Source organism: Bradyrhizobium iriomotense (assembly GCF_030160715.1).
Lineage (GTDB): Bacteria > Pseudomonadota > Alphaproteobacteria > Rhizobiales > Xanthobacteraceae > Bradyrhizobium > Bradyrhizobium iriomotense.
In genome coordinates, this window is the sequence record NZ_BSOW01000049.1 from 1 (window position 1) to 56,700 (window position 56,700).

Genomic DNA, 56,700 nt, shown 5'->3' on the forward strand with positions numbered 1-56,700 from the left:
GCGGCGCGCGCCGCCCGGCGCGGTGCGCCCGGTTCGGCCGGCGCCGCCGCCGGAATCAGTGCCTCATGCCCAGGAACCCGTGTCGCAGGAGCAGGGCGTCTCTCAATAATTTGAGAAAAAACTCCGCCTGACGGTGTAACGTCGCGCGTTGAACCCCGTATCTCAGCGCGTGGACAGGTGAAAAGTCCCCTCGCACGGAGAAAGAGATGTTTGACCGCCGCATCCTGTTGACGTCCGTCGCCGGCCTGTTCGGCCTGATGGCGTTCCGCTGGCTGAGAGCGACCCCGGCCAACGCCGCGGAGAAATTCGAGATCGAGAAGACGGAGGCCGAGTGGCGCGCCCAGCTCACGCCTCAGCAGTACGAGATTTTGCGCAACCACGGCACCGAGCGGCCCGGCTCGAGTCCGCTTCTGAAGGAACATCGCAAGGGCATCTTCGCCTGCGCCGGCTGCGACCTGCCGCTGTTTGCTTCCGACACCAAGTTCGAGAGCGGCACCGGCTGGCCGAGCTTCTACCAGCCGATTGAGGGCAATGTCGGCAAGACCGAGGACCGGACCTACGGCATGGTCCGCACCGAGGTGCATTGCCGCCGCTGCGGCGGCCATCTCGGCCACGTCTTCGACGACGGTCCAAAGCCGACCGGATTGCGCTACTGCATCGACGGTTTTGGGCTCGTGTTCCACCCCGCGGCGGCGTCCGCGACGTAAGGGGTGTGCCCGGCAATTGTTGCCTGCCCGGCAATTGTGCCCCGGTCTCACGGCCGGGGCATGTCTATTTAAATATCTGATTTCATTGAAATACCCGCATTGGCATAGGCCTTGCGACGTCTCCGTTCGATTGCGGCCACGGGTCGGCCGGCCGCCGAGATCGATTTTGGAGACAAAGTTATGGGTATCTTCGATGCAATGAACACCTCGGTGGGTGGCCTGCAGGCGCAGTCCTACGCGCTTCAGAACATTTCGGGCAATATCGCGAACTCCTCCACCACCGGTTACAAGGGCATCGGAACCAGCTTCGAGGACCTCATTCCCGACGCCTCCGTGCCGAGCAAGCAGGTCGCCGGCGGCGTCACCGCGCATGCGCAGGCAACCATCACCACCCAGGGCACGATCTCGGCCTCCAGCGTCGCCACCAACATGGCGATCACCGGTGACGGATTCTTCTCGGTGCAGAAGGCGAGCGGCGTCGTCGACAACGTGCCGGTATTCGACGGCGTCACGTATTACACGCGTCGCGGCGACTTCCAGGTCAATGCCAACGGCAACCTCGTCAACGGCGCCGGCTACTATTTGATGGGCGTTACGGTCGACCCGAAGACCGGCAACCCGACCGGCAGCGTGCCGACGGTGCTGCAATTCCAGAACAATTTCGTCCCGGCGCAGGCGACGACCTCGATCCAGTACGCGGCGAACCTGCCGACCCAGCCGAACACGGTGGCGAGTTCGACTGCGGCCAGTGGTACGCTGCTGGCCGCAGGCGGACTGAATCCGTCGGATTACGCCGCAAATCCCCTGGCGATTGGCACACCGCCCGCGCCCTACACCAATGCAACGGTCTCCGGCGCGGCTGCCACCGGCAATCTGCGCTCGGCCTATACCTCGACGACCGGGACGGGCTCGGTCGCCTTGCAGGACAGCGCATCGGCGGCTGCGGCCACGACCACTTCGCTCGATCCTTCTGCGACACCTCATCTCGCCACGAGCATTCTCAACGCGCTCGCCAACGGTACGACCGGTACGACCCTGACCATCACCGGCTCCCTCGGAGCCCACACGATCACCTTCGACCCCACGGTCACCACCGTCACGACGGCCAGTAACAACACCACGATCGGATTGGCCTCGGGCAGCGCGGCGAAGGTGTCTGATATCCTGAATGCGATCGCGACGGCTGCCGGCGTCCCCGCTGCCAACGTGACGCTGACCGCCAGCGGCAATATCCAGATCGCGACCGGCACCTCCGCCGACGTGGCGGTCACGAGCGGCGCGGCGGCCACGGCGCTCGGTCTCAGCACTGTGACGCGCGGCGGCAACGTGCTGTCGACGCCTGCGATCACCGGCTCGACGGTTTTGAGCGGCGCCGCCACGGCGGGCGGCGCGGAAGTCATCTCAACGGGGTTCCAGGCCGGCGACGTCATTTATGTCGACGGCACGACCGCGGGCCAGACGCTGACTTTTGTCACTTCGGGCGCCAGCGGGGCAAACCAGATCAACATCACTGACAACATCACAACTCTGCTCAGCAAGATCGATGGGCTCAGCGGCGCGACCGGCTCCTCGATCAGCTCCTCCGGCGTGATCACGCTGAACACCGGCACCGCCAAAGACCTCACGCTTTCTGTGGGAGGCTCCTCCACCGCCAGCGCAGCCTTCGCTGCACTTGGTTTCACGTCATCGATCAGCAAGAACCGCGACGGCGGCGGCACCGCCGGCACGGGCACCGTGATCGGGAATGATATCGCCACCTTCACCAAGGAATCGATCAGCGGTGGCGCGGTGACTGCCTACAACGCGGCCGGCACGCCGGTGAACCTGCAATTGCGCTGGGCCAAGACCGACAGTGCGTCTCTTGGCACCGGACATACCGACAGCTGGAACCTGTTCTATCAGACCGACCCGAACGCGACCGGCACGACGGTCGGCTGGGTCAATACCGGTCAGACCTTCACCTTTGCCAGCGACGGCTCGCTCACCTCGCCGAGCGGCTCGGGCATCACCATCAGCAACGTGTCCGTCAGCGGCCAGTCGCTTGGGTCGGTCGCCTTCAACATCTCCTCGGGCGGGCTCACGCAATATGCGAGCACGAGCGGCGCGGTGACCATCAACACCATCACCCAAAACGGTTATGCCGCCGGCCAGCTTCGCTCGGTCGCCGTCAACAACAACGGTCTCGTGGTCGGCACCTTCTCCAACGGCCAGAACCTCGACCTCGCCTCGGTGACGCTGTCGCACTTCAACGGCACCAACTACCTGAAGGCGCTCGATGGCGGCGCCTATGCCGTCACCGACCAGTCGGGCCCGGCGATCGCTGGCGCCTCCGGCACCATCAGCGGCTCGTCGCTCGAGGGGTCGAACACCGACATCGCCGACGAGTTCACCAAGCTGATCGTGACCCAGCAGGCCTATTCGGCCAACACCAAGGTCATCACGACGGCGAACTCGATGGTGCAGGATCTCCTGAACGTGTTGCGCTGATCAGCGCCGACGCAGCGTAACCAGAGGCGGGCAGTAACATGGGTTTGAGTTCATCCCTCGCCAGCGCAATGAGCGGCCTGCGTGCCAACCAGGCCGCGCTTTCGATCGTCTCCTCCAACGTCGCCAATTCGCAGACGCCGGGTTACGTCGCCCAATCGCCGAACCAGATCGAGGTCACCACCGGCGCATTCGGCTCGACGGTGACGACCACCGGCGTCAGCCGCGACCTCGACACCTACGTGCAGGGCCAGCTCCGCACCGAAACCGGTGGCGGCGGTTACGCCGACCAGATGGCCAACATCCTGAAGCAGCTTCAGAATGTCTACGGCAACCCCGGCGGCAGCGGCACGCTCGAAACCGCGCTGAACGATTTCACGAGCTCGTTGCAGGCTTTGTCGACGAGCGCGGGCGCGTCGTCGGCGCAGACAGTGGCGGTCGCCGCTGCGCAGTCGCTGGCACAGCAGCTCAACCTCACGACCAAGGGCATCCAGTCGCTGCGCAGCAATGTCGAGCAGGATCTCGGCACCTCGGCGCAGCAGGCCAACGCGTCGATGCAGCAGATTGCCGACATCAATACCAAGCTGCAAGGCCTGAGCTCAAGCGATCCGTCAGCGGCGACGCTGATGGATCAGCGCGACCAGGCCATCAATACGCTGTCGAAATATGTCGACGTCCGCGTCGTCACCGACGGTTCCAACCAGGCCAACGTCTACACCAACACCGGCATCCAGCTCGTCGGCGCGGGGCTGGCCTCGAAGTTCAGCTACGCGTCCGCGGGCGCGCTGACGGCGAACTCGCTCTACGACAGCAATCCGGCCAAGTCCGGCGTCGGCGCGTTCAACATCTCGCTGCCGAACGGCTCGTCGATCGACGTCGTCGCCAACAACGTGGTGTCGTCGGGACAGATCGCGGCCGACCTCAAGCTGCGCGACCAGACGCTGGTGCAGGCGCAGACCCAGGTCGACCAGCTGGCCGCGACGATGGCAAGCGCGACGTCCGACAAGACCACGGCCGGCACGGCCGTCGCGGGCCCGCCGTCCGGCTTCACGGTCGACATTTCCAATGCCGCGCCGGGCAATTCGGTCAACCTGACTTATACCGATACCGCGACCAACACCCAGCGCCAGATCACGATCATCAACGTGACGGATCCGGCGGCGCTGCCGCTCCAGAACGCCACCAACGCCAACCCGCTGAAGGTCGGTGTCGACTTCTCCCAGCCCATGGGTTCGATCCTGTCCACGCTCAATACGGCGCTCGCCGGTACGCATCTGTCGTTCGCAGGCAGCGGGACAACGTTGCGGGTCACGGACGACGGCATCAACGCGGCCTCAGTCAACTCTGCCTCGGTGACCAAGACGATCTCCACGCTCCAGTCGGGCAATGCGCAACTGCCGTTGTTCACCGATGGCAGCAGCGCGCTCTACACCGGCGCGATCACCTCGTCGGGGTCGCAGATGACCGGACTTGCCGGGCGCATCGGGGTGAACGCGGCGGTGGTGACCGACCCGAGCAAGCTATCGATCTACAACACCTCGCCGGTGACGCCCGCGGGCGATACCACGCGCTCGGACTTCCTCTACACGCAGCTCACCAGTTCGGTGTTCTCATATTCGCCGACGACGGGGCTGGGCTCATCGAGTCAGCCGTTCAGCGGCACGGTTTCGAGCTATCTGCAGCAGTTTCTGAGCATCCAGAGCAACGCCTCGACCCAGGCGACGGCCTTGCAGCAGGGCCAGAGCGTCGTGGTCTCGACGCTCCAGGCAAAGTTCAACTCGACATCCAGCGTCAACCTCGACTCGGAGATGTCGAACCTGATCCAGCTCCAGAATGCCTATGCCGCCAACGCCCATGTGATGTCGGTCGTGCAAAGCATGATGAACACGTTGATCCAGGCTCAAACGTAACCAGTGTAGGGCTCTGAAAGATGTCGATCGCCAGCATCAACTACTCGTCGTCGGTTCTCGGCGCGCAGATCCGCAACATCAATCAGCAGCTCACCGACCTGTCGACGCAGCTCTCCACCGGCAAGCTGTCGCAGAACTATTCGGGCATGGGCACCAACGAAGGCTTTGCGATCGCCTCGCGCGCGCAGCTTTCGAACATCGCCGCCTATACCGACACGATCACCAACGTCAACGTCAGCATCAACCTCGCCAATACCGCGCTGCAGTCGCTGTCGACCATCCGCAACACGGTGCAGACGGGCGCCGCCAGCACGGCGCAGGATCTCAACGTCAACGGCCAGACGATCGCGCAGAATACCGCTGCCGCGCAGTTCGGCTCGATGGTCGGCGTTCTGAACACCCAGTCGGGCAACCGCTATCTGTTCTCCGGGACTGCCTTCAACACGCAGTCCGTTGCCAACGCCGACGACATCATCAACGGCACGACGACGCAGGCGGGCTTCAAGACCGTCATGGCCGAGCGCCAGGCGGCCGATCTCGGCGCCAACGGCATGGGCCGGCTGGTGCAGACGCAGCCGACGGCGAGCTCGGTGCAGGTGGCCGAGGACGTTGCAGGATCGCCGTTCGGGCTGAAGATCGCCGCGGTCTCCTCGACGCTGACCGGCGCCACCGTGACGGGGCCGAGCGGATCGCCGGTGTCCTTCTCGGTCGATCTCAACGGCAACAATCCGAACAATGGCGACAAGCTGAGCGTCCAGTTCACGCTGCCGGACGGCACCACCGAGCAGATCGACCTGACCGCCTCCAGCGCGACGCCGACGCCGCTGGGCAGCTTCGCGATCGACCCGACCACGCCGAACAACACCGCCGCCAACCTCAACACCGCGCTGAATACTGCGATCAAGAAGCTTGCCAACACCTCGCTGGTGGCGGCGTCCGCCATGACGGCCGGCGATAATTTCTTCAATACCGCGAGCTCGGCGATCGGGACGCCCGTCAACAACCAGCTGGCGACGCCGGCGCCGGTCACCGGTGCGACGCTGTTGTCCGGTACCGCGCCTTCGGACTCGATCGGGACCAGCTTTGCCGCCGGCGACACCATCACCGTCAACGGCACCACGCTGACCTTCGTCAGTTCCGGTGCGACCGGCAACCAGCTCAACATCACCGACAGCATCCAGACCCTGCTCGGCAAGATCGACTCCATCACCGGCACCTCGAAGCCGTCGACCGTCCATGGCGGGGTGATCACGATCAACACTGACGATGCGGCGAGCCTGAACATCACGAGCTCGAACACGGCGGCGCTGGGCGCGTTGGGGTTTGGCTCGACCCCGGTCACGGCCGCGCAGCCGCCGTTGCGCGTCGGCTCTTCGCCGGCGAGTTCGGCGACGACGCTGGTGAACGGCTCGGCCAACACGATCAAATGGTACACCGGCAATGACGGGCCCGGCTCGGCACGCTCCACCGCGGTCGCGCGCGTCGATGATGCCGTGACCGTTCAATATGGCGCGCAGGCCGATGAGGATGCGATCCGCCGGCAGATGCAGGCGACCGCGGTGTTCGGCACCTTCTCGACGTCGCCGACCGGGCAATATTCGGGGGGGCAGGTGTCCGCCCTGAGCCAGCGGGTTGCGCAGGCGCTGACCGAGCAGCCCGGGCAGCAGCGTATCGAGGATATCCAGACCGATATCGCGATGGCCCAGAACACGATGAAGGACGCCACCACGCGCCAGACCCAGGCCAAGGCGCAGCTTCAGACCATCATCGACCAGGCCGAGTCGGCTTCTCCCGACCAGGTCGCGAGCGAGATCCTGGCGCTTCAGAACGCGCTCCAGGCGTCCTACCAAACCACGGCGAACCTGGCGCAGCTCTCGCTCGTCAAGTTCCTGTAAGGGAGCGTTAAGGCTCCATTAACCATGCCTGTTTACCTCTTGGTGAGGATTTGGGGCGCGCGGGGCCATTGATGTCGGATCGGATGCAGCTTGTGGTGGCAACGCCGTGCTTCGGCGGGCAGGTGTCGAGCATCTATGCGAGCTCGATCTTCGCGCTCCAGCGCACGGTGCACGGCATGTCCAATCTCGAGCTCAAGGTGCTCCTGCGCGACGGCGATGCGCTGATTACCCGAGCGCGGGCCAATCTGGTCGCGATGTTCCTCGACGATCCCAAGGCGACGCATTTCCTGTTCGTGGACGCCGACATCGGCTTTGCGCCCGAACAGGTGTTCCGGCTGATCGAATGCGGGGCCGACGTCGTCGCCGGGTGCTATCCGATCAAGCGCGTCAACTGGGACAAGGCCAGGCGGGCGATCCAGGCCGGTCGGGTCGACGTGCCGGCGGCCTCGCTGGACTACGTGCTCGAGATCGAGGATCCCGACCGCATCGTCGTCGTCAACGGATTTACCCGCGTGCGTTACGCGGGCACCGGCTTCCTGATGATCCGCCGTCACGTGCTGGAAGCGATGTGCCGGCATCCGAATTACGCGGGCTTGCAGTTCTTCCGCGAGCATTCGCACGACACGCTGGCCGCGAGCCAGAACCGCTTCGCGCTGTTCGAATGCATGATTGACCCGACAACCGGCACCTATCTTTCCGAAGACTTCGCATTCTGCAAGCGCTGGACCGATATCGGTGGCGAGATCTGGGCCGACATTCAGAGCTCGCTCGACCACGTCGGGCCGTCGGTGTTCCACGGCGACATCGCCTCGCAATTCGCGCCGGCACCTGCCGCCGCGGCAGACGCTGCGTGAGCTTTCCGGATGAGCGTCGGCGTACCCCGCCTGCGAGCTGAGGACGGCCCGCGATACGGGCTGCGCGACCTCTTCACGCCACTGGAGACGCTGCTGGCCTCCGGTGGCGACCAGCGCCTGGCGCTCGATCCGCGCGACGGCCTCAACGCCTACGCTTGCGCGCCGCAGCCGACGCCCGAGATCTGGAATTTCGCATCCTCGACCGCGTCCTCGATCTCGCAAGCGGCCTATGAGCGCGCCGCGCTTGCGCGCGAGGAGCTCGTGCACAAATCGCTGTTCGACGAGGTGGAGGTCGCCTTCGACGCCCGCCTCGAGGACATGCGCGACGAACTGCGCACCCATCTCCAGCTCTCGCCGCGGGTGGATGTCGTGTTCTCGCCCTCCGGCACCGATGCGCAGCTTCACGCGCTGTTCCTGGCGCGTGCCGTGCTCGGCGCGCCGCCGGTCACCATCGTCGTCGGCTCCGAGCAGACGGGAAGCGGAACGGCGTTCACTGCGCGCGGGCGCCATTTCAGCTCGGTGACGGCGAGCGGTGTATCGGTCCGCAAGGACAGTCCGATCGCAGGTCTTGGCGGCGACAGTATCGCGCTGCCACTGATGGCTGAGGCGGACGCCGACTCCGCGGTGCTTCGCGCAATCGAGACGGTGGTCGCGCAAGGCGCGCCCGTGCTGCTTCAGGTCATGGACTCCTCGAAGCTCGGCTGGCGTGCGCCGAGCGAAGCCTGTCTCGACGAGATCGCGAAGCGGTGGCCGGGCAAGGTACAGGTTGCGGTCGATGCCTGCCAGATGCGCCTGGGGCGGCGGCGGCTGCGCTTCTACCTCGACCGCGGCTACATGGTGCTGGTCACCGGCTCGAAATTCTTCGGCGGGCCGGCCTTCAGCGGCGCGCTGCTGGTGCCCAAGGGTTTTGCGCGCACGCTCGATCGCTTGAACGAGATTGCGCCGGGCTTCCTCGACTACGCCAGCCGCTTCGACTGGCCGAAGGGCTGGAACGGCTTGCGATCATGTTTCGAGCGCCGGCCGAATTTCGGTCAGTGGCTGCGCTGGGAGGCGGCGCTGGCCGAGATCGCGGCCTACTACGCGCTGCCCGGTGCCTTCCGCGCCAAGGCGCTCGGCGAGCTGAGGGCCGGCATCGACGACATGATCGCCTTGACGCCGTCGCTTGGCGCGATCCCGTCGGCCTCGCAGCGGAGTAGCGTGGACGACGAGGAGTTCATCCACGATACGATTTTTCCCGTCATGCTTCTGCGCGGCGGCCGGCCGGTGTCGATCGCCGACACCAACGCGGTCTATCGTGCGCTTGCGCGCGACCTGAACGACGACGTCGTCGGCAGTGCCGCGGACCGGCAGGTGGCCGCGCAGCGTTGTCTCGTCGGCCAGCCGGTGCGGCTGGAGCGGCCGGACGGCGCGCAAACCGCGGCGCTGCGGCTCTGCATCGGCGCGCAGCTCGTGACCGGCGCCTGGTCGGCGGACGCGGTGCAAGCGCAAAAAAATCTTCAGCACGTTCTCGACCGCATCGCCCACGTGCTGGTGAAGATCGAGCTGCTGCTTGGCCGCCCGAACGGTGCGGCATCTGCATCCGGAGCATGACATGCAGTCCGAAGTTTCGCATCCGCTCGGCTTGAGCGCGCCGCAAGTCGCCGATCGCATCGGCTTTGCGCGGTTGACACACCAGGCGTTCGTCGGCGTCGATCTGCGGCCGCTCCGCGATCAGCTCGTCGGCAAGATCGCCAACGGCACGGCTCAGGCCGGCGAGGGGCTCGACCTGTCGCTGATCGCGCAGCTTCTCGGCGACAAGGAGGCGGGTCTTGCAATCCAAGCCGAGGTGCTCGCCTTCCATCAATTGTTTCGCTCGCCTTGCGCCGTTGCAAAGCCTGCGCTGCGCGTGCTCGCGCTTGCTGCCGCCATCGACATGGGTGGCAACACCCCGATCGAATTCCTGCTCGAGAGCTCGGACATCGAGCTGTTGACGCTCTACGTCGTCAAGGGCGTCGGCCTGCCGGAGCCGTTGCCGGATCACGACGTCGCCATCGTCGTCGCATCCGATTCCGAGGAATGTCGCGAGGCGCTCGCGGCGATCGACGATGTCGCATCGCGCTGGCCACGGCCGCTGCTCAACCACCCCGACCGCATCGCCAATCTCGATCGCGACAAGCTGCATCGCCTGCTCGCCGGCACGGCAGGCCTCGACATCCCCGCGACGGTCTGTGCGACGCGCGCGCAATTGTCGGATCTGTCGCAGGCGCGGATCCGGTGCGAGGACATCACGAGCGAATTGCACTTCCCGATGATCGTGCGGCCGCGCGGCACTCATGCCGGCGTGGGACTGGCAAAGGTCGACGGTGCCGCGGCGCTTGCGGATTATCTGGCCGCGCGGCAGGAGCAGGACTTCTTCGTCGCGCGCTTCGTCGACTATTCCAGCGCCGACGGACTGTTCCGCAAATATCGTCTCGCCATCGTCGACGGCAGGCCGTACGCCTGTCACATGGCGATCGCAGATCGCTGGGACATCTGGTATCTCAACGCCTACATGGCCTTCAGCGAAGAGAAGCGCGCGGAGGAAGCCGTCTTCATGCGCGACTTCGATGCTGCCTTCGCAAGCCGTCATCGCGCCGCGCTCGACGAGATGATCGCGCGCGTGGGGCTGGACTATTTCACCATCGACTGCGCCGAGAACAGATGCGGCGAGCTTCTGATCTTCGAAGCTGACAATACGGCGGTGGTGCACAACATGGATTCGCCGGACGTGTTTCCGTACAAGCAGCCGCAGATGCGCAAGATCTTTGCCGCGTTCACGACGATGCTGTCGCGACATGCGAAGGTGGACCGGAGCGTAGCATGAAGGAGATTGTCCTGGATAGCATGCAGAGCGCACTCGCGAACAGCTCGCTCGATCCGCAGGATTGGAACGCGTTTCGCGCACTCGCTCACCGCATGCTGGACGAGACGATCGACTCGATTGCCAATGTGCGCGAGCGGGCAGTGTGGCAGCCTGCGCCGGACAGCGTTCGCGCGCAATTGAAGGCGGATGTGCCGCGCGCTGAGACCGATCTCGGCGAGGTCTATCGTGAGTTCTCCGATGTGATCGCGCCTTACGCGACCGGTAACGTCCATCCCGGTTTCATGGGTTGGGTGCATGGCGGCGGTACCGCGGTCGGCATGCTCGCGGAGATGCTGGCGGCCGGGCTCAACGCCAATCTCGGCGGCCGCGACCACATGCCGATCGAGGTCGAGCGGCAGATCACCGCATGGATGCGCGAACTGTTCGGCTTCCCGCAGGGCGCCAGCGGCATCTTCGTCACGGGGACGTCGATGGCGAACCTGATGGCGGTATTGGTGGCGCGCACGAGCGCGCTGGGCATGCTGGTGCGTCAGCACGGCATCGGCAATGACGGCGCGCTGCTCACCGCCTACACGTCGAAGGCGGCGCATGGCTGCATCGCGAAGGCGATGGACATCGCGGGGCTCGGCACTGATGCGCTGCGACAGATCGATGTCGATGCCGAGCATCGCATCGACATTGCCGGGCTGCGCGCGCAGATCGCCGTCGATCGCGAGGTCGGCTTCAGGCCGTTCCTTGTCGTTGCCTCGGCCGGCACCGTCGACATCGGCGCCATCGATGATCTCGCCGATCTCGCCGCATTGTGCCGTGAAGAGGGAATCTGGTTCCACGTCGACGGCGCGTTCGGTGCGCTGGCGATCCTTTCGCCTGAACTGGCGCCGCGCCTTGCCGGCATCGAGCTTGCGGATTCCATCGCGCTCGATTTCCACAAATGGGGGCAGGTGCCCTATGACGCCGGCTTCCTGATGGTTCGCGACGGCGAGAAGCATCGGCAGGCCTTTGCGCAGCCTGCGGCCTATCTGCGGCGCGAAGCGAGGGGGCTGGCTGCGGGTTCGCACTGGCCGTGTGATTTCAGTCCCGATCTGTCGCGCGGCTTCCGTGCGCTCAAAACCTGGTTCACGCTGAAGACCTTCGGCACCGACAGGCTGGGCGCCATGATCGCGCGCACCTGCGCGCTCGCCGAATATCTTGAGGCGCGGATCGTCGCCGAGCCTCGACTCGAACTCATGGCGCCGGTCAATCTCAACATCGTCTGCTTCCGCTATCGCGCCGATGACGAGGTCAATCGCGAGATCGTTGCCGATATCCAGGAATCCGGCATCGCCGCGCCCTCGAGTACGACGCTGGACGGCAAGTTTGCGATCCGCGCGGCGATCGTCAATCACCGCACGGATGTGACCGATATCGATGCGCTGGTCGCCGCCGTGCTGGATTTCGGCGCGCGACGATCGGGCGATGGCCTGATCGAGATCGACGCACCGCCGCTCGCGGCGCAGTAGTCCCTCGAGAGCGCCTGAAAACGAAACCGCCCCGGATCAGGTCCGGGGCGGTTTCGTTTTTGGATCTGCGAGTAGTCTAGGCTGCCGTGCTGACGTCGGTCTTGGGATGCGTGGCTTCGAACTGCTCGCGCAGCTTGTCCTCATAGGCGATGAGCTTGCGGGCGTCCTTGAGCGCGCGATAGAGGTCGCCGCTCATGATGTTGTTGTTGATGCCCTCGATGATCGGCCAGGCGCTCGGCACCGCCGTGACGATGTCGCGCACCAGGTTGAAGTAGGTGCCGTGCTGGCTCTGAGGGTCCGGCGAGATGTACATCAGCTGCACCGCCAGATAGACGAGCCTGGCCGGCGTGTTGGCGGTCTCTGGCGTGAGGATGTCGCGCTCGCGCAGGATCGGCACGTTCTCGCCGTCGATCAAAAGGCGGGCGCGCTGGTCGGTGTTGGTTATCACGCAGTTACCGACAATGATGCGTTCGTGCGGCCTGAGCTCGACCTTGAGGGCCATGCCTGTTCTCCATCAACGCTTTCGTAACCGAGCGTGTGTTGCGGCGGATCAGGGCGCAATACTCCCTCAACAATAGTTAACGAGTTGTAAAGACCGGCCGGTCGCGCTGAATAATTCAATGAAATCAACATGTAAGAGGCCGCCTCGAATCGGGCTGCGATCGGACGGATAGCCCGTTTCCGTCGCCGACTCAGCGAAAGCGACGGTTTCATTTCATGCTTCGTTAGATTCTCGAACGCACGGTCCGGCGTCGCTCGATCAATCGCGATCGCAGCACGACGCCACGCTTACCAGAAAGGTAACACGCAATGTCCGGTATCGTTCTCTCCGCATCGGTTCGTCAGAACCTGCTCTCCCTCCAGTCCACCGCTGACCTTCTCGCCACCACCCAGAATCGTCTGGCCACCGGCAAGAGCGTCAACTCGGCTCTGGACAACCCCACCAACTTCTTCACGGCACAGTCGCTCGACAACCGCGCCAGCGACATCAACAACCTGCTCGACAACATCGGTAACGGTGTGCAAGTGCTGCAGGCTGCCAACACCGGCATCACCTCGCTGCAGAAGCTGGTCGACAGTGCCAAGTCGATCGCCAACCAGGCCCTCCAGACCACGGTCGGTTATTCCACCAAGTCGAACGTCTCCACCACGATCTCGGGTGCGACGGCGTCTGACCTGCGCGGCACCACCAGCTACACTAGCGCGGATGCTCTGAGCAACGTGCTCTATAGCGGTGCTGCAGGTGGCGCGACCGCTGCTGCTAGCGGCACTACGCTGGGCGGCATTTCGGGCGCCGACACGGGTTCGGTCATCAACGCGGCGACGACTGCGGCCAAGCTCCTGAACGGTGCGGCGGCAGGCGACGCGAACGCTGGCGTCGTCGCGGGTGACACGCTCACCGTCAACGGCAAGACCATCACGTTCGCTGCGGGCGACCAGCCGACCACGACCCCGGCCGGCCTGACCCAGGTTGCTACGTCTGCCGGCGTGACCACGGGTAACGTCTACACCGACACCAGCGGCAACGTGACGGTTTACCTGGGCTCTACCACGAAGGCTTCGATCGGTGACGTGCTGACCGCCGTCGATCTCGCCAGTGGCGTGCAGAGCAACGTTGCGGGCACCCTCACACTCAACGCCGGCCAGACCGCGTCTACCGTCACGGGCGGCGGCGCGCTGAAGCTGCAAAGCACGACCGGTTCCGACCTGAGCGTGACCGGCAAGGCCGACATCCTGAAGGCCCTGGGTCTCACCAGTGCGACCGGTGCCGGCAATGTGACGGTCTCCGCGACCCGCACCACGAGCTCGACGACCCTGTCGTCGTTCATCTCGTCGGGTTCGACCCTGAACGTCGACGGCCATGTCATCACCTTCAAGGATGGCCCGACGCCGGCTGCAGCTTCGCTCGCCTCCACCCAGGGTGTGTCCGGCAACGTCGTCACCGACGGTAACGGCAACTCGACGGTCTATCTGCAGAGCTCGACGATCGCCGACGTGCTGAAGGCGGTCGACTTTGCGACGGGCGTGCAGACCTTCACGCTCAACGGCAGCGGCGGCGGTACGCTCGCGACCGCATCCGGCCAGACCAACTCGTCGATCAACGCCTCCGGCCAGCTCAAGATATCGACCGGCGTCAATGCCGATCTGTCGATCACCGGCACCGGCAATGCGTTGCAGTCCCTGGGCCTTGCCGGCAACACCGGCACGTCCTCGGCCTTCACTGCGGCTCGTACTTCCGGCACCGGCGGCATCAGCGGCAAGACCTTGACCTTCACCTCCTTCAACGGTGGCACGGCGGTCAACGTCACCTTCGGCGACGGCACCAACGGTACGGTCAAGACGCTCGATCAGCTCAACACGCAGCTCCAGGCCAACAACCTGTCTGCGACGATCGACGCCAACGGCCTGCTGACGATCTCGACCACCAACGACTACGCGTCTTCGACCATCGGTTCGAACGCTGCAGGTGGTGCGATCGGCGGTACGCTGACCTCGTCGCTGACGTTCTCGACGGCATCGACCCCTGTGGCCGATACCGTCGCGCAGACGACCCGCGCGAATCTGGTCTCGCAGTACAACAACATCCTGAGCCAGATCGACTCGACCTCGCAGGACTCCTCGTTCAACGGCGTCAACCTGTTGAACGGCGACCAGCTCAAGCTGGTGTTCGACGAGACTGGCAAGTCCAGCCTGAACATCACCGGCGTGACCTACAACTCCAAGGGTCTGGGTCTCGCTTCGCTGACGAGCGGTTCGGACTTCATCGACAACGCCGCGACCAACAAGGTGCTGACCAGCCTCAACTCGGCTTCCAGCACGCTACGTTCGGAAGCGTCGACCCTCGGTTCGAACCTCTCGGTCGTGCAGGTTCGTCAGGATTTCAACAAGAACCTGATCAACGTGCTGCAGACCGGCTCGTCCAACCTGACCTTGGCCGACACCAACGTCGAAGCGGCGAACAGCCAGGCGCTGTCGACCCGCCAGTCGATCGCGGTCTCCGCGCTGTCGCTGGCCAACCAGTCGCAGCAGAGCGTGCTCCAGCTGCTCCGCTAAATCGCGGAAGACATCGCTACACAAGATTGAGCGGCGGGGCCTCGGCCCCGCCGCTTTCCTTTTGTGTCAACGTTTTGATTGCGACAGTGTCTTGCAGCGAGGCGAAGACGATGTATCCGGCAGCGATTTGCACACTCTGAGTTATGGTTGACAAGTAGCAAACGCTCCGTCGCTGCACGAAAAAAGCATCATCCGATCATGGCGATACGCGTGGAGCCGATCTGGCTTCGATCGCTCGTATGGTGAATCCGCACGAGGACTGGAGCGACGCGCTTCATGCTTTGTTAGCCGTCTGCGTTCACCGTCCCGGCCATCGATTAATCTTGATCGAAGTTTGTTGCGTTGCGTACCAGAAAGGTAACACCCAATGTCCGGTATCGTTCTTTCGGCATCGGTTCGTCAGAACCTGCTCTCCCTCCAGTCCACCGCTGACCTTCTCGCCACTACCCAGAGCCGCCTGTCGACCGGCAAGAGCGTCAACTCGGCTCTGGACAACCCCACCAACTTCTTCACGGCGCAGTCGCTCGACAACCGCGCCAGCGACATCAACAACCTGCTCGATGGCATCGCCAACGGCGTTCAGGTGCTGCAAGCCGCCAATACCGGCATCACCTCGCTGCAGAAGCTGATCGACAGTGCCAAGTCGATCGCCAACCAGGCGCTCCAGACGACCGTCGGGTACTCCTCGAAGTCCAACGTCTCCACCACGATCTCGGGTGCGACGGCGTCTGACCTGCGCGGCACCACCAGCTACACCAGCGCGGATGCTCTGAGTAACGTGCTCTATAGCGGTGCTACGGGCGGTGTGACCGCCGCTGCTAGCGGCACAACGCTGGGCGGCATTTCGGGATCGGACACGGGTTCGGTCATCAACGCTGCGACGACTGCGGCCAAGCTCCTGAACGGTGCGGCTGCAGGCGACGCGAACGCCGGCGTCGTTGCGGGTGACACGCTCACCGTCAACGGCAAGACCATCACGTTCGCTGCGGGCGACCAGCCGACCACAACCCCAACCGGCCTGACCCAGGTTGCTACGTCTGCCGGCGTGACCACGGGTAACGTCTACACCGACACCAGCGGCAACGTGACGGTTTACCTGGGCTCTACCACGAAGGCTTCGATCGGTGACGTGCTGACCGCCGTCGATCTCGCCAGTGGCGTGCAGAGCAACGTTGCGGGCACCCTCACACTCAACGCCGGCCAGACCGCGTCTACCGTCACGGGCGGCGGCGCGCTGAAGCTGCAAAGCACGACCGGTTCCGACCTGAGCGTGACCGGCAAGGCCGACATTCTGAAGGCCCTCGGCCTGACGGCTGCGACCGGTGCAGGCAACGTGACGGTCTCGGCGACCCGCACCACGAGCTCGACGACCCTGTCGTCGTTCATCTCGTCGGGTTCGACCCTGAACGTCGACGGCCATGTCATCACCTTCAAGGATGGCCCGACGCCGGCTGCAGCTTCGCTCGCCTCAACCCAGGGTGTGTCCGGTAACGTCGTCACCGACGGCAACGGCAACTCGACGGTCTATCTGCAGAGCTCGACGATCGCCGACGTGCTGAAGGCGGTCGACTTTGCGACGGGCGTGCAGACCTTCACGCTCAACGGCAGCGGCGGCGGTACGCTCGCGACCGCATCCGGCCAGACCAACTCGTCGATCAACGCCTCCGGCCAGCTCAAGATCTCGACCGGCGTCAATGCCGATCTGTCGATCACCGGCACCGGCAACGCGCTGTCCGCGCTCGGCCTCGCCGGCAACACCGGCACGGCGACCGCCTTCACCGCGGCTCGTACCTCCGGCACCGGCGGTATCAACGGCAAGACCTTGACCTTCACCTCCTTCAATAGCGGCACGGCGGTCAACGTCACGTTCGGCGACGGCACCAACGGCACGGTCAAGACGCTCGATCAGCTCAACACGCAGCTCCAGGCCAACAACCTGTCTGCGACGATCGACGCCAACGGCCTGCTGACGATCACTGCGACCAACGACTACGCGTCCTCGACGCTTGGCTCCACGGCCGCAGGTGGTGCGATCGGCGGCACGCTGACGACCGCTCTGACCTTCTCGACGGCGTCGACTCCAGTGGCCGACAACGTCGCACAGACGGCTCGTGCGAACCTGGTCAACCAGTACAACAACATCCTGCAGCAGATCGACTCGACCTCGCAGGACTCCTCGTTCAACGGTGTCAACCTGTTGAACGGCGACCAGCTCAAGCTGGTGTTCGACGAGACCGGCAAGTCGAGCCTGAACATCACCGGCGTGACCTACAACTCCAAGGGTCTGGGCCTCGCCGCGCTGACGGGTGGTGTCGACTTCATCGACAACGCCGCGACCAACAAGGTGTTGACGAACCTGAACACCGCGTCGAGCACGCTGCGTTCGGAAGCCTCGGCCCTCGGTTCGAACCTGACGATCGTGCAGGTTCGTCAGGACTTCAACAAGAACCTGATCAACGTGCTGCAGACCGGCTCGTCCAACCTGACGCTGGCCGACACCAACGTCGAGGCGGCGAACAGCCAGGCGCTGTCGACCCGCCAGTCGATCGCCGTCTCCGCGCTCTCGCTGGCCAACCAGTCGCAGCAGAGCGTGCTCCAGCTGCTCCGCTAATAAGCGGAAGACATCACAAGCAGAATAGGGCGGCGGGGCCTCGGCCCCGCTGCTTTTTTGTTGGCACGCGAGTTCGAAGCGCCCTCGATGAGGCTCCGAAAAGTAACCGTCGGTTATGGTTAATGGAGCGTAAGCGCGCAGAATTGCCAACGATTTCAGTCTGATTGCTGGGCGTGCCAACGCCCGCCGCCGGTTTATGGTGAACTGGCGCTTATGCAAGTGAGCCTCGTTTCACCCTTTGTTAGCCATGTCCGCGCAGGCTGTGCGCGTCACTCGATCCGAAGCGATCGAACGAAGACGCGTAAACCAGAAGGGTAAGAGTTATGTCCGGTATTGTTCTCTCTGCGTCGGTTCGTCAGAACCTGCTCTCTCTCCAGTCCACCGCTGACCTCCTCGCCACCACCCAGAATCGTCTGTCGACCGGCAAGAGCGTCAACTCGGCCCTTGACAATCCCACCAACTATTTCACGGCGCAGTCGCTCGACAATCGCGCCAGCGACATCAATAACCTGCTCGATGGCATCGCCAACGGCGTGCAGGTGCTGCAGGCCGCCAATACCGGCTTGACCTCGCTGCAGAAGCTGATCGATAGCGCCAAGTCGATCGCCAACCAGGCGCTGCAGACCACCGTCGGTTACTCCTCGAAGTCCAGCGTTTCGACCACGATCGCCGGCGCGACGGCGGCCGACCTGCGCGGCACCACGAGCTTCGCCAGCGCAGTCGCCAACAGCAACGTGCTGTACAGCGGTGCTGCGGGTGGTGTGACTGCCGCTACGTCTGGCGCCACACTGGGCGGCATTTCGGGATCAGACACGGGAACCGTGATTAACGCGGCGACGACTGCGGCCAAGCTCCTGAACGGCGCGGCTGCAGGCGACGCGAACGCCGGCGTCGTTGCGGGTGACACGCTCACCGTCAACGGCAAGACCATCACATTCGCTGCGGGCGACCAGCCGACCACGACCCCAACGGGCCTGACCCAGGTTGCTACGTCTGCCGGCGTGACCACGGGTAACGTCTACACCGACACCAGCGGCAACGTGACGGTTTACCTGGGCTCCACCACGAAGGCTTCGATCGGTGACGTGCTGACTGCCGTCGATCTCGCCAGTGGCGTGCAGAGCAACGTTGCGGGCACCCTGACGCTCAACGCCGGCCAGACCGCGTCTACCGTCACCGGCGGCGGCGCGCTGAAGCTGCAAAGCACGACCGGTTCCGACCTGAGCGTGACCGGCAAGGCCGACATTCTGAAGGCCCTCGGTCTCACCAGTGCGACCGGCGCCGGCAATGTCACAGCTACTGCTGCGCGTACCACGAGCTCGACAACGGTGTCGTCGCTTGTCTCGTCGGGTTCGACGCTGAACGTTGACGGCCATGTCATCACCTTCAAGGACGCGCCGACGCCGGCTGCGGCTTCGCTCGCCTCCACCCAGGGTGTGTCCGGTAACGTCGTCACCGACGGCAATGGCAACTCGACGGTCTATCTGCAAAGCGGCACGATCTCCGATGTGCTGAAAGCAATCGACTTCGCCACGGGCGTGCAGACCTTCACGCTCAACGGCAGCGGCGGCGGTACGCTCGCGACCGCATCCGGCCAGACACCTTCGTCGATCAACACCTCCGGCCAGCTCAAGCTCTCGACCGGCGTCAACGCCGATCTGTCGATCACCGGTACCGGCAATGCCCTGTCGGTGTTCGGTCTCGCCGGCAACACCGGGACGGCATCGGCATTCACGGCTGCCCGTACTTCCGGCGTCGGCGGCATCGCCGGCAAGACCTTGACCTTCACCTCCTTCAACGGCGGCACGGCGGTCAATGTCACCTTCGGCGACGGCACCAACGGCACGGTCAAAACGCTCGACCAGCTCAACTCGCAGCTCCAGGCGAACAATCTGGCCGCGACGATCGACGCCAACGGTCAGCTCACCATCACCGCCTCCAACGACTACGCGTCCTCGACGATCGGTTCGACGGTCGCTGGCGGTGCGATCGGCGGCACGCTGACATCTGCGCTGACGTTCACGACCGCCTCCACGCCGACTCAAGACGTTGTTGCCCAGTCGGCTCGCGCGAATCTGGTCTCGCAGTACAACAACATCCTGAACCAGATCGACACGACCTCGGTCGACTCCTCGTTCAACGGCGTGAACCTGTTGAACGGCGATCAGCTCAAGCTGGTGTTCGACGAGACCGGCAAGTCGAGCCTCAACATCACCGGCGTGACCTACAACTCCAAGGGTCTGGGCCTCGCCTCGTTGACCGTCGGTGTCGACTTCATCGACAACGCCGCGACCAACAGGGTGCTGACCAACCTGAACTCGGCCTCGAGCACGTTACGTTCGGAAGCTTCGGCTCTCGGTTCGAACCTCTCGGTCGTGCAGATCCGTCAGGACTTCAACAAGAACCTGATCAACGTGCTGCAGACCGGCTCGTCCAACCTGACCCTGGCCGACACCAACGTCGAGGCGGCGAACAGCCAGGCGCTGTCGACCCGTCAGTCGATCGCGGTCTCCGCGCTCTCGCTGGCCAACACGTCACAGCAGAGCGTGCTCCAGCTGCTCCGCTAATAAGCGGCTGAAATCGCTGTATAAAATCGAGCGGCGGGGCCAAGTGCCCCGCCGCTCTTTTTTGCGTCCGGAAGCCGGCAGGGGCGTTCACCGGCCATTAACCGTATCGCTTAAGTCGGCGTTAACCATACTTTAAAGGACACCCCCTACAACTGGACCAAAGCCCGCTTTCCAGATCGGCGAGCCCCGATTCGTACCCGGTATCGCGCTTCAAGAGGAAGACCCGCCAATGTCCAACATCGTTCTCTCGGCGTCAGTTCGCCAGAACCTGTTGTCGCTGCAGTCAACGGCCGACTTGCTCGCCACGACGCAGGAGCGGCTGTCGACCGGCAAGAAGGTCAACACGGCGCTCGACAATCCGACCAACTTCTTCACTGCGCAGGGGCTGGACAACCGGGCGAGCGACATCAGCAACCTGCTCGACGGCATCAACAACGGTGTGCAGGTGCTGCAGGCGGCGAATACCGGTATCACCTCGCTGCAAAAACTGATCGATAGCGCGAAGTCGATCGCCAACCAGGCGCTTCAGACCACCGTGGGCTATTCCACCAAGTCGAACGTCTCGACCACGATACCGGGCGCAACGCCGGCCGACCTGCGCGGCACCACCTCTTATGCCAGCGCCACCGCCAACAGCAACGTGCTCTACACCGGTGCCCCCGGCGGTGTCACACCGGTGACATCGGGTGCGTCGCTTGGCGCGTCGCTGGGCTCGACCGCCGGCACCTTGACCGGCACGGCTGTCAACGCGGCCGACAACTCGACCGCGCTCACTGGCACCGACACGCTGATCGGCTCCACGACGTCGAGCACCTTCGCCGCCTCTCCGGCGGATGGCGACTCGATCACCGTCAACGGCAAGACCGTCACCTTCCGCACCGGCGCGGCGCCGGCGACCCTGCCGACCGGCTGGGGTCTCAACGCCAGCGGCCATATCGCGACCGACGGTAACGGCAACTCGATCGTCTACATGGGTACAACCGGCGCTCCGACGGGCACCGTCAATGACCTGCTGACCGCAGTCGATCTGGCAAGCGGCGTGAAGAGCGCTGCGATCAGCGCCGGCGCGGCGACGATCACCACCAGCGGTGCCACCGTCGGTACCGTTCAGACGCCGTCGTCGATCGCCGCCGGCGTGGTCACACTGAAGAGCTCGACGGGCGCCGATCTGAGCGTGACCGGCAAGGCCGATTTCCTCAAGGCCCTTGGCCTGACCTCGGCAACCGGCGCGGGCAACGCGACGGTGACGGCCGCGCGGTCGACCACCGCTGGCTCGCTCGGCTCCCTGGTCCAGGACGGCTCGACGCTCAACGTCGATGGTCACGTCATCACTTTCAAGAACGCGCAGACGCCGCAGTCGGCGGCGAGCGTCACCTCCGGCGGCGTTAGCGGCAACATCGTCACTGACGGCAACGGCAACTCGACCGTTTACCTGCAAAGCGCCACACTGACCGATTTGCTGAATTCAATCGACCTCGCCACCGGTGTGAAGACCGCCAGCATCTTCAATGGTGCGGCCACGCTTTCGACCGTCTCGGGGCAGATCCCATCGTCGGTCAATACCAGCGGTCAGCTTTCGCTCTCAACCGGTATCAATGCCGACCTCGCGATCACCGGCACGGGCAATGCGCTCAGCGCCTTTGGCCTCAGCGGCAACACGGGAACGGCGACGGCGTTCACCGCGGCGCGCACGTCCGGCATCGGCGGCATCAGCGGCAAGACGTTGACCTTCACCGCTTTCAACGGCGGCACGCCGGTCAACGTCACCTTCGGCGACGGCACCAATGGCACGGTCAAGACGCTGGACCAACTCAACGCACAGCTTCAGGCCAATCACCTGACGGCGACGATCGACGCCAACGGTGTGCTCACGGTCACCACCGTCAACGAATACGCCTCCTCGACGCTTGGTTCGACGACCGCCGGCGGCGCGATCGGCGGCACCATCACCAGCGTTCTTTCCTTCACCACCGCACAGCCGCCGGTTCAGGATCCCGTCGCGCAGACCGCACGCTCGAACCTGGTCAACCAGTTCAACAACATCCTGGCGCAGATCGACACCACCTCGCAGGACTCCTCGTTCAACGGCGTCAACCTGCTCAACGGCGATACGCTGAAGCTCGTGTTCAACGAGACCGGCAGCTCGACGCTCAGCATCAACGGCGTGGTGTTCAACGCGGCCGGCCTGGGCTTAAGTAACCTCGTCAACGGCGTCGACTTCATCGACAACGGTGCGACCAACAAGGTGCTCACGAGCCTCAACGCGGCCTCGAGCACGCTGCGGTCGGAGGGCTCCGCGCTCGGTTCGAACCTGTCGATCGTGCAGGTGCGTCAGGACTTCTCGAAGAACCTGATCAACGTGCTGCAGACCGGCTCGTCGAACCTCACGCTCGCCGACACCAACGAGGAAGCGGCCAACAGCCAGGCGCTGTCGACCCGCCAGTCGATCGCGGTCTCCGCGCTGTCGCTCGCCAACCAGTCGCAGCAGAGCGTGCTCCAGCTCCTCCGCTAAGCGCGACGCCGACGATCGAAGCGAATGAAATTGCGGCGAGGCCAATGCCTCGCCGTTCTTTTGAACGAGATCGCTAACGCTCGATTAGCTGAAATCGGCACATAATGGACGCAGTCGTTTACAGTGCACGCACCCGGATCTAGCCTTGAGGCGAGCGAAGAATCTTCGGCCCGTAATTGTCCGGAGTCCTTCCGCGCTCTCACGTAAGCAAATCTTAAGCGGTGCTGCCTAGGGTTGGGAAAGAAATCCTTAAGCTCGTTCAATGGGCTAGGTAAATCTCCAAGGTGTGATTGATGTCGAATTCCGCTGCCTCGGCCTACGCGCGTGTTGCAACGACCACAGCATCCCCTCGCGACATTGAGGCGCAGACGCTGCTGAAGGCCGCCAACAAGCTGCAGGATGCGATCAACAACGCCGATCCGCTCAGCGAGCAGACCATGCAGGCGCTGATGTTCAACCGCAAGCTCTGGACCATCTTCCTGAGCGAAGCGATGCGCGACAACAATCCGCAGCCGCTCGACGTCCGGCAGAAGATTGCCAATATCAGCGTGTTCGTGCTGAGCCAGACCGCGGCTCTCCAGATGAGTCCGCAGTTCGATCACTTCCGTCCGCTGATCGAGATCAACCGCAACATCGCTGCCGGGCTGTCGGGACGTCCGTAACGGAGCTGCGCCATGGCCGACATCATGAGCATCTTGTCGACCGCGTATAAGTCCAACGTTCTTTCGAATACGACGGGCTCGTCCAAATACGTCGCGGTCGATCCGACGTTGTATCAGGGCTCGTGGACCGGCACCTATTCCGACGGCAAGAAATTCTCGCTCAGCATCTCGCAAGTCAACGGATTTCGCGCGCAGATCCACTACCAGAGCGGCGGCACGTCGCAATATCAGCAGGTGCTGATCAAGGACTCCTCGTTCCGCTTCGGCAATACGAAGTTCACGCTGACCAATACGGGCACTGCGCAGATCAAGAACGTGGTGACCGATCCCGCGACCGGCTCGACCTATCTCGACACGGCGCAGGCCACGCTGGACACGTGATCAGGCGCTGCGATCGGTCGAGAGCGGGCGCGAGAGCTCGGACTTGCTCAGATCGAGGGCGTGGAAATAGGCGCGACGGCGCAGCATCGCTTCGTCCGGAAATTGCGTCACTACCGCGTCGGTCTTTTCATTGACGACCTGGAAGACGAACGAGGCCGCCGCCTGGTTGAACACGACCTGGCGCGAGACGTTCTCGTTGCCCTGCAAATCATTGCGCGCGGCCGCGCCCGCATCGCTTGCGGCGACCGTCTGGCTTGCCGGCAAATCAGTCTGCACGGCATCGTTCGCCGCCGTGCTCGACGTCGCTACTGGCAACATAGGGGCCGGTATCCCCACCGGCCTGATGCTGAAATCTGTACTCACGGCAGCCTCCTGGCCTTGCCCCCGAGTCAAATCCCAACCCGTCCAATCGCGCAACTATGGGCGCCAGGTTTGAAGTTCCAGTTAGGAAACGTGCCTAGCTACGCGCCAACATCGGCGCGCTGTTTTGATGAAAATTGTCGGTATTTCCTGCGCCGCGATCAGAGCGAGCGGCTGACCGAGAGCGGCGTGATGTGGCGCGGACCTGGTGCCGCGCGCCGGCCGGCGGCGGTGTAGGTGTTCGGCACGTTGCGCTTCTGGATCTCGGCGTTGACGCCGCGGATCACGCTCTCGGACACCGCGTGTGCGGTTGCGAGCACGGTGAGATTGACCTGCAGCATGGCGCGGAACGCATCGTGATGGCGGTGCAGCGTCGAGAGCAGCTCGGGCGCGGATTTCGCAAGCTGGGTCTGGTTCGCCTTGAGCTGGCTCACGGCACTGACGTAGCGGCGGGACAATTCCTGCTTCTTCGATTCAAATGCCAGCGCTTCGCGCAAGCGGCCGGCGCGCACCAGCTCGGTCTCCCGCTCGATCAGCCCGAGCAGCGCGCTCATCGCGTCCATCAGGTCCTCGGCGAGCTTGCGGGCCTCGGCGCTGCCCGGCGCGCTTGCGCTGCCGGGTGCAGCGGCAGCGCGAGGGGCGGGCACCGGCTGACGTGACGCATTGAAGTGGTTCATGTCGTTTGGACCTTATGCCGTGCGAACGGTTTTCGCCTGCTGCAGGATGAGGGTGCGGTAGACTTCGCTGGCCACGCCGACACCGCCGGCATTGGCGAAATTCTTCGAGTACTGCTCGGTCAGCATCGAGCGCCACACGCCGGTGCCGACCGTGTCGCCGAACGGGCCTTCGCCCTTCAGGCCCGACGTCATCTGCGAGAACATCGCGTTGAGGAACATGCCCTCGAAGTCGGTCGCGGTCTTCTGGGCCTTGGCCTGCTGCTGCGGCGAGACCTTTTGCAGGGCGGCGGCGAGCTCGAAGTCGGGCCGGCCGTTGCGGCTCTGCACCGAGAAGGCGGAGGAGGCGATTGGGGTCGAGTTGATCGAGCCGGTCTGCATCACATCACCTCGATATCGGCTTCGATCGCGCCGGCGGCCTTGATCGCCTGGAGGATGCTGATGAGGTCGCGCGGGCCGATGCCGAGGCCGTTGAGGCCGTCGACGAGCTGCTGGAGCGAGACGCCGTCCTTGACGACGGCGAACTTCTTGCCGTCCTCGGTGACGCTGACGCCGGTGCGCGGGGTAACCACGGTGCGGCCGCGCGACAGTGGATTGGGCTGGCTCACTTGCGGGCTCTCAGAGATCGTGACGGTGAGATTGCCCTGCGCGACTGCGACGGTGGCGACGCGGACGTCGCGGCCCATCACGATGATGCCGCTTCGTTCGTCGATGATGATCTTGGCGGCGAGATCCGGATCGACCTGGAGCTGCTCGATCTCAGTGAGGAAGGCGACGACGTTGCCCTTGAACTCCGGCGGGATCGAGAGCTGCACGGTGGAGGGATCGAGCGGCTCGGCGCTCTTGACGCCGAGATAGTCGTTGATGGCGGCCGCGATGCGCTTTGCCGTGGTGAAGTCGGCGTTGCGCAGCGCCAGCCGCACGTTCGGCAGGCGGTTCAGCGCGAACTCGATCTCGCGCTCGATGATGGCGCCGTTGGCGATGCGCCCGACCGTCGGCACGCCGCGGACGATTTTGGCTGCTTCGCCCTCGGCCTGGAAGCCGGAGATCGCGAGCGAGCCCTGGGCGACCGCGTAGACGTTGCCGTCGGCACCTAACAGGGGGGTGACGAGCAGGGTGCCGCCCTGCAAATTCTTGGCGTCGCCGAGCGCGGACACCGTGACGTCCATGCGCGTGCCCTGCGTCGCGAAGGCCGGCAAATTGCCGGTCACCATGACGGCGGCGACGTTGCCGGTGCGGATGGTGGCGCCGCGGATATTGACGCCCATGCGTTCCAGCATCGCTTGCAGCGACTGCTTGGTGAAGGGGATGTTGTTGAGCGTGTCGCCGGTGCCGTTGAGGCCCACCACGAGGCCATAGCCGATGAGCTGGTTCTGCCGGACGCCTTCGATATTGGCGAGGTCCTTGATGCGCGAGGTCGCGCTTGCAGGCGCGGCCGTGAGCGCCAACGCTGACAGCGCGGCACATGCCACCCTCAATAACCTTGCCCAACGCACGCTTGGCATCCTCTGCTCCCCGAGGCTTCCTCAGATCCCGGACCTGTTCGACACTCCCATGACGAGCTGGTCCGAACCTCTCTATGCGAGCGCTGTGCCAGCGTGGCGCGGTGAATCTAGATGGTTGAATAGGTTGATTAAATTGCGCTTCATCGACGCCAGCCGATGTTCGCCTTAGGAAACGAAACTGCCGCCTGTCGGCAGATTTTGCCGGGCTGTTTACGCCTCATTAACCATAATGCGGCGAAGCTGCTGTCAGCGATCACGCGGATTCCTTCGATGCGCATCTACGGACCGAACGGCACCACGCTTGGAGCGCCCGCCAGCCAGACGAGGCGGACGAGCTCCGGCACCTTCGTGCTGCCCGACACCTCCTCGACGCAGGAGACCAAGTCCGCATCCGCGCCGAAGGCCGCCGCCAACATTGATGCGCTGCTCGCGCTGCAGGGCATCGAGGAGGACCCGGTCGAGCGCCGCAAGCGCTCGGTCGCCCGCGGCAAGACCGCGCTCGACGTGCTCGATGATCTCAAGATGGGATTGTTGTCGGGCAACCTCGACGCCTCGACGGTGATGCGCCTGCGTGATGCGGCAGCGAACCTTAAATCGTCCTCCGGCGATCCGGGTCTTGATGCCGTGCTCTCCGAGATCGAGCTGCGCGTCGAGGTCGAGCTGGCGAAGGCCGGGCAGGCCTAAGATGCGGGCTCGTTGCCTGCGTTCACGTATCTCTCAGCGGGTCGTCGCCCGGCTTGACCGGGCGACCCAGTACGCTGCGGCCCTTGTTGTGAATCTCGCTGTCTCTGGAATACTGGATGCCCCGGTCAAAGCCGGGGCATGACAGCGGAGTTTGATGCGCGCAGACCGACTGCGCTCTCACGCCGCTTCCTGCTTCTGCTGCGCGTCGTAACGGCGCTGTGCGGCGAGGACGTCCTTCAGATTCTGCTCGGCCCAGTCGCGCAACGGATCGACCGCGGCAGCGAGCGTCAGCCCGAGCTGCGTGATCGAATACTCGACCGTCACCGGAACGGTTGCGATGGCGCGGCGCTTGATCAATCCGTCGCGTTCGAGTGATTTGAGAACCTGGCTCAACATCTTCTGCGAAATGCCTTCAATCGTTCGGCGCAACTGATTGAAACGCATCGCTTCCCCGCGCAGCAGCAACAGGATCAGCACCGCCCATTTGTCGCCGACGCGATCGAGGATCTGGCGTGTCGGGCAATTGGCTGCGTAGACGTTGGGCTTCATGTCTTCGTTCCTCGCGACCTGTTCCGGTTACTCCTGCGTAAGCAGGTAAGCCAAAAGTGCTCTCTTAACACCAGCATCCTTTGCGATATCTAGTCACTGCTAGTTACCACATAAGCAAAGGAGCCTTCCATGAAAATCGCAGTCGCCGGCGCCTCGGGCCGGGCCGGTTCGGAGATCACCAGGGAACTGTCCCGCCGCGGCCATGCCGTCACCGCCATCGCCCGGAACCCGGAGAAGATCGCCAGCCTGCCGAATGTCACCCCGACCAGGGGCGAAGTGCTCGACCAGGCCGGGCTCGCCAAGCTGTGGAGCGGGCATGATGTCGCCGTCAGTTCCGTCCATTTCCTGGCCAGTGATCCGCACAAGCTGATCGGCGCCGCCAAGGACTCGAAGGTTGGCCGCTACCTCGTGGTCGGCGGTGCCGGCAGCCTTGAGGTGGCTCCCGGCGTGAAACTGGTCACAACCCCCGGTTTTCCCGCCCAATACAAGGCCGAGGCGGAGGCGGGGTCGGCCTTCCTCGACCTGCTCCGGCGGGAAAACGAGCTGAACTGGACCTTCATCTCACCGTCGGCCCTGTTCGTGGAGGGTGAGCGGACCGGCAAGTTCCGGCTGGGGACCGATCAGCTTCTCGCAGATGCGAGCGGGAAGAGCTGGATCACCTTCGCCGATTACGCCATTGCGCTCGCCGACGAAATCGAGCGTCCTTCGCATCTGCGGAAGCGTTTCACGGTCGGCTATTGAGTGGATAACCGCCCCCAGGTGCTTGCCGATAAGGCTGCCGGCGCAAGGACTTGGGGGCGGTAACGCCAAGATCAGGGAAATATTGTCTGTCACAGGAGGCCGCTATATAAGCCCGGCTCAACGGACCCTGTCCGTCGCGAGTCGTTGCTAAAAAAGAATAGGCCGCCCTTGGAAAAGTTGAAAAATTACCGACCGACCGAAAAAGAGCCTTTCATGAACGACCGGCAGAAGGAGTACTTCCGTTTGAAGCTCCTCGCCTGGAAGGATGAGATCCTCAAAGAGTCCAAGCTCACCCTGCAAGCCCTGCAGGAGGAGAACGTGAACCACCCCGATCTTGCCGATCGGGCTTCGTCCGAAACCGACCGCGCCATCGAACTGCGCGCCCGTGACCGCCAGCGCAAGTTGATCGCCAAGATCGACGCCGCGCTCCAGCGCATCGAGGACAACACCTACGGCTATTGCGAAGAGACCGGCGAGCCGATCTCGTTGAAGCGGCTCGAAGCCCGCCCGATCGCAACACTGTCGGTGGAAGCGCAGGAGCGCCACGAGAAGCGCGAGAAGGTCTATCGCGACGAATAGGCCTCGAGCCGCTCGCTGCGGCTCCTCAAGTGAGACACATTTGGCGTGTAGTGTCGCGCCAGAGTGGATGTTTTCGCGCCGATCATGCGCGTGCCCAGAGCCCGGGGGGCCGAACGCGAAAACTGAATCGCGATCAAGGGGCTAGACTCAACTCCTTCATGCTCACGTGAGCTCGCATGAGAACGAGCCGTCACTTCAGGTGGGGACGTTTTTGCGAGTCGGAGCAACGGGATCGACTCGACTTCTAAGGACGTGACCGGCGTCACGAAGCATAACTCGCGTCACGCATCTTGCGACCACGCGAGCGCGGGGCGCGCTCCACCATAAAGTCTACCGGTCTCGAAATTCATTGTACTTGTGCCTTCGGCAGATAGCGACTGGATACGGCTGGCAGCAGTGTCTGGTGGGACAATCTTGCCGGCTTGCGCGAGCTGGGTTTGCGACATGAGCACGGTTCTGGTCACGGGCGGATCGGGTTTCGTCGGCATTCATGCCGTCCTCCAATTGCTGGCTGCCGGTCACGACGTGCGGACCACGCTCCGCCGGCCGGACCGGCAGGCGGGCGTGCTGGCAATGCTGCGCGAGGGCGGGATCGATCCGGCGGGACGGCTCGTGTTCTTCACCGCCGACCTGACCGGCGATGAGGGCTGGCGCGAGGCGGTAACCGGCTGCGACTACGTCCTGCATGTCGCCTCGCCGCTCTCGACCACCGTCCCGAAGGACGAGGACGAGATGATCATTCCGGCCCGCGACGGCACGCTACGTGTGCTGCGCGCCGCGCGCGAGGCCGGGGTGAAACGGGTGGTCATCACCTCGTCGCTTGGGGCGATCGGTTACGGCCATCCGCCGCGCGCAACGCCGTTCGATGAAACCGACTGGACCAATCTCGACGGCGACGATGTGCAGCCCTACGTCAAATCAAAGACTCTGGCCGAGCGGGCGGCCTGGGATTTCGTCGCCTGTGAGGGAGGCGGGCTTGAGCTTTCCGTCGTCAATCCCACCGGCATTTTCGGTCCAGTGCTGGGGCCGGATTTCTCCGGCTCGATCGAGATCGTCAAATTGCTGCTGAGCGGCGCGATGCCGGCGGTGCCGCGGATCTATTTCGGCCTGGTCGACGTGCGTGACGTCGTCGACCTGCATCTGCGGGCGATGACCGCGCCCGAGGCCAAGGGCGAGCGGTTCATTGCGGTGTCCGGTGAGACGCTGTCGCTCCTCGACATCGCAGGCGTGCTGAGGCGGGAGCTCGGGCCGGCGGCGCGCCGGGTTCCACGGTTTCAGGCGCCGGACTGGCTGGTGCGCCTCGCCGCAACCGGAGTTCCCATGCTGCGCTACACCTTGCCGATGCTCGGCAAGGTGCGAAAATCGACCAGTGCCAAGGCGAGGCGGCTGCTTGGTTGGCAGGCGCGGTCCAATGAAGAGGCAATCCTGAGCTCCGCCGAGAGCCTGATCCGGCTCGGCCTGGTCAAGGCATGACGCGCGCGCACGCTGCGGCGCTTGTCAGCCGGAGGCGGGGATGCTGAAGTGCGCGGCAGAGTTGCGTAGTTGGAGGCGGCGCCGATGGTGGACAGAATTCTCGCAGGCGCAAAGGCAATCGCGTTGGCGCGCCGCAACCATGCCCCGCTCGCGCCGCTCGAAGTTCCCCCGCGCGACGAGGCGGAGGGTTACAAGATCCAGCGCGCACTGCACGATCTGCTGCTACCGCATGCAGGTCCGCTCGTCGGCTACAAGATCGCCTGCACAAGCCAGGTCATGCAGGACTACATGCAGATGGACCATCCCTGCGTCGGCGGCGTGTTCGAGAAAGTCGTGCATGACAGCGGCGCAAAACTCGCTGCCTCCGACTATGTCCGCGTCGGCGTCGAATGCGAGATCGCCGTGCGGCTGAAGCGCGACCTTGCCCCGGGCGAGGCGCCGTTCACCGCCGAATGGGTGGGAGAGGCGGTCGATGCCTACGCTCCCGCGATCGAGATCGTCGATGACCGCTATGTGAAGTGGGAGACGATGGGTGCGCCGACGCTGATCGCGGATGATTTCTTCGCCGCCGGCTGCGTGCTTGGCGAGGCTGTCCCGCGTTCGTCGGTGCCCGACCTCAAGGCGGTCGCCGGCCGCGCTCTCATCAACGGCGAGGAGGCGGGCAAGGGCACCGGCGCCGACGTGCTCGGCCATCCCCACAACGCACTTGCCTGGCTCGCCAATCATCTTGCCGCCGAAGGCAAGGGCCTGCATGCGGGACAGCTCGTGCTCACCGGCAGCCTCGTGAAAACGCTGTGGTTGAAGGCCGGAGACAAGGTGCGGATGGAGCTGGACGGGCTGGGTGTGGTGGAGGCGAAGTTTACGTGAACTCTCTCCGTCGTCATTGCGAGCGAAGCAAAGCAATCCAGAATCTTTTCCGCGGTGGCAGTCTGGATTGCTTCGCTTCGCTCGCAATGACGGGGTGTAAGGCCGCGGCGTTGCTATAATGTCGCGGTCCTCTCTAGCTGTATGTAGTTTCTGAATCCATCAGACAGGGACATCTTGCGCCCCCGGGTGATCGGGTATATGAGACCGGCCCCATTCAACCCGCGCGTTCAACCGATAAGGAGACCAGCCGTGAACAGTCTGTGGCGATCGACACGCTCCGTGCCGACGCTCTCAGTGCGTCCGGCTGACAGTCATCCAATCCTGTTGAACGACAATGGCACATTCATTGATTCAGCGCCGGCGGGAGGCCGAGCGCGCGCGGGTTGAAGCCTATGAGCTGTCGCTGCGGCATGTGTCGCAGCGGACGCGCCCTCCACCGGATTTCCAGAACGCGATCAACGAGGCCAGGCATGGCTTCGAGGCCGCAATCGTGCGCGACGCCTCGGCCTGGAAGCCGCGGATGAAGACTCGCGATGCCGCGCGTCTTCGCCTTGCTGCAGCTCGTTATCTCTTCGCGCGCTATCCCGTCGCAGAACATCTGGAGCAAGTCTGGATCGACGGCGCAGGACTGGGTGCGGACGAGATCGTGTTGCGTAAGCGCTGGTACGTCGTGGCGGCCGGCGGTGGTTCGCTCTACGGTGCCGGTGCGGCCGCGTGGCTGTCTCGCAAGGAGGTCCATGCGTTCCTCAATCCCTTGGGGAACGTCGGCTTCGAAGCTGCGATCTGGCAGGCGATCGCGCGATCCTATGCGAACGATCCCAGCGTTGCGCTGCGGATCGCGCGCACCAGGATCGCGCAGACGCCCCGTGCCGAGCATGGCTTCTGGCGTGAGGTGGTGCGCTTCTTCTGTGCGCATCCCACCACGGTTGAGGAGATGGACGATCTCCACGACTACCTCGCCGCTTGCTACCGGCGTGATCCGGAGTTTAGCCTCAAGGGGCGCTCGCTGGTCTCGCTTGGTCGGCAGATGCGCGAATGGCATCGCGACCTCGAAGCGATCGCTCGCATCGAGGCTGCGCGTCGTCGCGCCGAGGCTGTGCGGAACCGTGCGCGTGGGCTGGCAGTAGACCCAGTCGACGAGGCTTGGCGAGGTACGACGATCGCGGACTGGTCATGGAGTACGTCGTCCAAGGACCGGGCCAAGCGTGAGGAGTACGTCGTGGTTCAGCTGCGGACCGCAGCCGACCTCGTGGCTGAGACGCGGGGCATGCGCCACTGCGTCGCTAGCTACGCGACAAAGTGCATTGCCGGGCAGGCGTCGATCTGGTCGCTACGCCGCCGTGCCTCGGGTGATGTCCATCGGCTGCTGACCATCGAGCTTGATCGTCGTTCCCGGGCGGTCCAGGTTCGCGGGTTTGCAAACCGCCCGCCGCTCGCTGAGGAGCGCAAGATCCTGGAGCGCTGGGCGCAAGCACGCGGGATCGTCCTCCTGTGACAGTCGCCTGCGCCGCTCACGCGGCGCAGGCAAAATACATGCGGCCCTCGCCAGGGGAGCTAGCGAGGGCCGCGTAGTACATCGTCGTTCGCGCCTAGGTTCGCGAACACGATGTGGGAGCTCGGGAGAAACTTTTAGAAGGGCAGCAGAACGTCCATCACCTGCTGGCCGTAGCGCGGCTGTTGCACGTCGGTGATCTGGCCGCGGCCGCCATAGGCGATGCGGGCCTGGGCGATCTTGCTGGAGTCGATGGTGTTGTCGCTCTGGATGTCCTCGGGCCGGACGATGCCGGCGACGACCAGCTCGCGGATCTCGAAATTGACGCGGATCTCCTGCTTGCCTTCAACGACCAAGTTGCCGTTGGGCAGCACCTGCGTGACCACGGCGGCGACGTTGGTCTGCAAGGCTTCCTGGCGCTGGACCGAGCCCTTGCCGTCGGCGGAGGACGACGAGTCGGTGGTTAGGATACGGCCGGGCAGGACCTTGAGCGGCTGCGTCACCGTCTGGCTGCCTATGAAATCGGTGATCCCCGAATCTTCCTTGCTGGTGCGGCTGCGCTGGGTTTCGTTGGCGATGTTGGCCTTGTCCGTGAAGTTGACCGTCACCGTCAGGAGGTCGCCGACCTGATGGGCGCGCTGGTCCTTGAAGAAGGCGCGGCTGCCGTTGCGCCACAGCGAGTTCGGATTGTAGGAGGCGACTTCCGGCTTCGGCATCGGCATCTGCACCGGCTTGTAGCCGGGCTGTGTGGTCGGATTGTCGATCGCCGACAGTTTCGGCTGTTCGCCGATCTGCGACAGGCGGTCGATCGAGGAGCACCCGCTCGCAAAGGCGAAGGTTGCGAGCAGCGTGCCGGAGAGCGCGATACGACGAAGACGGGCCGCGGAACTGAACTTGGACATGACTTACTCTGACTTGGCTTGTGCTTGCGCGATCTGGGTTGGCGAAACCGGGGCCTGGATCAGGCTTTGGGCAAGGGCGGCCGCTGCGGGCGTCTCCTCGCGCCTGGATGAGGTCTGTTCGACCGCGGGCGCGGCCGGGGCGGATTGGCTGGCGCCCTGGATCGTGACCTGGCCGCGGCCGGTGACGACACCCTGGAGCGTGCGCTTGGATTGCATGTTGAGGACGGAGACGGTGTCGCCCTCGGAGCCGCTGTCGACCGCCTTGCCGCGGGTGGTGAGGTAGAGGCCCGGCACCTGGTAGATGATGGTGACGTTCTGGTCGCGCTGCACGAGGTCGGGCTTTGCGATGTCGGCGACCCGGATCGGGGTGCCCGCCCGCATCGGATGACGGAGCTGCATGCCGACCGCACGCTCGCGCGAGGCGGCTTCGCCCTGAATGTCGGCCTTCGGGCGGCGCTCCAGCGCGACATCGGACGACTTCAGCATCTCGGTGCGGTCGATGTCGCGGGTCAGCACGGCGACCTCCACGGTCTCGATCGCGGTGCCGGTGAGGCGCAACTTGGTCGGCGCGAGGCTGTTCTCGTTGTTGATCTCGAAGCTCAGGTCGAAGCGGCCGCTGCGAGCGTCGTAGCGCGTGGCGGTCGCCTGGAGCGCGCCGGTGTTGGAGGCATCCAGCCGCACGTTGGAGATGCCGCGGTCGAAAGTGACGGTGATGTTGGCTGCGTCGCCAAGGCCGAAGCGGCGCTCGAGCGCGGAGGCGACCGCGAGCTCGAGATCCTTGTTGGCAAGCGTGCGCGCGAGCCGTGTGACCGTGACCTCCTTGAGGTCGCCGGTCATCACGCCGATCACTTGCTTGGCGCGCAGCACGCTCAGGACCTGCGCGACCGGCAGCGCGCCGGTGGTGCCGAGATCGGGCGAGCGATAGACCGGGATCTGCGCGGCGGAGCCCGCATTGTCGATGAGGTCGCCGACCCTCACCACGTCGGAGGTCACGGTGATGCTGGCGCGCAGCGTCGGCGGCGCGATGCCGTCGTCGGCGGCGCATGCCGGCGCCGACAGCGCGAGCAGGGCGGCGAGGGCGGCAACATTGAACATGGAGAGGAGCACGCTGCCTCCGTTCCCTCCCCCATTGCGGGGGAGGGTTGGGGAGGGGGGTAGCCCCAGGTGAGAGCGGAGCTTGTGGCCACCCCCTTCCCCAACCCTTCCCCGCAAGGGGGAAGGGAGCAGAGCGGAGATCTTGGCTGCTGTTACCAACATCATAATCAGCCCCTTACCGGAACAGCGCGGTGGTGGATTGCATCATCTGGTCGGCGGCGCTGATCACCTTGGCGTTCATCTCGTAGGCTCGCTGCGCGGCGATCAGGTCGCTCATCTCGGAGACGACGTCGACATTGGCCTGCTCCAGGCTGCCCTGGGTGATCTTGCCGTAGCCTTCGGAGTTCGCGGTGCCATCCTGCGGCGCGCCGGAGGAGGGCGTCTCGGTGAACTGGTTGTTGCCGACCGGCTGGAGACCCGCCTTGTTGATGAAGCGCGTCACGGTGAACTGGCCGATGATGGTCGAGCTCGACGAGCCGGGCAGCGTCACCGAGACCTGGCCCTGCTCGCTCACGGTGAGGCCCGAGGCGTTGTTCGGGATCGTGATGGTCGGCTGCACCGGGTTGCCCTGGGCGGTCACGATGCGGCCCTGGTTGTCCATCTGGAAGGTGCCGTCGCGGGTGTACTGGTAGGTCCCGTCAGGCATCAGGATCTTGAAGAAGCCTTCGCCCGAGACCGCCAGATCGAGATCGTTGCCGGTCTGCGACAGCGTGCCTTGCGTCATGCTGCGCGGCGTGCCGACCGTCTTGACGCCGCCGCCGATGTCGACGCCGACCGGCAGGATGGTGCCCTGGTCGGAAGACTGCGCGCCGACGCGGCGGATGTGCTCGTAGATCAAATCCTGGAACGCCGCGGTCTGCTTCTTGAAGCCGGTGGTGCGCAGGTTCGCGATGTTGTTGGAAATGACCTGCACGTTGAGTTCCTGTGCCGCCATTCCGGTCGCAGCGGTGTGAAGCGCTTGCATGTCAATCGTCTCCTGATGGCGTTACGCTGGAACGTCGGCGAGCTTCTCGATCGCCGATTTGTGCATGTCGCTCTGCTGCTGGAGCAGGTTGGCGACCTGGGTGTACATCCGCATCACCTCGACCATTCGGCTCATCTCGCCGACCGCGTTCACGTTCGACTTCTCGATGTAGCCCTGGCGCACGGTGGACTTGGCGTCGACCTGCTGGTTCGCCGAACCCTGGGCGTAGAGATTGGCGCCCTGCTTGGCGAGCTTCTGCGGATTGTCGAAGGCGACCATGCGGATCTTGCCGCGGATCGAGTCGACACGGGCCGTGCCCTCGAGCACCGTCACGGTGCCGTCGGGCGCGACGTTGATGTCGTGGTCGGTCGGCTGGAAGGTGATCGGGCCGGCATTGCCGAGCACGAGGTTGCCGTCCGACGTGACGAGCTGGCCCTGGTTGTTGAGCGAGAACTTGCCGTCGCGGGTGTAGCGCTCGCCGCCGGCGGTCTGCACCGCGAAATAGGAATTGCCGTCGACAGCGAGGTCGAGCGGGTTCTTGGTCTCCTCCATCGGGCCCTGGCCGACGTCGCGGAACGTGCCGCGGTCCTGCACATAGGAGACCCTGCGGTCGGAGCCGACGAAATTGTCCTCATGCGCGCGGGAATTGAGGAATTCCTCAAACAGCGTGCGATCGGCCTTGAAGCCGTTGGTGTTGGCATTGGCGACGTTGTTGGCGATGACATCCATCTGCCGCTCCAACGTCATCTGCCGCGATAGACCGACCAGAAGCGCGTTCTGCATCGGATGGTTCTCCCCTGTGGAGGTCCTGCTTCGCCGCTCTCCCAAGCGTCTTGGCCGACCCGTCGATGAGACCTTCGGGCTCTCCCAAACCGTCCGGTCTCGGCCTCTTCTGAGCGAAAGCCGTGCCAACGCAGAAAATGACGTATTTACAGCCGCTTAGGTATTCTGGAGGGGTGGGCGAGGGGCGGCAGAAAGGTTCTGTTGACCATGTTTGCCCGGCAGATTTTTCCTAGCGCAGGGGCAATCGAAAGGTTCTGTTAACCATCATTACCGTAGCGTTCACGTATGAGGAGCGCGTTGCGCGCTGGGGCATTTGTATCGCGTCACTGGCCGACCAGGAGGCTTCGCTCTCTCAGACCCTTTATAGTGAGCGAGCCCGGCGATCATGGCAGAGAATGAAGCGGAAGGCGGCGCAGCCGCGGAAGGCGCCGAAGCGGCCCCGCCGAAGAACAAGCTCAAGCTCATCATCATCGCGGTCGCCGTGCTCGCCATTCTCGGCGGCGGTGCAGCGACCTGGTTCTTCTTCTTCCGTCACGGCGATGACGAGCATCACGCCGAGGCCGCGCCGCCGCCGAAGCCGCCGGCCTTCGTCGACGTGCCCGACATGATGGTCAACCTCGCCGGCGCACCCGGCGAGCGCGTGCAATATCTGCGGCTCAAGATCGTGCTCGAACTGAAGGAAGAGAAGCAGATCGAGGCGATCAAGCCGACGATGCCGCGCGTCACCGACATCTTCCAGACCTATGTGCGGGAACTGCGCCCCTCCGACCTCAACGGCTCCGCTGGCATCTTCCGCCTCAAGGAGGAGCTGACCAAGCGCGTCAACGCGGCGGTCGCGCCGATCCAGGTCAGCGCGGTGCTGTTCAAGGAAGTCGTGGTGCAGTGAGGGTGCAGGGAAGGTAATGGGCTAGCGCCATGGCCGGCAACGAGCAAATGGACCAAGATGCGATAGCCGCCCAATGGGAGGCCTCGCTCGATTCCGAGGATCCCGCGGAGGCCGCGAAGGCTGCTGCCGAGAATGAACTATCCGAGACCATGGCCCTGCAATGGGCGGCCATGGTCGAGGACGGCAGTCGCGATCTCGGCAACGGCAAGAACTCGGGCGAGCGGGTGCTGTCGCAGGAGGAGATCGACAATCTCCTCGGCTTCACAGTCGGCGACGTCACGCTCGACGACCACTCCGGCATTCGCGCGATCATCGATTCGGCGATGGTCTCCTACGAGCGTCTGCCGATGCTCGAAATCGTCTTCGACCGCCTGGTGCGGTTGCTGACGACCTCCTTGCGCAATTTCACCTCCGACAACGTCGAAGTCTCGCTCGACCGCATCACCTCGGTGCGTTTCGGCGACTACATGAACTCGATCCCGCTGCCGGCCGTGCTCTCGGTGTTCAAGGCCGAGGAGTGGGAAAACTTCGGCATGGCCACGGTCGATTCCAACCTGATCTACTCGATGATCGACGTGCTGCTCGGCGGCCGCCGCGGTACGAGCCAGCTCCGCATCGAGGGTCGGCCCTACACCACGATCGAGACCGAGCTGGTCAAGCGGCTGGTCGAGGTGGTGCTGGCCGACGCCGAGCAGGCGTTCCGGCCGTTGTCGCCGGTGACCTTCACGATCGACCGGCTCGAGACCAATCCGCGCTTCGCCGCGATCAGCCGTCCTGCCAACGCCGCGATCCTGGTGCGTCTGCGCATCGACATGGAAGATCGTGGCGGCAACATCGAATTGCTGCTGCCTTACGCGACCATCGAACCGATCCGCGGCGTGCTGCTGCAGATGTTCATGGGCGAAAAGTTCGGCCGCGACCCGATCTGGGAAGGCCATTTCGCCACCGAGATCGTGCAGGCCGAGATCGCGGTCGACGCGGTGCTTTACGAGGCCGACATCCCGCTCAAGCAATTGATGCGGCTCAAGGTCGGCGACACGCTGCCGCTGGACATGCGCGCGGACGCCAATGTGACCGTGCGCTGCGGCAGCGTCACGCTCACCGAAGGGCGGATGGGACGCGTCGGCGACCGCGTCGCGATCCGGGTGACGAAACCCCTGCGCAAGCCAGGTACGACACTTGCGATGTTCGAGAAGGTCGACGAGCAGAACAAGATGATGGAGGCACCATGAACCACTCCTTAGGCATGGCGATCGAGATGCTGGTCGCAATCCTCCTGATGCTGACGATCGGCTACTGCATCCTGCTCAACAAGCGGCTGACCCGCTTGAAGGCGGACGAGCATTCGCTGAAAGCCGTCATCGCCGAGCTGATCACGGCGACCGAGATCGCCGAGCGCGCGATCGGCGGGCTGAAGCTAGCTGTCCGCGACGTCAACGAGAATCTCGGCAGCCAGCTCGCCGCCGCAACGCAGATGTCCGACCAGCTCTACCGCCAGCTCGGGGAGGCCGACAACGTGGTGCGGCGTCTCTCCAAGATCGCCATTGCCGCGCGCCCCGCGACGAATCCGGAAGCGGCCCCGGCCGCCAAGCCCTCGGCTGCGAAGGCGGTGGCGGCGGCGGCCGAAGCGTTCTCCGAGCGCAGAAGGTCCAACGGGCTTGCCGCATAAAGTGGTTGCATGAAATCCTTTCGTAACATCCGCGTCATTCCCGTCGTCCTGATCGCAGTCGCCGCCCTCGCCACGCTGAAGGTCGCGGGCCTCGTGATCAACGGCGGCTATGTGTTCGACTACCAGCCGAACACGACCAGGAAATCCTGGGCGCAGGAGAACCTCAACTTCCCGACCGGCCGCGAAGACCCCGACATCACCGGCTCGACGCATGGCGCGCCGAAGGGGGCTTCCAAGGAGGACGCGCCGAAACCGGCCGCGCCCGAGACCAAGCCCGAGGGCCAGGTGATCAAGCCGGAGGAGAACCAGCAGCAGGTCTCACCATCGGAGCGCGCGATCCTGGAGCGGTTGCAGAACCGCCGCCAGGAGCTCGAAGCGCGCCAGCGCGAGATTGACATTCGCGAGAGCCTGTTGAAGGCTGCCGAGAAGCGCATCGAGTCCAAGGTCGAGGAGATGAAGGCGGTGGAATCCCGCATCTCCACCACCGCGGCCGAGCAGAAGGCGGCGGAAGCTCAGCGCCTCAAGGGGCTCGTGACCATGTATGAAGGCATGAAGCCGAAGGACGCGGCGCGGGTGTTCGATCGCCTGGAGATGGGCGTGCTGATCGAGATCGCGACGCAGATCGCGCCGCGCAAGATGTCCGACATCATGGGCTTGATGCAGTCCGAGGCTGCCGAGCGGCTGACGGTCGAGATGGCCCGCCGCGCTGGTGGCGGAGGAGACCGTTCCGCCGATGCCGACCTGCCCAAGATCGAGGGCCGTCCGACGCAAAAGCCGAATTGAAATCTGGATAACCGCATCAAGCTTCGCAGCACCGCGCGGTATCTCGTTATTCCAGCGTGGCAATTTTGCAGCGCAGCGTGCGCCAGTACGACAAGAAATTAAGCCGCCGATAACATCTGCGGATCATGCTTCCCGGCATGAGAGTTGCGATGGCTACATTTGTTGCTCTCCTCGCCCTTCATTTCGTGGATGAGCAGCTTTTCGGCGCCCGGTTCACCCGAGGCGCAACGGCGATGTTGTCTCAGATCGTGAGATCGTTCGGTTAGGTCGCGCAGGCGGCCTGCGCCGCCTCTAATTCGCGAGCCGACGGTACCCTCTGCGATCGGCGACTTTGCCGGCGGTCGAGTTGTGCCATTCTCCGAAGGGGACTGGCATTCCACATTTTTGCTTGATCAGCGCTGCCTTGGTGACCCGCGTCACAAGATGCAGAGTGCTGTGGCAACAGGAGCACTCATAAACCTTCAGGGCATATCCCCTGGCGATTGGAACAAGAGCAACGAGTGCTCGTGCCCTGCTACACAGAATGCAATTGGCTTCCCCGTGCATCGATCGAGCCCCCGCTGACCAATCGAATTCGGATCATTATGGCAGCTAGTCTTTCTGAGTCGCGTATTACGAGCAACAGCGGTTGAGCGGAAACAGTCGGCAATCGAACCTTCATTCCCGATGAAGTACTCGCTTCAGCTGTAGCCGAATCGAGCTTCAGCTTCTGAACGTGCGATGAGTTGACGCGTGCAAATGTGAGGTGCCCGACAGTCGCGCCGGACGGTTCGTTCTATTTTTAGCCATTCGCAATCAGCCGCGCGGGAGGAAGCTATGAACTACTCGTCCGTGGCGGAACGCGCAATTGAAGCCGTGAATCGCCTGCTCATCTTCGCGATGACATCCGCCTGGACTACCACGTTGGACCATCAGCACGCGTTGCCGACTTCCGAGGAGGATTGGGACGCTGACGAATGCTCGGATCAGGAGAGTTCCCTTGAGGCAGATTTGACCAAGAGGCAACACTGAGAGCCGCCGCACGCGTGCGGATGTTTCTGCTCAACACGCGATGTCGTGGAGCACGGAAGTTCGGCGCGGTGCCGTCCACGTTTCAGCCGTCAGCGGTCTCCGATCCGAGCGCGCCAACGGGCGTCGAACGTATCGATCTCCTTCGCGGTCGACGCTTGCGAGTTCAATAAACTGGTCGACCTTGATGCCACCGCGCTTGTAATGTCCGCGGCGGCATTTGCTTGCTTGGACTCGCTCTTCGGCCACTCCAGCAACGATTTCGCGAGCATAGGCTTGCCCTCGTACCAGCATTTCCGCCCGTCAATAATGCGATAGGACCACCAGCGCCCCTGTGTGGCCGATGGGGCGGCGCTGCTGCATTGTTGCTTCGCCACGGCTTGAGGTATCTCGATCGGCAGGAGCGCACTGGCGCACGCGGCGAGCGCGATCGATCGAAGCCGGGCCTTCATGGCTCTGCACGAGGATTACTTCGCTGCAATCGATTTACAGCGACGACCAGGTCTGGACGTTCGAGAATTTCGATCAGCCTATCGAGCGTGCGTTCGATACTCTGAGGTCGCGGTTGAAAGTAGTCCTCAAGAATTGATTGAGCTTCGCTGATCGCATTGAGTGCCAATTGTTGATCGGTCATATCTTCTTACCCATCCACAAATTACGCCCGTGAGATCGCAGAAAGAAATCAAGACCATTTTGGGGAATATTCACGCTATTCTCGGACCTTCGATCAATTTTTGTTTCGACATGGAACCGCGAAGAGGAGATTTGCCATGTGAAATCGCGCAGGAATGTCCGGAGTTCTTTCTTCACCCCATCAAATCGTGATGGGTGGCGCGAGCGATTACGTCTCGAATGAAAGCCGCAGCTGAAGTGTCGGCTGTCTCCTGGCCCGTCGCTGGTTCAACCATTTGCGCGCCGTGAGGACCGTGGTCTGCTGTAGCGCTTACAGCATGATCGATCGATGACGGGATACGGAGCAACTCCGCGGTGTCGTTGGCGTCCGAGCCACTGGAATTGAGGATCTCGACCTTGAAGTGGAAGGCGTCTTCAGGGCCCAGCACTGCGGGCGGAGCCGTGGTGAGGAGCAAGTGTGCGGGACCGGGCAATTCGGGATGGTCCGCGCCGGCAGTTTGAAGAGAGGCGACGGCTTGCTCGGTTGCTGCGCCGGAGAGCGAGGCAGCCGCGGACGAAAAAACAAAACGGTCGCCGCCGTTGTTCGTCCAGTATCCACCGCTGCCCGCATCGCCTGCATTGAGCCCATTGATCGTTGCGGGTGCCGACGCTTCCTGGACGATGTGATCCCCACTCTTATCGGCCATCGTCACGCTGCCGGTACTCGCGCCGGTCACGTCGTCACTCGGTGGGACAGAACTGACTGCCGCCTGAGGTGCCTGGCTGCCGTCGCTTCCACCCGCTGCGGCGGCCTGCTGCGACGTTCCATCGATTGGCGGCGAATCCGCTTGCGTCGCGACGGCTGGACTGTCGAAGCCCCGGAAGCCTGCGCCGTGGATGGTAATGGTCACAACCTGCGTGGTGCCGTCGATGGTGGTCACCTTGAAGGTGTCGGTCAGCGTGTCGCAGGCCCTGAGCGCCTGTACCGCGCAGTTGTCCTCGTCGAGCGTGTAGGACCACACGCCCGCCGCCGTCATCGTGAAGGTGCCGTAGCCGTGCGTGCTCCACTTTGGCGCACAAACCGCCGTGAATGTGTTGGCTGGATTGTCGACGTCAGTGTCGGTGAGCGTGCCGGTCGCAACCGGCGCTCCCTGTGTCTTGCAGTCGGGCTCGGTGACTGAGCCGGTCGTGGTGCCGGAGATGACTGCGGGGTCGTTGGCGCCGTGGATTGTGATCGTCACGACCTGAGGGGTGCCGTCAATGGTGGTCACCGTGAAGGTATCGGTGAGCTTGTCGCAGACATTGAGCGCCTGCACCGTGCTGTTGGTGTTGTCGAGCGTGTAGGTCCAGACACCCGCAGCCGTCATGGTGAAGGTGCCGTAGCCGCCCTTGCTGGCCTCGGGCGAGCATACTGCCGTAAAGGTGTTGGACGGATTGTCGACGTCGGTGTCGGTGAGCGTGCCGGTCGCAGTCGGCGTTCCCGGCTTGCAGCCGGCCGCCTCGGTGACCGAGCCGGTCGTCTTGCCGGAGATGATGGCGGCGTCGTTAGCGCCATGGATGGTGATCGTCACCACCTGCGGTGTGCCGTCGATGGTGGTCACGGTGAACGTATCGGTCAGTGTGTCGCCTACATTGAGCGCCTTCACCGCGCAGTTGTTGTTATCGAGCGTATACGTCCAGACGCCCGCCGCCGTCATCGTGAAGGCGCCGTAGCCGCCGTTGCTGGCCTCGGGGTAGCATACAGCCGTGAACGTGTTGGACGGATTGTCGACGTCGGTGTCAGTCAGCGTGCCGGTCGCAATCGGCGCTTCCGGCTTGCAGCCGACCGCCTCGGTCACCGAGCCGGTCGTGTCGCCCGAGACGACGGCGGCATCGTTGGTGCCATGGATAGTGATCGTCACCACCTGCGGCGTACCGTCGATGGTGGTTACGGTGAAGCTATCGGTCAGGGTATCCCCGACGTTGAGCGCCTGCACCTTGCTGTTGGCGTTGTCGAGTGTATAGGTCCAGACGCCGGCCGCCGTCATGGTGAAAGTGCCATAGCCGCCCGTGCTGGCCTTTGGCGTGCTCACCGTCGTGAACGTGTTGGGGGTATTGTCGACGTCGGCATCGGCAAGCGTGCCGCTCGCACTCGGTGTGCCGGGTGTCGCGTTGGCAACGCCGCTGGCCTCGACCGACGAGCCGGTTGCGGTGCCGGAAATGACGGCGGCGTCGTTGACGCCATCGATGTTGATCGCGAAAGTCTGACTAACAGTGAAGTTGCCGTCCGACACCGTGATATCGAAGGCATCGGTCGTAGGCGCTGTCAGCGCGTTGATCGCGTCACTATTCGGCACGAAAGTGTAGGCGCCGCTCGCACTGTTGACATAGAGCGTTCCATAAGGACTGTCCTTGGACACATCGTATGTCACTCCAGCCACGACCGTGCTGCCGACGGTCCCGCCACTGATGCCGAAGGTCAGCGGCGCGCCATCGGGGCTGCTGGCACTGAACGTTCCGCTCGTCGCGGTGAAGGTGTCAAACACCGACGTGTCGAGCTCGGTCGGCCCCGCCTGCAAATTCAGCGTCGGCGGTGGACGAATGATCGGAATATCGGGAACCACGATGGTGCTCGGCAGCACGATTGGAAGCGAATGTTGCTGCGCAGGACCTTCAGGCTCCGTGAAATTGATCGGTTCAGGCGATAACGACTCGACGGACGGAGGCGTGCTGGAGCCCTTTGGGCCCACCTCTTTCGAAAGGTTAGCCCATACCTCATGTTCGGCCGCCTGCAACTCCTCCATGCGAGCCGCCGTATTGACGACCTGGCTTGCGCTGATCGAGGACCCCACCTTGTTGAGCACAACCGTCTCGCCGGGATCCTCGACGAGGATGTGTCTGGGGATAGCCTCCTTGGTCACGAGTTCGAACGCGCCGTGCTCGAGGTCCTTGTATGTGATCCTGTCGTTATCCAGGAACGTGATATTCGGGTCTGCGGCCTCGGCATCCCTAAACATCGAGAAGGTCAATGCAGCGAGCGTGAGCATTCCGAAGCCGCCCGTATGAATCGGGCCGCGAATGTCACCCAAGGGCGTGTCGATCCGCAGGGCGCCACTTTTTGCCCACCGGCCGGCCGCAAACGCAAATATCCCCCTTGATACGTTGAGCAGGGCCGAACTGGGCGTGCCGTCGAAATTACAGACGAATTCGCTCAGCTCAATGCGAGCGTCGCCAGAGAGATTGAAGATAGTATCGTCGATGAAGCGAAGACCAATCCGGCCGTCGGCGTCAGTCTCGATCACGTCGCCCTGGCAGACAGGATCGCCGACCATGATTGGAGTAGCGACACCGCTTCCGCGTCTGATCGTCGCACAACCGATCGCGCTATGAACGGTGCCGACAATTCGGAGAGGCGGGACCACGCAGGCCTCATCTCCGGCCTCGCTGCCGAACGCAACTAACATACGCTTTGACCTCGCCTGCTACGGAAACTCAGGCCGGCGTGGTGCCGCAGTGATTTGCTCTGGTCTGCCCTCGCTACGAGATCAAAATGCTCTCGCGCCGGCAGCCCTAGGGTTTGCCCGCCGCAATCTGCTGATCGAAATTACCAGTCACTTCAAGAAAGAAGGAGATGTAGATCGCGAACGCTGACGTGAACACTCGCGCTCGCGAGGCAGCTCCGTCCAGTGCTTCAAATTCCTAATCAGACGAATTTGATTTATGGCATTCACTCGATATCGGCGATAACCTAGAGCTATAAGCTAAATTGAACAACACATTTGTATGTATTGCTGCCGTGCTTCGTCGTCCAAAAAAGGACAGCGATAGCGACCGATCTTCTCAGAGGGGGGATCATGTGCACACATACGATAACTGGATTGGTGACGGTCCTCGTTTTGGCGCTCGCCAGTCTTTTGCCTGAGGCGGCGCACGCGCAAGCCGATTCCGCCAAGCCCGCCATTGCGGACTCGTCAACCAAACCCATTGGTAAGGTTGTGGCGGTCGCCGGTTCGGTCACAATCGAACATGCGGGCGCCGTGGTCGTTCAGGCCAGTACCTCAGATGAGCGCGGCCGAACCAAGATCGGTGATCTCGTATATCAGGGGGACGTGGTGCGGACCGGGTCGGATGGTCGGGTCGGCATCAACTTCACCGATGGCGCCTCGTTCAATCTATCGAGCAATGCGCGCATGGCTCTGGACGAGTATGTGTACGACCCAAATGGGAAGTCCAACTCGACGTTTTTCAGCCTCGCCAAGGGAACGTTCACCTTCGTTGCCGGGAACGTTGCGAAAACTGGCGACATGAAGATCGACACACCCGTCGCAACAATGGGAATCCGAGGCACCACGCCCCACGTGGAGATCTCCGATAATGGGGCAGTAAAGTTCTCGACGCTCATTGAAGAAGGCAAGAGCAAGACTAACAAGACTGACAAGAAGTCCAGAGCCTCCACGGCAGTTCCACCCGAACAGAAAGCCGAGCGCAAGCTCAACTTGAACATTTGCCGACGGTGCTAGGAAGGTTCATCAGCAGCAAAGTCCCCAAGTTTCGCGATCGGGACCCTGATATGAAGAGTGCGAGAGGAAGCATCACCGGCGGCGTGGCGTCGTGTGTCATCCTGCTGTTGCTCGGGTTGCCGGCGAGGGCGCAGACGCCGAAGCAGGATGATAGCTATCTCAAGACGGTCGAGCTCTGTAACAGCGTGGAGCACGCCTCGCTCGAGGCGCGAATAGACGGGTGCACAGCGTTCATCAACGCACATCATGGCGCGACGAAGGCGTTGGCCATAGCGTATAACAATCGTGGTAATGCTTATGCTGAAACAGGAGACTATGACCGCGCCATCCACGATTTCGATCAATCGATCGGGCTCAATCCAGCCTATACCAAGCCCTTCAATAATCGCGGCGTGGCCTATTTGAGGAAAGGCGAATACGACCTTGCGATCAAGGCGTTCGATGAGGCCATCAAGCTCGACCCCAACTACGTCGACGCTTATTTCAATCGCGCCGCGGCCCATCTGAGGAAGAGCGAGTACGATCACGCCACGCGAGACTATGATGAGGTCCTTCGGCGCCAACCCAATTTGGAGGCCGTGTGGAACGCCCGCTGTTGGGCCCGTGCCATGACCGGTGCGCTGCAGGCGGCGCTGGAGGATTGCGACAAGGCCATTCAGCTGGCGGCGAACAGCGCCGCGGCTTATGACTCGCGCGGGCTGATTCATCTGAAGATGGGCCAATGGGGTGCGGCTGTCGATGACTATGGTTCTGCGCTGCGCCTTGCCCCGAATATGGCAAGTGCGTTCTACGGACGCGGACTTGCCCGGCTCAAGCAGGGCGACAAGGCGGGAGGCGATACGGATCTCTCGGCGGCCGAAGCGATTCAGGCAAGGATCGGCGAGGACTTCGCGCGTTACGGCCTGCGGTAGATGTACGAGCGCGGACTCTCCATTGTTTGCTTGCCGCGGCAAGCGGACAGCGTGAGAGGCCTGCGGCGGCCCGATATGCTTTGATGTGTGGGCCGAGACCGAGACGCATGGGTGGCCTGATGTACATGTTCATTCGAAAGTACACCGAGGTTCGTTCGGTTGCGGATTCTGCTCGCCGCGCCAAGAGCGGCATCGGCCAGATCCTGAGGCAATCGCGCGGATTCAGATCATATTATGTACTGGATGGGGGCGAAGGCGTCGGTGTCGCGGTGATGATCTTCGAGGACCGCGAAAGTGCCAATGCGGCGAACAGCAGAGTGCTGGACTTCGTTCAAGCAAGCCTGCACGACCTTCATCTTGGGAGCCCTGAGATCATCGCAGGGGAGGTATTGGTGAACATAGAAGCGGATGCGTAATTGTCCCTAAGGTCACTCATCCGCTACGAGACGTGCTTTGCGCGCGCGATTGCGCAAACAATTCAACCGGGGATCGCCGACGACTGCACGCGCTACCGCGTGCGGTCGACGCTGGGGCCTGCGACCACGAGCACTGCGACTTTTCGCCGTATCAAAATCCGGTATTCAGGCGGGTTCGATGGTGCTTAGATTTCACCTACGTCATGACGTGGCGGGCGCTGGCTTACGGACTCCGCCCGCCGTTTTGGAATAGGCATGCCCTTGAGGCCCGCCTCCAACTCTTGAGCTTTCCGTTCTTCCCCAAACTCGGGGGCGGGCCTTTGTTTTTCAGAAGACCGCGGGTCGCGAACGGGTGACCCGAACATACGGAAGTCATCGTCCGGTTCGGTTCAAGAGATGTTGCCGTGGGCTGCACCGCCGGCCAGGAAGTCCGTTGCCATACTACGCTGCACAGTCCAACAGGATGGCACCGTAGTGGTACTCTCCTCATTGTGATGTTCTGTCTCGCACACGCCGTGCTGGGTGCGCGTGAAGCAGGCGCCCAGTGTTCAGCGCGCGACGTCCTGCAAAATCAACTTCGGCTCAAGAACGTTCCCTCACCAGGCGCGCCGGGCATTCCAATCCGCTCCGCCGTGGACGCTCCGGTGTGGAAGACGATTGCGATAGGTACATTTGTAGATCGATTCACCCTCATGGGCGCCCTGGATGCGGTCGGGTGCAGCGTTGGAAATCTGGCAGGAGAAGTTCTCGACAATCCGGCCTTCTCCCTCAGTGCAGTGAAAACGAATGTGGATCTCTTCGCGGTCTTCGGAGCCGAGCTCGGCTTTCTGACCGACACGGCGCCGCTGGGAGATATCTATGCCCGAGCTCAGCAGCTGGGTTTTGCGCTTGCAGCGGCAGAGGTCGCTCCACAACTAAGGCTTCAATATTTCGACCAGCCGGTTGGCGAATTTCTCATCATTGGAATGGAGCCGATCAACACGAGGAATGGTGAGCCAGTCATTCTCACAGTGGCCAATGGCGGCGCAGGACTGATTCTCATCGGCCAGGATGGAGCGGCCGACGCACAGATATCCGTACGATCCCGTTTTCTGTTTGCGCGGCCGACCGGAGTCGAGACCACGGCATTCCTCCCGCCCTAAGCATATCGGCTGCGGAGAGTCGGCTTCCCTCGTGGCGGCCGAGGCGAATGGCGGACTTCACCGGGCCAGGCTCCTTACGGACTGCCCGATTGCCGGCGGATGTCTTCGAGCAGGCTGCGCATCGCCTCGATCTCCTTGCCGAAGCCTGCCCAATCACCGGACTTCAACCGCTCCATGGCCTGACTGTAGTGAGCGAGCGCCTCTTGTGCGCGTGCTGCTGCGGCCCCATCGCCAGGCGATTCCGCGGTCCCACCCCGCGCTGCCGTTGTGGGCCCACTGTTCGCGAAGAGCGCCGACAAAGCTTCCTCGAGCGTTTCCTTCATGACGACGTGCTCGCCATAGGCGGCAATCACTCGTTTCAGCTCCGGCAAATGCCCTTGCTCGGCCCGCAGATAGAGTGGCGACACGTAGAGGATGGAGTTCTCGATTGGGATCACGAGCAGGTTTCCCCTGATCACCCGCGATCCCATCTGGTTCCACAGCGAGATCTGCTGGGATATCTCCGTGTTCTGATGGATGCGCGCCTCGATCTGAAACGGCCCATAGACCAGCTTCTCCTTGGGAAATTCGTACACGATCAGCTTGCCATAGCCCGGCTCGTCGCAGCGCGCGGCGAGCCATGCGATCATGTTGTCGCGGCGGCTCGGTACCATCGGGATCATCAGAAAGAACTCGGCTTGCGCTTCGCCGGGCAGTCGCATGATGATGTAATAGGGCGCCATCGCGGTCGTGCCGTCCAGTGAGGAGACGCCGTCGCCGGCCGGCTGGCGCGGGAATTGCCAGAGGTCCTCGCGGTTGTAGAAAACATCGGCAGATTCCATGTGGTAGGTTTGGAAAAGCCGGGCCTGGATGAGGAAGAGGTCTTCGGGATAGCGAATGTGCCTTTGGAGATCGGGGGGCATTGCCGTGAACGGCTTGAAGAGAGCCGGGAAAATTCGATGATAGGTCGCGGCGATCGCGTCTGCCTGGTCCATCAGATAGAAGTCGACAGTGCCGTTGTAGGCATCGATGACCACCTTCACCGAATTTCTGATGTAGTTGAGATTGAGGCCTGACGCGCGCTGCGCATAGGGAAAATATTCGCTGGTCGTGTAGGCGTCCTGAATCCAGAACATCCGGCCATCGCTGACGACGAGGTAGGGATCGCGATCCAGAACCAGGAACGGCGCAATCGTGCCGACACGCTCCTGGATGTTGCGCCGAATCATGATCCGGCTGCCGTCGCCGATGTAGTCCGAAAGAAGAAGGTTCACGTCGTTGAAATGGTGGGCGAAGATCAGTCGCCGCACCATGCTCGACAGCGGGACGCCGCCGGCGCCGTCATAGGCCGCGTAGACGTTGTCCTTTCCCTTGGGGTAATCGAATTCCGGCACTGTTGCCTTGACGATGACGTAGTCTTCAGTCAGCTGCCCGAAATAGATGCGCGGCTCGCGAATGTCGGGACCTCCCTGTGCAACCGGAGGAACATCGTGCAGGTAGAGGAGCGGAAGCCCTTCGCTGCTCTTCTGGGTGACCGGACTCAGCACCGCACCATTGCCATGGGTGAACAGGATGTGACGGTTGACCCAGGTCTGCGCGTTGGGCGGCAGAAGCTCGGAATTCAACTCGCGCGCAGAGAGGATCACGCTCTGGTAGGTGCCGCCGAGCCAGTAGCGATCGACATCGAGGTTGCGCAGCTTGTAATAGGTGCGGATCTCCTGCAACTGCGCGTAGGTGTCGGCCAATGGTTGCCAATCCCACAGCCTTATATTCTCGATCGTGGCCTTGTTGGCCTCGAGTGTGCTGAAGGTCAGGGTCTGTTCGGCAGGGAACGGCTTCGGTGAGATCCGATTGAGATTGTAGGCTTCCCGGGTCAGCGCGATGTTGCGTTCGATGTAGGGACGCTCCCAGTCCAACTCGTTCGGCCTGACGTAGAAGCGCTGAAAAACCGCGGGGATGATGCCCGACAGCAGGAAAGCGGCACCGAACAGCAGCGCGATCGCGGCGGTGGGGAGGCTGTAGGTGCGGACCCACAGGTTCGCCCATGCGGCCAAGGCGGCGACGATCGACAGCGCGATCAGGATCCACAGGACCGGCAATTCGACGTTGACGTCGGTATAACCTGCGCCGACCACCACGCCATTGTCGCCGAACAGCAGGTGGTAGCGGTCGAGGCTGTAGGACCACGCCTTCACGCCGAAGAAAAGGCCCAGCAGCGCCGAACCGTGGGCGATCGCCGCCGGCGACATTCGCTGGGCCCGGTCCTCGATGTCGCCATGCACCCAATAGACAAATCCAGCGAGCATTGCGCTCATCACGAGCGTCAGCATTGCCCAATTCTTGACGGCGACAAACGCGGGCAGGGAGAAGAGGTAGAAACCGATATCCTTGCCGTACAGGGGATCGTTGCTGCCGTAGGGCACCTGGTAGATGAACCGGAGCAGCGTGCTCCAGTTGCCGACCTCGCCCCAAGCGACAAGCAAGGCGAAGAAGCTGCTGCTGGCAGCGATCACGCCACGCCACGGTAGTCGCTCGCGCAGGAATTCAAGCGGATCAGCCTGAGCCGCAGCGGCCGCAAGAGTTGGAACAAAGGCCGCAGGCAACCGGGTTCGCCGCCCGGCAAGACCAAGTGCAATCCGCGCGTTCACCCACAAGACGGCGGCAGTCGCTGCGAAAACGACGAGGAAGCCAGCGATCTTGGCGCCGATCGTGATCCAGAAGACCTGGCTGTAGCCGATCGAGGCGAACCACATCCAGTCGACCAGGATGTCGCTCACGAGAGCGAGCAGGATCAGGCCAATGACGACGGCGATGGCCGCGATAATGAACCCTGCCGCAGCACTGCGCCGCGGCGCCTTCTGGCCGGGTCCGGCGATCCCGATCGTCATGTCCGCACTATAGCAGAACGGCAGCCGGGGCGGCGCTCCGTGGACGTGCGACCGATGGCGCGAACTGCCGACAGACCGGAGGCCCGGACTGGCCGTTTCGGGAACGGTGGTGCGGCGCAGCGAGCGCAGGTCAAATCAATCCGACAGCATTAACAAGTCCTTAATTGGCGAAACCTTAGAGTCGAGGGCACGGCCGGCCCCCATTGCCGGCACGAATCGTCGGACCGGATGAAATGCCGCCAATGGCGCGACAGGCTGCCGCTGGATTTTGGTCGCGAGCCCGCGCCTTGGTGTTGACCTCGGCGCCGGGCTCGCGCCGTCATGTCCGCGCGCTGTCCGCACTGGCCGCCTGCCTGTTGGTGGGCCTGGCTTCGCCCGCGCGCGCCGAGCCGGTGCGGGGTGAGGCGACCTTTTCGGCCGGCGGCGGCTTTGCGCGCCTCGTCATCAAGCTCGGCGAGGACGTTCCCTCCGAGGTGACGACCGCGGGTTCGATCCTGATCATCCGCTTCGAGCGACCGGTCGATGTACCGGTCGATCGCATCCCGGAAGGTGCGCCCGACTACGTCAACTCCGCGCGGCGCGATCCCGACGGCGGGGCGATCCGCCTGTCGTTGGCGCGCCGCGTCACCGTCAACACCATGAATGCCGGCGAGCGGACCTTCGTCGACCTTCTGCCCGAGGGCTGGAAGGGTGCGCCGCCGAGCCTGCCGATGGACGTGGTGAAGGAACTCTCCGATCGTGCGCGCGCCGCCGAGCGCGCGTTGCGCGCCCAGCGCGTGGCCGCCGAGACCAAGAAGCGCCCGCCGATCCGCGTCCGCGCCTCGGTGCAGCCGACCTTTGTGCGCTTCGTCTTCGAGATGCCCGAAGGCGTCGGCGTCTCCTCGGTGCTCAACGAGCAGAAGCTGACGCTCGCCTTCAACGCCAATCTCAACTTCGATCTCGCCGACGCGGTCGTCGCCGCGCCGCCGAACGTCGCCTCGATCAAGCAGAAGGCCGACATCGACCAGACCAATGTCGAGATCGCGCTGATCGGTGAGGCCGACGTGCACTCCTTCCGCGACGACAAGAACTATGTCGTCGACGTCGCCTTCCAGCCGGACAAGAACAAGGCCGCGACGGCGGCCGAGCAGGTCCTGGCGCCGGCAAAACCGGCCGCGGCGCATGGACCGCACGCGGCGGCCGAGAAGAAGGAGATGCCGCGCGAGATCACGCCGCCGACCTCCGAGACCATCGCGCACGAGGCCAGGATCGAGGTGAAGCCTGAGGCCGCGGGCGCGCCGCCGGCTGCCGAGGCGCCGAAGCCCGCGCCGGTGCAGGCTGCGCCCGAGCCTGTCGCGGTTGAAGCTCCGCATCCGGCCGAGGCGCCGAAACCTGCGCCAGCGGCCGCAGAGGCCGCAGCGCCGGCTGCCGCGCCAAAACTGGTGGCACCGGTGGCTGCCGAAGCGCCGAAGGAGCCGGTGAAGGAGGCCGCGAAAGAGCCCGTCAAGGATGCGCCGAAGGACATGGCGAAAGCCGCACCGGTCGAGACGCCGGCTCCGGCCGCCTCGAAGGACACCGCCCCGAGCGTCGATGCCCGCCGCGACAGCGACGGCTTGCGCGTGACGTTCCCGCTCCCGGTCGCAGCACCCGCCGCCGCGTTCCGCCGCGGCGACACCGTCTGGCTGGTATTCGATACGCAGAAAGCCATCGACGTCGAGCCGATCCGCGCCAAGGGCGGCGCGATGATCGGCGAGGTCAGCCGCACGCCGCTCGACAAGGGCCAGGCCATCCGCATCCGCCTCAACCGGCCGCTGGTCTATTCGCTGTCGAGCGAGGAGAACGGCAAGGAGACCAAATGGCTCCTGACGCTCGCCGACAAGATCCAGGCAACGCCGCTGCCGTTGATGATCATGCGCAACATCACCGATCCGGCGCTCGCCAATATCGCGATCCCCTTCGCCAATCCGGGCATGCTGCACAAGCTGACGGATCCCGACGCCGGCGACACGCTCTACGTCGTCACCGCGCCGCGGCCGGTTCGCGGCTTCATCAAGCGGCAGGATCTGGTCGATCTCTCGCTGCTCGAATCCGCGCACGGCATCGCCATTCGTCCGAACTCCGACGAGGTCGGCGTCGAAGTGGGCCAGGACAAGGTCATTCTCGGCAAGAAGGGCGGGCTGACGCTTTCGCCGGTGGACGTCTCCGCCGAGCGCGCGCCGACCGCCGTGCGGCCGGTCTTCAACATCGAGGAATGGCGCAAGGGCCAGTCCGAGCTGTTCATGAACCGGCAGAGTGCGCTGGTCGCCGCGATCGCGGCGGTCGAGCCGGCGCAGCGTTCGATCCCTCGGCTCGGGCTGGCGCATTTCTACATGTCGCGCGCCATGTATCACGAGGCCAAGGCGATCACCGACGTGATGCTGAACGATCCCCTCAACAAGGAGGAGTCTTCGGCGCTGATCATGCACGCGATCTCGAGCATCCTGATCGGCCGGCCGGGGCAGGGGCTGAAGGATCTTGCCAATCCCGTGATCGGCAACAGCCACGACTCGCAGCTCTGGAAGGCGCTCGCCTATGCCCGTCAGGGCAAATGGGCGGATGCGCGCGAAAAATTCAAGAACGTCGAGTTCGCCATCGCCTCGCTGCCGCTCGACGTCCAACGCATCGTGACGATGGATGCGATGCGAGCCTCGCTCGAGGTGAAGGACTATGCCGGTGCGTCCAAGCGGCGCAGCGAGCTCGAGGTCGTTGGCGTGCCGCCGGACGCGGCGCCGTCCTTCGCGGTGCTGCGCGGCCGGCTCGCCGAAGCACTCGGCCACGACAAGGACGCGCTCGACGACTACAAGTTCGCGGTCGGCTCGGACGACCGGCCGGCTGCTGCCGAGGCCAAGCAGCTCGAGGTCGCGCTCCGCCAGAAGCGCGACGAGATCACCAAGGACGACGCGCTGCGCGAGCTCGAGACGCTGTCGATGACCTGGCGCGGCGATGCCGTCGAGGTGAAGACGCTCCAGATGCTGGCGCGGATGTATGCGGACATGGGACGCTACCGGGATGCGCTCGCCGCGGCGCGTACCGCGACCAAACTCCAGCCGAATGCGGACGCCTCGCGCCAGGCGCAGGACCTCGCGCAGGAGCTGTTCGCGCAGATTTTCTTGAGCTCCAAGGGCGACGATCTGCCGCCGATCGAGGCGCTCGGGATGTTCTACGAGTTCCGCGAGCTGACGCCGATCGGCCGGCGCGGCGACGAACTGATCCGCAAGCTTGCCGATCGCCTGGCGTCCATCGACCTGCTCGACCAGGCCGCCGAGCTCCTGCAATACCAGGTCGACCACCGCCTCGAAGGCGCTGCGCGCGCGCAGGTCGCGGCCCGCCTTGCGATGGTCTATCTCGCCAACCGCAAGCCCGACATGGCGATCTCGGCGCTGCGCGCGAGCCGCATCAGCGATCTCTCCGGTGAATTGCGCCAGCAGCGCCTGCTGCTCGAGGCGCGCGCGCAGAGCGACGTCGGTCGCCACGACCTCGCGCTCGACATCGTCTCCAACGTTGCGGGCCGCGAGGCCATCCGCCTGCGCTCCGACATCTTCTGGGCTGCGCGGCGCTGGCGCGAATCCGCCGAGCAGATCGAGCTCTACTACGGCGAGCGTTTTCGCGATTTCAAGCCGCTCAACGCGGTCGAGAAGAGCGACGTGATCCGCGCCGCCGTCGGCTACGCGCTCGCCGACGATGCGATCGGGCTGTCGCGCTTCCGCGAGAAATACGCGCCCTTGATGAGCGAGAGCTCCGACCGCCTCGCCTTCGACATCGCGAGCAAGCCGGCGGCTGCCTCCAGCGCCGAATTCGCCGAGATCGCGAAGTTGGCGGCCAGCGTCGATACGCTCGACGGCTTCCTGCGCGAGATGAAGCAGCGCTTCCCCGACGCCACCGCCCGCGCGCCCATGCCGCCGCAGGCCAAGGACGAGACCGAGCAAACCGGCTCGCTGCCCGCGATCCCGCCCGTGAGGCAGATCAAGATGACCCGCTAGGCCCTCTGCTACCTTTGGCCTCTCGACAGTTGCCCATTGAGGCGGCAACCTGCCCATCAAGGCGCGGCGTATCCTGATCGCGCGCCGGTGCCGGGAGAGCGATGAGATGAGCAAGCCTGTCAAGACCGAAGCCGAGCTGATCGCGATGGCGAAAGCCGAATTGAAGGTTCACGCCGATTGTTCGGACGGCATGAAGATCATCATTCTCCGGGACGGCGATAGCTGGGAGTTCCGCGACGAATCCGACCAGGCCACCATCGACAAGCCCGGCTACCCCGAATGCGTCGCCATGCTCGTGCAGATCGGCGATCACCTCAGCAAGCAGTACGATGTGAAAGGGTAGGGAGCCGCGCTACCCCCCGTAACTCTGCACCAAACTCCCCGCCACCAGCGACCAGCCGTCCACCAGCACGAAGAAGATCAGCTTGAACGGCAGCGACACCACGGCCGGCGGCAGCATCATCATGCCCATCGACATCAGCACGGAGGCGACGACGAGGTCGATGATCAGGAAGGGGAGGAACAGAAGAAAGCCGATCTCGAAGGCGCGCTTCAGCTCGGAGATCATGAACGAGGGGATGAGGATGCGGAGCGCGAGCTCGTCGGGGGTTGCCGGCGGCGGCTCGCCGGAGAGGTCCATGAAGAGTTTCAGATCCTTCTCGCGGACGTTCTTCTGCATGAAGCCGCGCAGGGGGACTGAGGCGCGCTGGAGCGCGTCCTCGACGCCGATCTGGTTCGCAATCAGCGGCTTGATGCCGTCGTCGTAGGATTTTTGCAGGACCGGTCCCATCACGAAGAAGGTGAGGAACATCGCGAGCGCGATGATCACCGAGTTCGGGGGCGCGGTCGCGGTGCCCATGGCAGTGCGCAGCAGCGACAGCACGACCACGATGCGCGTGAACGACGTCATCATGATCAGGATCGACGGCGCGATCGACAGCACCGTGAGCAGCGCGATGAGCTGGATCGCACGCTCGGTGACGCCGCCGCCACCCTGGCCGCCGAGGTTGATGCTGATGTCCTGCGCATGCGCAGGCGCCGCCAGGAGAGCGGCGCCGATCAGGACAGGAAGGAAAAAAACTCTACGCGGAAAAGCCGGGCGTCTCACGAAGGCGGCTTCGGACGGCCGAGCAGGGAGGCCATCTCGTCTTCGAGATTTTCAAAGCTCGTCTTTGCGGGCGCAGCCGGGGCAGGCTCGCCGTTGCGCGAGGGGCGCTGCGCGGGTGCCGGCGGCTCGGGCGCAACGGGAGGCGCGACCGTCTC

46 protein-coding genes and 1 pseudogene are annotated in these 56,700 nt (G+C 63.7%); 31 read left to right on the plus strand and 16 right to left on the minus strand.

Annotation, left to right across the window (positions count from 1 at the left end; translation table 11 throughout):
- Positions 1 to 206: 206 nt before the first annotated feature.
- From msrB to QQL28_RS41185, 8 genes are all read left to right on the plus strand, one after another.
- On the plus strand, positions 207 to 707 hold the full coding sequence (msrB, locus tag QQL28_RS41150; RefSeq protein ID WP_284274899.1) for a peptide-methionine (R)-S-oxide reductase MsrB: 501 nt from the start codon (positions 207 to 209) through the stop codon (positions 705 to 707).
- Between the two features lie 180 nt (positions 708 to 887).
- A complete protein-coding gene (locus QQL28_RS41155) occupies positions 888 to 3,194 on the plus strand; it encodes a flagellar hook-basal body complex protein (RefSeq protein ID WP_284274904.1) in 2,307 nt (768 codons plus the stop codon).
- Between the two features lie 38 nt (positions 3,195 to 3,232).
- Positions 3,233 to 5,101 (plus strand): flagellar hook-associated protein FlgK, encoded by a 1,869-nt coding sequence (flgK, locus tag QQL28_RS41160; protein ID WP_284274906.1) that lies wholly within the window; start codon positions 3,233 to 3,235, stop codon positions 5,099 to 5,101.
- Between the two features lie 20 nt (positions 5,102 to 5,121).
- Complete coding sequence (locus tag QQL28_RS41165) at positions 5,122 to 6,996, plus strand: flagellar protein (protein WP_284274907.1); 1,875 nt, start codon at positions 5,122 to 5,124, stop codon at positions 6,994 to 6,996.
- Between the two features lie 71 nt (positions 6,997 to 7,067).
- Positions 7,068 to 7,850 carry a methylenetetrahydrofolate reductase gene (locus tag QQL28_RS41170; RefSeq protein ID WP_284274908.1) on the plus strand — a complete coding sequence of 261 codons (783 nt, stop codon included), beginning with the start codon at positions 7,068 to 7,070 and terminating at the stop codon, positions 7,848 to 7,850.
- A 9-nt stretch (positions 7,851 to 7,859) separates the two neighbouring features.
- Positions 7,860 to 9,440 carry a hypothetical protein gene (locus tag QQL28_RS41175; RefSeq protein WP_284274909.1) on the plus strand — a complete coding sequence of 527 codons (1,581 nt, stop codon included), beginning with the start codon at positions 7,860 to 7,862 and terminating at the stop codon, positions 9,438 to 9,440.
- A gap of 1 nt (position 9,441) precedes the next feature.
- Positions 9,442 to 10,692 (plus strand): ATP-grasp domain-containing protein, encoded by a 1,251-nt coding sequence (locus tag QQL28_RS41180; protein ID WP_284274911.1) that lies wholly within the window; start codon positions 9,442 to 9,444, stop codon positions 10,690 to 10,692.
- Complete coding sequence (locus QQL28_RS41185; RefSeq protein ID WP_284274913.1) at positions 10,689 to 12,191, plus strand: pyridoxal phosphate-dependent decarboxylase family protein; 1,503 nt, start codon at positions 10,689 to 10,691, stop codon at positions 12,189 to 12,191. The genes QQL28_RS41180 and QQL28_RS41185 overlap by 4 nt, the downstream gene beginning before the upstream one ends.
- A gap of 76 nt (positions 12,192 to 12,267) precedes the next feature.
- Here QQL28_RS41185 and flbT read toward each other — a convergent pair whose 3' ends face one another.
- The gene (gene flbT, locus QQL28_RS41190; RefSeq protein WP_284274915.1) at positions 12,268 to 12,693 is read right to left on the minus strand and encodes a flagellar biosynthesis repressor FlbT; all 426 of its coding nucleotides are present in this window, start codon (positions 12,691 to 12,693) and stop codon (positions 12,268 to 12,270) included.
- A gap of 308 nt (positions 12,694 to 13,001) precedes the next feature.
- Here flbT and QQL28_RS41195 point away from each other — a divergent pair, with 308 nt between their 5' ends.
- The 6 genes from QQL28_RS41195 (at position 13,002) to QQL28_RS41220 (ending at position 23,978) form a co-directional block, all read left to right on the plus strand.
- Entirely contained in the window at positions 13,002 to 15,245 is a 2,244-nt protein-coding gene (locus tag QQL28_RS41195) for a DUF1522 domain-containing protein (protein ID WP_284274917.1), read from the plus strand.
- A gap of 367 nt (positions 15,246 to 15,612) precedes the next feature.
- Positions 15,613 to 17,856, plus strand: a complete 2,244-nt coding sequence (locus tag QQL28_RS41200; RefSeq protein ID WP_284274919.1) for a DUF1522 domain-containing protein — start codon at positions 15,613 to 15,615, stop codon at positions 17,854 to 17,856.
- Positions 17,857 to 18,179: 323 nt separating this feature from the next.
- Positions 18,180 to 20,423: a DUF1522 domain-containing protein gene (locus tag QQL28_RS41205; RefSeq protein WP_284274921.1), complete on the plus strand. Its 2,244-nt coding sequence runs from the start codon at positions 18,180 to 18,182 to the stop codon at positions 20,421 to 20,423.
- 229 nt (positions 20,424 to 20,652) lie between these two features.
- Positions 20,653 to 22,935, plus strand: a complete 2,283-nt coding sequence (locus QQL28_RS41210) for a DUF1522 domain-containing protein (RefSeq protein WP_284274928.1) — start codon at positions 20,653 to 20,655, stop codon at positions 22,933 to 22,935.
- A 293-nt stretch (positions 22,936 to 23,228) separates the two neighbouring features.
- Positions 23,229 to 23,597 carry a flagellar biosynthesis regulator FlaF gene (flaF, locus tag QQL28_RS41215; RefSeq protein WP_284274931.1) on the plus strand — a complete coding sequence of 123 codons (369 nt, stop codon included), beginning with the start codon at positions 23,229 to 23,231 and terminating at the stop codon, positions 23,595 to 23,597.
- 12 nt (positions 23,598 to 23,609) lie between these two features.
- The gene (locus tag QQL28_RS41220) at positions 23,610 to 23,978 is read left to right on the plus strand and encodes a hypothetical protein (RefSeq protein ID WP_284274934.1); all 369 of its coding nucleotides are present in this window, start codon (positions 23,610 to 23,612) and stop codon (positions 23,976 to 23,978) included.
- Here the strand turns inward: QQL28_RS41220 and QQL28_RS41225 are convergent, their stop codons facing one another.
- The 4 genes from QQL28_RS41225 to QQL28_RS41240 all read right to left on the minus strand — a co-directional run bounded on the left by QQL28_RS41225 (position 23,979) and on the right by QQL28_RS41240 (position 26,517).
- Positions 23,979 to 24,341 carry a hypothetical protein gene (locus tag QQL28_RS41225; protein ID WP_284274938.1) on the minus strand — a complete coding sequence of 121 codons (363 nt, stop codon included), beginning with the start codon at positions 24,339 to 24,341 and terminating at the stop codon, positions 23,979 to 23,981.
- A 158-nt stretch (positions 24,342 to 24,499) separates the two neighbouring features.
- The gene (locus QQL28_RS41230; protein ID WP_284274944.1) at positions 24,500 to 25,015 is read right to left on the minus strand and encodes a hypothetical protein; all 516 of its coding nucleotides are present in this window, start codon (positions 25,013 to 25,015) and stop codon (positions 24,500 to 24,502) included.
- 12 nt (positions 25,016 to 25,027) lie between these two features.
- Positions 25,028 to 25,393: a flagellar assembly peptidoglycan hydrolase FlgJ gene (gene flgJ / locus QQL28_RS41235; protein ID WP_284274949.1), complete on the minus strand. Its 366-nt coding sequence runs from the start codon at positions 25,391 to 25,393 to the stop codon at positions 25,028 to 25,030.
- Positions 25,393 to 26,517: a flagellar basal body P-ring protein FlgI gene (locus QQL28_RS41240; RefSeq protein WP_284274954.1), complete on the minus strand. Its 1,125-nt coding sequence runs from the start codon at positions 26,515 to 26,517 to the stop codon at positions 25,393 to 25,395. The genes flgJ and QQL28_RS41240 overlap by 1 nt, the downstream gene beginning before the upstream one ends.
- Positions 26,518 to 26,787: 270 nt before the next feature.
- On the opposite strand from QQL28_RS41240, the gene QQL28_RS41245 reads away from it, so the two are divergent.
- Positions 26,788 to 27,201 carry a flagellar assembly protein FliX gene (locus tag QQL28_RS41245; RefSeq protein ID WP_254104983.1) on the plus strand — a complete coding sequence of 138 codons (414 nt, stop codon included), beginning with the start codon at positions 26,788 to 26,790 and terminating at the stop codon, positions 27,199 to 27,201.
- A gap of 177 nt (positions 27,202 to 27,378) precedes the next feature.
- Here QQL28_RS41245 and QQL28_RS41250 read toward each other — a convergent pair whose 3' ends face one another.
- Positions 27,379 to 27,750 carry a winged helix-turn-helix transcriptional regulator gene (locus QQL28_RS41250; RefSeq protein ID WP_284274962.1) on the minus strand — a complete coding sequence of 124 codons (372 nt, stop codon included), beginning with the start codon at positions 27,748 to 27,750 and terminating at the stop codon, positions 27,379 to 27,381.
- Between the two features lie 129 nt (positions 27,751 to 27,879).
- Here QQL28_RS41250 and QQL28_RS41255 point away from each other — a divergent pair, with 129 nt between their 5' ends.
- The 5 genes from QQL28_RS41255 (at position 27,880) to QQL28_RS41275 (ending at position 32,905) form a co-directional block, all read left to right on the plus strand.
- The gene (locus tag QQL28_RS41255; protein WP_284274966.1) at positions 27,880 to 28,491 is read left to right on the plus strand and encodes an NAD(P)-dependent oxidoreductase; all 612 of its coding nucleotides are present in this window, start codon (positions 27,880 to 27,882) and stop codon (positions 28,489 to 28,491) included.
- Between the two features lie 213 nt (positions 28,492 to 28,704).
- Positions 28,705 to 29,070, plus strand: a complete 366-nt coding sequence (gene dksA / locus QQL28_RS41260; protein ID WP_085966600.1) for an RNA polymerase-binding protein DksA — start codon at positions 28,705 to 28,707, stop codon at positions 29,068 to 29,070.
- A 444-nt stretch (positions 29,071 to 29,514) separates the two neighbouring features.
- Positions 29,515 to 30,543 (plus strand): SDR family oxidoreductase, encoded by a 1,029-nt coding sequence (locus QQL28_RS41265; RefSeq protein ID WP_284274983.1) that lies wholly within the window; start codon positions 29,515 to 29,517, stop codon positions 30,541 to 30,543.
- A gap of 87 nt (positions 30,544 to 30,630) precedes the next feature.
- Complete coding sequence (locus QQL28_RS41270) at positions 30,631 to 31,410, plus strand: 2-keto-4-pentenoate hydratase (protein ID WP_284275014.1); 780 nt, start codon at positions 30,631 to 30,633, stop codon at positions 31,408 to 31,410.
- Positions 31,411 to 31,744: 334 nt separating this feature from the next.
- Positions 31,745 to 32,905, plus strand: a complete 1,161-nt coding sequence (locus tag QQL28_RS41275) for a PcfJ domain-containing protein (RefSeq protein WP_284274985.1) — start codon at positions 31,745 to 31,747, stop codon at positions 32,903 to 32,905.
- Positions 32,906 to 33,039: 134 nt separating this feature from the next.
- Here QQL28_RS41275 and flgH read toward each other — a convergent pair whose 3' ends face one another.
- From flgH to flgF, 4 genes are all read right to left on the minus strand, one after another.
- Positions 33,040 to 33,804: a flagellar basal body L-ring protein FlgH gene (flgH, locus tag QQL28_RS41280; RefSeq protein WP_284274986.1), complete on the minus strand. Its 765-nt coding sequence runs from the start codon at positions 33,802 to 33,804 to the stop codon at positions 33,040 to 33,042.
- A gap of 3 nt (positions 33,805 to 33,807) precedes the next feature.
- Entirely contained in the window at positions 33,808 to 34,899 is a 1,092-nt protein-coding gene (flgA, locus tag QQL28_RS41285) for a flagellar basal body P-ring formation chaperone FlgA (RefSeq protein ID WP_284275017.1), read from the minus strand.
- Between the two features lie 175 nt (positions 34,900 to 35,074).
- A complete protein-coding gene (gene flgG / locus QQL28_RS41290; RefSeq protein ID WP_284274988.1) occupies positions 35,075 to 35,863 on the minus strand; it encodes a flagellar basal-body rod protein FlgG in 789 nt (262 codons plus the stop codon).
- A 21-nt stretch (positions 35,864 to 35,884) separates the two neighbouring features.
- Positions 35,885 to 36,646, minus strand: a complete 762-nt coding sequence (flgF, locus tag QQL28_RS41295) for a flagellar basal-body rod protein FlgF (RefSeq protein ID WP_284274990.1) — start codon at positions 36,644 to 36,646, stop codon at positions 35,885 to 35,887.
- A 385-nt stretch (positions 36,647 to 37,031) separates the two neighbouring features.
- Here flgF and fliL point away from each other — a divergent pair, with 385 nt between their 5' ends.
- From fliL to QQL28_RS41320, 5 genes are all read left to right on the plus strand, one after another.
- The gene (fliL, locus tag QQL28_RS41300; protein WP_284274991.1) at positions 37,032 to 37,532 is read left to right on the plus strand and encodes a flagellar basal body-associated protein FliL; all 501 of its coding nucleotides are present in this window, start codon (positions 37,032 to 37,034) and stop codon (positions 37,530 to 37,532) included.
- A gap of 29 nt (positions 37,533 to 37,561) precedes the next feature.
- Positions 37,562 to 38,764: a flagellar motor switch protein FliM gene (gene fliM, locus QQL28_RS41305; protein ID WP_284274992.1), complete on the plus strand. Its 1,203-nt coding sequence runs from the start codon at positions 37,562 to 37,564 to the stop codon at positions 38,762 to 38,764.
- The gene (locus QQL28_RS41310; protein ID WP_284274993.1) at positions 38,761 to 39,201 is read left to right on the plus strand and encodes a DUF6468 domain-containing protein; all 441 of its coding nucleotides are present in this window, start codon (positions 38,761 to 38,763) and stop codon (positions 39,199 to 39,201) included. Before fliM ends, QQL28_RS41310 begins: the two co-directional genes overlap by 4 nt.
- A 9-nt stretch (positions 39,202 to 39,210) precedes the next feature.
- On the plus strand, positions 39,211 to 39,984 hold the full coding sequence (locus QQL28_RS41315) for a MotE family protein (protein ID WP_284274996.1): 774 nt from the start codon (positions 39,211 to 39,213) through the stop codon (positions 39,982 to 39,984).
- 816 nt (positions 39,985 to 40,800) lie between these two features.
- On the plus strand, positions 40,801 to 40,995 hold the full coding sequence (locus QQL28_RS41320) for a hypothetical protein (protein ID WP_284274997.1): 195 nt from the start codon (positions 40,801 to 40,803) through the stop codon (positions 40,993 to 40,995).
- Between the two features lie 89 nt (positions 40,996 to 41,084).
- Here the strand turns inward: QQL28_RS41320 and QQL28_RS41325 are convergent, their stop codons facing one another.
- The 3 genes from QQL28_RS41325 to QQL28_RS41335 all read right to left on the minus strand — a co-directional run bounded on the left by QQL28_RS41325 (position 41,085) and on the right by QQL28_RS41335 (position 44,915).
- On the minus strand, positions 41,085 to 41,444 hold the full coding sequence (locus QQL28_RS41325) for a hypothetical protein (protein WP_284274998.1): 360 nt from the start codon (positions 41,442 to 41,444) through the stop codon (positions 41,085 to 41,087).
- Positions 41,441 to 41,626 carry a hypothetical protein gene (locus QQL28_RS41330; RefSeq protein WP_284275000.1) on the minus strand — a complete coding sequence of 62 codons (186 nt, stop codon included), beginning with the start codon at positions 41,624 to 41,626 and terminating at the stop codon, positions 41,441 to 41,443. Before QQL28_RS41330 ends, QQL28_RS41325 begins: the two co-directional genes overlap by 4 nt.
- Before the next feature lie 172 nt (positions 41,627 to 41,798).
- Positions 41,799 to 44,915: a VCBS domain-containing protein gene (locus QQL28_RS41335; RefSeq protein WP_284275002.1), complete on the minus strand. Its 3,117-nt coding sequence runs from the start codon at positions 44,913 to 44,915 to the stop codon at positions 41,799 to 41,801.
- Between the two features lie 549 nt (positions 44,916 to 45,464).
- Here QQL28_RS41335 and QQL28_RS41340 point away from each other — a divergent pair.
- From QQL28_RS41340 to QQL28_RS41355, 4 genes are all read left to right on the plus strand, one after another.
- A complete protein-coding gene (locus QQL28_RS41340; RefSeq protein ID WP_348522559.1) occupies positions 45,465 to 46,103 on the plus strand; it encodes a FecR family protein in 639 nt (212 codons plus the stop codon).
- 50 nt (positions 46,104 to 46,153) lie between these two features.
- On the plus strand, positions 46,154 to 47,014 hold the full coding sequence (locus tag QQL28_RS41345) for a tetratricopeptide repeat protein (RefSeq protein ID WP_284275006.1): 861 nt from the start codon (positions 46,154 to 46,156) through the stop codon (positions 47,012 to 47,014).
- A gap of 119 nt (positions 47,015 to 47,133) precedes the next feature.
- Positions 47,134 to 47,430, plus strand: coding sequence for a hypothetical protein (locus tag QQL28_RS41350; protein WP_284275018.1), 297 nt, complete (start codon positions 47,134 to 47,136; stop codon positions 47,428 to 47,430).
- Positions 47,431 to 47,834: 404 nt separating this feature from the next.
- Positions 47,835 to 48,572 carry a hypothetical protein gene (locus tag QQL28_RS41355; protein ID WP_284275007.1) on the plus strand — a complete coding sequence of 246 codons (738 nt, stop codon included), beginning with the start codon at positions 47,835 to 47,837 and terminating at the stop codon, positions 48,570 to 48,572.
- Between the two features lie 74 nt (positions 48,573 to 48,646).
- Here QQL28_RS41355 and QQL28_RS41360 read toward each other — a convergent pair whose 3' ends face one another.
- Positions 48,647 to 51,439, minus strand: coding sequence for a UPF0182 family membrane protein (locus QQL28_RS41360; protein ID WP_284275008.1), 2,793 nt, complete (start codon positions 51,437 to 51,439; stop codon positions 48,647 to 48,649).
- A gap of 242 nt (positions 51,440 to 51,681) precedes the next feature.
- Here QQL28_RS41360 and QQL28_RS41365 point away from each other — a divergent pair, with 242 nt between their 5' ends.
- Both QQL28_RS41365 and QQL28_RS41370 read left to right on the plus strand, forming a co-directional pair.
- Complete coding sequence (locus QQL28_RS41365; RefSeq protein WP_284275009.1) at positions 51,682 to 55,437, plus strand: tetratricopeptide repeat protein; 3,756 nt, start codon at positions 51,682 to 51,684, stop codon at positions 55,435 to 55,437.
- 106 nt (positions 55,438 to 55,543) lie between these two features.
- Positions 55,544 to 55,780: a hypothetical protein gene (locus QQL28_RS41370; protein ID WP_284275010.1), complete on the plus strand. Its 237-nt coding sequence runs from the start codon at positions 55,544 to 55,546 to the stop codon at positions 55,778 to 55,780.
- 9 nt (positions 55,781 to 55,789) lie between these two features.
- Here QQL28_RS41370 and fliP read toward each other — a convergent pair whose 3' ends face one another.
- On the minus strand, positions 55,790 to 56,545 hold the full coding sequence (gene fliP / locus QQL28_RS41375) for a flagellar type III secretion system pore protein FliP (protein WP_284275012.1): 756 nt from the start codon (positions 56,543 to 56,545) through the stop codon (positions 55,790 to 55,792).
- Positions 56,542 to 56,700, minus strand: a pseudogene (locus QQL28_RS46015) (flagellar biosynthetic protein FliO); the annotation flags it as partial. The gene fliP and the pseudogene QQL28_RS46015, both read right to left, overlap by 4 nt.

Bases quoted from the DNA above. Each gene is read 5' to 3' on its own strand.
- msrB (WP_284274899.1), top strand. From the start codon at position 207: ATGTTTGACCGCCGCATCCTGTTGACGTCCGTCGCCGGCCTGTTCGGC.
- QQL28_RS41155 (WP_284274904.1), top strand. From the start codon at position 888: ATGGGTATCTTCGATGCAATGAACACCTCGGTGGGTGGCCTGCAGGCG.
- flgK (WP_284274906.1), top strand. From the start codon at position 3,233: ATGGGTTTGAGTTCATCCCTCGCCAGCGCAATGAGCGGCCTGCGTGCC.
- QQL28_RS41165 (WP_284274907.1), top strand. From the start codon at position 5,122: ATGTCGATCGCCAGCATCAACTACTCGTCGTCGGTTCTCGGCGCGCAG.
- QQL28_RS41170 (WP_284274908.1), top strand. From the start codon at position 7,068: ATGTCGGATCGGATGCAGCTTGTGGTGGCAACGCCGTGCTTCGGCGGG.
- QQL28_RS41175 (WP_284274909.1), top strand. From the start codon at position 7,860: ATGAGCGTCGGCGTACCCCGCCTGCGAGCTGAGGACGGCCCGCGATAC.
- QQL28_RS41180 (WP_284274911.1), top strand. From the start codon at position 9,442: ATGCAGTCCGAAGTTTCGCATCCGCTCGGCTTGAGCGCGCCGCAAGTC.
- QQL28_RS41185 (WP_284274913.1), top strand. From the start codon at position 10,689: ATGAAGGAGATTGTCCTGGATAGCATGCAGAGCGCACTCGCGAACAGC.
- flbT (WP_284274915.1), bottom strand. From the start codon at position 12,693: ATGGCCCTCAAGGTCGAGCTCAGGCCGCACGAACGCATCATTGTCGGT.
- QQL28_RS41195 (WP_284274917.1), top strand. From the start codon at position 13,002: ATGTCCGGTATCGTTCTCTCCGCATCGGTTCGTCAGAACCTGCTCTCC.
- QQL28_RS41200 (WP_284274919.1), top strand. From the start codon at position 15,613: ATGTCCGGTATCGTTCTTTCGGCATCGGTTCGTCAGAACCTGCTCTCC.
- QQL28_RS41205 (WP_284274921.1), top strand. From the start codon at position 18,180: ATGTCCGGTATTGTTCTCTCTGCGTCGGTTCGTCAGAACCTGCTCTCT.
- QQL28_RS41210 (WP_284274928.1), top strand. From the start codon at position 20,653: ATGTCCAACATCGTTCTCTCGGCGTCAGTTCGCCAGAACCTGTTGTCG.
- flaF (WP_284274931.1), top strand. From the start codon at position 23,229: ATGTCGAATTCCGCTGCCTCGGCCTACGCGCGTGTTGCAACGACCACA.
- QQL28_RS41220 (WP_284274934.1), top strand. From the start codon at position 23,610: ATGGCCGACATCATGAGCATCTTGTCGACCGCGTATAAGTCCAACGTT.
- QQL28_RS41230 (WP_284274944.1), bottom strand. From the start codon at position 25,015: ATGAACCACTTCAATGCGTCACGTCAGCCGGTGCCCGCCCCTCGCGCT.
- flgJ (WP_284274949.1), bottom strand. From the start codon at position 25,393: ATGCAGACCGGCTCGATCAACTCGACCCCAATCGCCTCCTCCGCCTTC.
- QQL28_RS41240 (WP_284274954.1), bottom strand. From the start codon at position 26,517: ATGCCAAGCGTGCGTTGGGCAAGGTTATTGAGGGTGGCATGTGCCGCG.
- QQL28_RS41245 (WP_254104983.1), top strand. From the start codon at position 26,788: ATGCGCATCTACGGACCGAACGGCACCACGCTTGGAGCGCCCGCCAGC.
- QQL28_RS41250 (WP_284274962.1), bottom strand. From the start codon at position 27,750: ATGAAGCCCAACGTCTACGCAGCCAATTGCCCGACACGCCAGATCCTC.
- QQL28_RS41255 (WP_284274966.1), top strand. From the start codon at position 27,880: ATGAAAATCGCAGTCGCCGGCGCCTCGGGCCGGGCCGGTTCGGAGATC.
- dksA (WP_085966600.1), top strand. From the start codon at position 28,705: ATGAACGACCGGCAGAAGGAGTACTTCCGTTTGAAGCTCCTCGCCTGG.
- QQL28_RS41265 (WP_284274983.1), top strand. From the start codon at position 29,515: ATGAGCACGGTTCTGGTCACGGGCGGATCGGGTTTCGTCGGCATTCAT.
- QQL28_RS41275 (WP_284274985.1), top strand. From the start codon at position 31,745: ATGGCACATTCATTGATTCAGCGCCGGCGGGAGGCCGAGCGCGCGCGG.
- flgH (WP_284274986.1), bottom strand. From the start codon at position 33,804: ATGTCCAAGTTCAGTTCCGCGGCCCGTCTTCGTCGTATCGCGCTCTCC.
- flgA (WP_284275017.1), bottom strand. From the start codon at position 34,899: ATGTTCAATGTTGCCGCCCTCGCCGCCCTGCTCGCGCTGTCGGCGCCG.
- flgG (WP_284274988.1), bottom strand. From the start codon at position 35,863: ATGCAAGCGCTTCACACCGCTGCGACCGGAATGGCGGCACAGGAACTC.
- flgF (WP_284274990.1), bottom strand. From the start codon at position 36,646: ATGCAGAACGCGCTTCTGGTCGGTCTATCGCGGCAGATGACGTTGGAG.
- fliL (WP_284274991.1), top strand. From the start codon at position 37,032: ATGGCAGAGAATGAAGCGGAAGGCGGCGCAGCCGCGGAAGGCGCCGAA.
- fliM (WP_284274992.1), top strand. From the start codon at position 37,562: ATGGCCGGCAACGAGCAAATGGACCAAGATGCGATAGCCGCCCAATGG.
- QQL28_RS41310 (WP_284274993.1), top strand. From the start codon at position 38,761: ATGAACCACTCCTTAGGCATGGCGATCGAGATGCTGGTCGCAATCCTC.
- QQL28_RS41315 (WP_284274996.1), top strand. From the start codon at position 39,211: ATGAAATCCTTTCGTAACATCCGCGTCATTCCCGTCGTCCTGATCGCA.
- QQL28_RS41320 (WP_284274997.1), top strand. From the start codon at position 40,801: ATGAACTACTCGTCCGTGGCGGAACGCGCAATTGAAGCCGTGAATCGC.
- QQL28_RS41325 (WP_284274998.1), bottom strand. From the start codon at position 41,444: ATGAAGGCCCGGCTTCGATCGATCGCGCTCGCCGCGTGCGCCAGTGCG.
- QQL28_RS41330 (WP_284275000.1), bottom strand. From the start codon at position 41,626: ATGACCGATCAACAATTGGCACTCAATGCGATCAGCGAAGCTCAATCA.
- QQL28_RS41335 (WP_284275002.1), bottom strand. From the start codon at position 44,915: ATGGTCGGCGATCCTGTCTGCCAGGGCGACGTGATCGAGACTGACGCC.
- QQL28_RS41345 (WP_284275006.1), top strand. From the start codon at position 46,154: ATGAAGAGTGCGAGAGGAAGCATCACCGGCGGCGTGGCGTCGTGTGTC.
- QQL28_RS41350 (WP_284275018.1), top strand. From the start codon at position 47,134: ATGTACATGTTCATTCGAAAGTACACCGAGGTTCGTTCGGTTGCGGAT.
- QQL28_RS41360 (WP_284275008.1), bottom strand. From the start codon at position 51,439: ATGACGATCGGGATCGCCGGACCCGGCCAGAAGGCGCCGCGGCGCAGT.
- QQL28_RS41365 (WP_284275009.1), top strand. From the start codon at position 51,682: ATGGCGCGACAGGCTGCCGCTGGATTTTGGTCGCGAGCCCGCGCCTTG.
- QQL28_RS41370 (WP_284275010.1), top strand. From the start codon at position 55,544: ATGAGCAAGCCTGTCAAGACCGAAGCCGAGCTGATCGCGATGGCGAAA.